The sequence below is a fragment of the Mitsuaria sp. GD03876 genome (genome assembly GCF_029840635.1).
In the GTDB taxonomy this organism is placed as follows: Bacteria; Pseudomonadota; Gammaproteobacteria; order Burkholderiales; family Burkholderiaceae_C; genus Roseateles.
The window spans coordinates 1-45,348 of the sequence record NZ_JAOCCU010000050.1; the positions used below are offsets into that span (position 1 = coordinate 1).

At 69.5% G+C, this 45,348-nt stretch carries 37 protein-coding genes; 13 read left to right on the forward strand and 24 right to left on the reverse strand.

The window, feature by feature from the left end:
- Positions 1–170 precede the first annotated feature (170 nt).
- The gene (locus N5D62_RS23715; protein ID WP_279760419.1) at positions 171–1,115 is read left to right on the forward strand and encodes a LysR substrate-binding domain-containing protein; all 945 of its coding nucleotides are present in this window, start codon (positions 171–173) and stop codon (positions 1,113–1,115) included.
- A 34-nt stretch (positions 1,116–1,149) separates the two neighbouring features.
- On the opposite strand, the gene arr is transcribed toward N5D62_RS23715, so the two are convergent.
- Positions 1,150–1,545: an NAD(+)--rifampin ADP-ribosyltransferase gene (gene arr, locus N5D62_RS23720; protein ID WP_279760420.1), complete on the reverse strand. Its 396-nt coding sequence runs from the start codon at positions 1,543–1,545 to the stop codon at positions 1,150–1,152.
- 149 nt (positions 1,546–1,694) lie between these two features.
- Between arr and truD the strand changes: the two genes are divergently transcribed.
- Positions 1,695–2,708, forward strand: a complete 1,014-nt coding sequence (gene truD / locus N5D62_RS23725; RefSeq protein ID WP_279760421.1) for a tRNA pseudouridine(13) synthase TruD — start codon at positions 1,695–1,697, stop codon at positions 2,706–2,708.
- Positions 2,709–2,798: 90 nt separating this feature from the next.
- Here the strand turns inward: truD and N5D62_RS23730 are convergent, their stop codons facing one another.
- Entirely contained in the window at positions 2,799–4,178 is a 1,380-nt protein-coding gene (locus tag N5D62_RS23730) for a TAXI family TRAP transporter solute-binding subunit (RefSeq protein ID WP_279760422.1), read from the reverse strand.
- Positions 4,179–4,325: 147 nt separating this feature from the next.
- Here N5D62_RS23730 and N5D62_RS23735 point away from each other — a divergent pair, with 147 nt between their 5' ends.
- Genes N5D62_RS23735 through N5D62_RS23745 form a run of 3 tightly spaced genes read left to right on the forward strand, consistent with a single transcriptional unit; the run spans position 4,326 to position 5,999 of the window.
- On the forward strand, positions 4,326–4,874 hold the full coding sequence (locus N5D62_RS23735; protein ID WP_279760423.1) for a demethoxyubiquinone hydroxylase family protein: 549 nt from the start codon (positions 4,326–4,328) through the stop codon (positions 4,872–4,874).
- 32 nt (positions 4,875–4,906) lie between these two features.
- On the forward strand, positions 4,907–5,500 hold the full coding sequence (locus tag N5D62_RS23740) for a GNAT family protein (protein WP_279760424.1): 594 nt from the start codon (positions 4,907–4,909) through the stop codon (positions 5,498–5,500).
- A gap of 46 nt (positions 5,501–5,546) precedes the next feature.
- The gene (locus N5D62_RS23745; RefSeq protein WP_279760425.1) at positions 5,547–5,999 is read left to right on the forward strand and encodes a hypothetical protein; all 453 of its coding nucleotides are present in this window, start codon (positions 5,547–5,549) and stop codon (positions 5,997–5,999) included.
- 120 nt (positions 6,000–6,119) lie between these two features.
- Here the strand turns inward: N5D62_RS23745 and N5D62_RS23750 are convergent, their stop codons facing one another.
- The 10 genes from N5D62_RS23750 to N5D62_RS23795 form a co-directional block, all read right to left on the reverse strand.
- Positions 6,120–6,587 carry a hypothetical protein gene (locus N5D62_RS23750; RefSeq protein WP_279760426.1) on the reverse strand — a complete coding sequence of 156 codons (468 nt, stop codon included), beginning with the start codon at positions 6,585–6,587 and terminating at the stop codon, positions 6,120–6,122.
- A 247-nt stretch (positions 6,588–6,834) separates the two neighbouring features.
- Entirely contained in the window at positions 6,835–7,290 is a 456-nt protein-coding gene (locus N5D62_RS23755; RefSeq protein WP_279760427.1) for a hypothetical protein, read from the reverse strand.
- Positions 7,291–7,525: 235 nt separating this feature from the next.
- A complete protein-coding gene (locus N5D62_RS23760) occupies positions 7,526–10,630 on the reverse strand; it encodes a TrlF family AAA-like ATPase (RefSeq protein ID WP_279760428.1) in 3,105 nt (1,034 codons plus the stop codon).
- 454 nt (positions 10,631–11,084) lie between these two features.
- Positions 11,085–11,558 (reverse strand): hypothetical protein, encoded by a 474-nt coding sequence (locus N5D62_RS23765; protein ID WP_279760429.1) that lies wholly within the window; start codon positions 11,556–11,558, stop codon positions 11,085–11,087.
- 235 nt (positions 11,559–11,793) lie between these two features.
- The gene (locus N5D62_RS23770; RefSeq protein WP_279760430.1) at positions 11,794–12,249 is read right to left on the reverse strand and encodes a RidA family protein; all 456 of its coding nucleotides are present in this window, start codon (positions 12,247–12,249) and stop codon (positions 11,794–11,796) included.
- A 13-nt stretch (positions 12,250–12,262) separates the two neighbouring features.
- Positions 12,263–13,225 (reverse strand): threo-3-hydroxy-L-aspartate ammonia-lyase, encoded by a 963-nt coding sequence (locus N5D62_RS23775; protein WP_279760431.1) that lies wholly within the window; start codon positions 13,223–13,225, stop codon positions 12,263–12,265.
- 48 nt (positions 13,226–13,273) lie between these two features.
- Positions 13,274–13,903: a PAS domain-containing protein gene (locus tag N5D62_RS23780; protein WP_279760432.1), complete on the reverse strand. Its 630-nt coding sequence runs from the start codon at positions 13,901–13,903 to the stop codon at positions 13,274–13,276.
- Between the two features lie 139 nt (positions 13,904–14,042).
- Positions 14,043–15,341, reverse strand: coding sequence for a carotenoid 1,2-hydratase (locus N5D62_RS23785; protein WP_279760433.1), 1,299 nt, complete (start codon positions 15,339–15,341; stop codon positions 14,043–14,045).
- On the reverse strand, positions 15,341–18,013 hold the full coding sequence (locus tag N5D62_RS23790; RefSeq protein WP_279760434.1) for an ABC transporter permease: 2,673 nt from the start codon (positions 18,011–18,013) through the stop codon (positions 15,341–15,343). Before N5D62_RS23790 ends, N5D62_RS23785 begins: the two co-directional genes overlap by 1 nt.
- Positions 18,014–18,106: 93 nt before the next feature.
- On the reverse strand, positions 18,107–18,766 hold the full coding sequence (locus tag N5D62_RS23795) for an ABC transporter ATP-binding protein (protein ID WP_279760435.1): 660 nt from the start codon (positions 18,764–18,766) through the stop codon (positions 18,107–18,109).
- Positions 18,767–19,190: 424 nt separating this feature from the next.
- Here N5D62_RS23795 and N5D62_RS23800 point away from each other — a divergent pair, with 424 nt between their 5' ends.
- Entirely contained in the window at positions 19,191–19,973 is a 783-nt protein-coding gene (locus N5D62_RS23800; protein WP_279760436.1) for a hypothetical protein, read from the forward strand.
- A 12-nt stretch (positions 19,974–19,985) separates the two neighbouring features.
- On the opposite strand, the gene miaA is transcribed toward N5D62_RS23800, so the two are convergent.
- The 3 genes from miaA to mutL all read right to left on the reverse strand — a co-directional run bounded on the left by miaA (position 19,986) and on the right by mutL (position 24,799).
- Positions 19,986–20,909: a tRNA (adenosine(37)-N6)-dimethylallyltransferase MiaA gene (gene miaA, locus N5D62_RS23805; RefSeq protein WP_279760452.1), complete on the reverse strand. Its 924-nt coding sequence runs from the start codon at positions 20,907–20,909 to the stop codon at positions 19,986–19,988.
- 59 nt (positions 20,910–20,968) lie between these two features.
- On the reverse strand, positions 20,969–22,720 hold the full coding sequence (locus N5D62_RS23810) for a pseudouridine synthase (RefSeq protein WP_279760437.1): 1,752 nt from the start codon (positions 22,718–22,720) through the stop codon (positions 20,969–20,971).
- Positions 22,721–22,792: 72 nt separating this feature from the next.
- Positions 22,793–24,799: a DNA mismatch repair endonuclease MutL gene (gene mutL / locus N5D62_RS23815; protein WP_279760438.1), complete on the reverse strand. Its 2,007-nt coding sequence runs from the start codon at positions 24,797–24,799 to the stop codon at positions 22,793–22,795.
- 93 nt (positions 24,800–24,892) lie between these two features.
- Between mutL and N5D62_RS23820 the strand changes: the two genes are divergently transcribed.
- Both N5D62_RS23820 and N5D62_RS23825 read left to right on the forward strand, forming a co-directional pair.
- Entirely contained in the window at positions 24,893–25,540 is a 648-nt protein-coding gene (locus tag N5D62_RS23820) for a DedA family protein (RefSeq protein WP_279760439.1), read from the forward strand.
- Positions 25,541–25,649: 109 nt separating this feature from the next.
- Positions 25,650–29,093: a S41 family peptidase gene (locus tag N5D62_RS23825; RefSeq protein WP_279760440.1), complete on the forward strand. Its 3,444-nt coding sequence runs from the start codon at positions 25,650–25,652 to the stop codon at positions 29,091–29,093.
- A gap of 153 nt (positions 29,094–29,246) precedes the next feature.
- Here the strand turns inward: N5D62_RS23825 and N5D62_RS23830 are convergent, their stop codons facing one another.
- The gene (locus N5D62_RS23830) at positions 29,247–30,629 is read right to left on the reverse strand and encodes an N-acetylmuramoyl-L-alanine amidase (RefSeq protein ID WP_279760453.1); all 1,383 of its coding nucleotides are present in this window, start codon (positions 30,627–30,629) and stop codon (positions 29,247–29,249) included.
- A gap of 181 nt (positions 30,630–30,810) precedes the next feature.
- Positions 30,811–31,317 (reverse strand): tRNA (adenosine(37)-N6)-threonylcarbamoyltransferase complex ATPase subunit type 1 TsaE, encoded by a 507-nt coding sequence (tsaE, locus tag N5D62_RS23835; RefSeq protein ID WP_279760441.1) that lies wholly within the window; start codon positions 31,315–31,317, stop codon positions 30,811–30,813.
- A gap of 95 nt (positions 31,318–31,412) precedes the next feature.
- On the opposite strand from tsaE, the gene queG reads away from it, so the two are divergent.
- Positions 31,413–32,492: a tRNA epoxyqueuosine(34) reductase QueG gene (queG, locus tag N5D62_RS23840; protein WP_279760454.1), complete on the forward strand. Its 1,080-nt coding sequence runs from the start codon at positions 31,413–31,415 to the stop codon at positions 32,490–32,492.
- Here the strand turns inward: queG and N5D62_RS23845 are convergent.
- Entirely contained in the window at positions 32,470–33,351 is an 882-nt protein-coding gene (locus N5D62_RS23845) for a LysR family transcriptional regulator (protein ID WP_279760442.1), read from the reverse strand. The two genes, queG and N5D62_RS23845, sit on opposite strands and share 23 nt — an antisense overlap.
- 134 nt (positions 33,352–33,485) lie before the next feature.
- Here N5D62_RS23845 and N5D62_RS23850 point away from each other — a divergent pair, with 134 nt between their 5' ends.
- Positions 33,486–34,379 (forward strand): amino acid ABC transporter substrate-binding protein, encoded by an 894-nt coding sequence (locus N5D62_RS23850; protein WP_279760443.1) that lies wholly within the window; start codon positions 33,486–33,488, stop codon positions 34,377–34,379.
- Between the two features lie 52 nt (positions 34,380–34,431).
- The gene (locus tag N5D62_RS23855; protein ID WP_279760444.1) at positions 34,432–35,238 is read left to right on the forward strand and encodes an amino acid racemase; all 807 of its coding nucleotides are present in this window, start codon (positions 34,432–34,434) and stop codon (positions 35,236–35,238) included.
- On the opposite strand, the gene N5D62_RS23860 is transcribed toward N5D62_RS23855, so the two are convergent.
- Positions 35,174–36,061 carry an AEC family transporter gene (locus N5D62_RS23860; protein WP_279760445.1) on the reverse strand — a complete coding sequence of 296 codons (888 nt, stop codon included), beginning with the start codon at positions 36,059–36,061 and terminating at the stop codon, positions 35,174–35,176. The genes N5D62_RS23855 and N5D62_RS23860 overlap by 65 nt on opposite strands.
- Before the next feature lie 149 nt (positions 36,062–36,210).
- On the opposite strand from N5D62_RS23860, the gene N5D62_RS23865 reads away from it, so the two are divergent.
- The gene (locus N5D62_RS23865; RefSeq protein WP_279760446.1) at positions 36,211–37,188 is read left to right on the forward strand and encodes a tripartite tricarboxylate transporter substrate binding protein BugE; all 978 of its coding nucleotides are present in this window, start codon (positions 36,211–36,213) and stop codon (positions 37,186–37,188) included.
- A gap of 111 nt (positions 37,189–37,299) precedes the next feature.
- Here N5D62_RS23865 and N5D62_RS23870 read toward each other — a convergent pair whose 3' ends face one another.
- Positions 37,300–37,473 carry a hypothetical protein gene (locus N5D62_RS23870; protein WP_279760447.1) on the reverse strand — a complete coding sequence of 58 codons (174 nt, stop codon included), beginning with the start codon at positions 37,471–37,473 and terminating at the stop codon, positions 37,300–37,302.
- A 487-nt stretch (positions 37,474–37,960) separates the two neighbouring features.
- On the opposite strand from N5D62_RS23870, the gene aceA reads away from it, so the two are divergent.
- Complete coding sequence (aceA, locus tag N5D62_RS23875) at positions 37,961–39,250, forward strand: isocitrate lyase (protein ID WP_279760455.1); 1,290 nt, start codon at positions 37,961–37,963, stop codon at positions 39,248–39,250.
- 90 nt (positions 39,251–39,340) lie between these two features.
- On the opposite strand, the gene N5D62_RS23880 is transcribed toward aceA, so the two are convergent.
- The 4 genes from N5D62_RS23880 to N5D62_RS23895 form a co-directional block, all read right to left on the reverse strand.
- Positions 39,341–39,523, reverse strand: coding sequence for a hypothetical protein (locus tag N5D62_RS23880; RefSeq protein WP_279760448.1), 183 nt, complete (start codon positions 39,521–39,523; stop codon positions 39,341–39,343).
- A 71-nt stretch (positions 39,524–39,594) separates the two neighbouring features.
- Positions 39,595–41,526 carry a hypothetical protein gene (locus tag N5D62_RS23885; protein ID WP_279760449.1) on the reverse strand — a complete coding sequence of 644 codons (1,932 nt, stop codon included), beginning with the start codon at positions 41,524–41,526 and terminating at the stop codon, positions 39,595–39,597.
- A 232-nt stretch (positions 41,527–41,758) separates the two neighbouring features.
- Complete coding sequence (locus N5D62_RS23890; RefSeq protein WP_279760450.1) at positions 41,759–44,092, reverse strand: response regulator; 2,334 nt, start codon at positions 44,090–44,092, stop codon at positions 41,759–41,761.
- Positions 44,083–45,348, reverse strand: a 1,266-nt coding sequence (locus N5D62_RS23895; protein ID WP_279760451.1) for a response regulator, incomplete at its 5' end; no start/stop codon positions are given. The genes N5D62_RS23890 and N5D62_RS23895, both read right to left, overlap by 10 nt.

The following is a 45,348-nucleotide window of genomic DNA, read 5'->3' on the forward strand; positions in this document are numbered from 1 at the left end:
CTTGCTCATGTTTCGCTCCAGTTGCGAGGTGTTGAAAAGGTGAGCGAAGCTTAAGAATTCATCCGATTCGAATAAAGGCGACGATCTCGATATCTTTTTTCCTGGTGATGAATAATCGGCCCGCCGGTCAGCCATCCGTCGTCGGAACGCGCCGAGCCAGGAGGAGTTCCATGGACCAGTTGCTCGCGCTGCGCGTCTTCGTGCGCATCGCCGAATCGGGTGCGTTCTCGAAAGCCGCGGACGCGATGAACATCCCGCGCCCGACCGTGACGAAACTCGTGCAGGACCTCGAGCGTCACCTCGGCACCCGGTTGCTGCAGCGCACGACGCGGCGCGTCAGCGTGACGCCCGAGGGCGCCGCGTACTACGAGCGCGCGCGGCGCCTGATCGAGGACCTCGCCGAGATGGACGAACTGGCCGCGCGGTCGCGGGCGCAGGCGAGGGGGCGCTTGCGCGTGGACATCGGATCGGTGCTCGCGAACATGATCCTGATCCCGGCGCTGCCGGACTTTCGCGCGCGACATCCCGAGTTGCACGTGGACCTGGGCGTCAGCGACCGGCCGGTCGACCTGATCGGCGAAGGCGTCGATTGCGTGATCCGCGGCGGCGAGCTCGCGGACACGACGCTGGTCGCGCGCCGCATCGCCGATCTCGACTGGGTCACCTGCGCGAGCCCGGTCTACCTGAAGGCGCGGGGCGTTCCGAAACATCCCTCCGAACTGATCGCGCGGGCGCACGGGCCGGACGACCGGGCGCGCGTGCCGGGACATGCGATCGCGGGCTACTTCTCGTCGCTGACGGGACGGGCGTTCCCGCTGGAGTTCCACCGCGACGGCGAGTCCCTGCAGGTCGCCGGCGAGGCGGCGATGGCCGTCAACGAGAGCACCGCGCACCTGAGCGCGCTGCTGTCGGGCGCGGGCGTGGGGCAGACCTTCCGCTTCGCGGCGGCACCGCACCTGGCATCCGGCGCGCTGTGCGCGATCCTGGACGACTGGACCCGCCCGCGCCATCCGCTGCACGTCGTCTACCCGGCGTCGCGGCACCTGAGCGCGAAGCTGCGGCTGTTCGTCGATTGGGTCTCGGAGGTGTTCGCGGCCTTCGACGATCGGCCTTGAGTCCCGCGGGTGAAGCCGCGCGGGGGAGGGGCGCTCAGTTGATGATCTCGCCCATGCCCGCCGCGACGCGGGCGCGCAGGGTCTCGATGAACGCCGCGTCGTAGGGCTCCCAGTCGTCCAGCTCGCCGACGACCTTGAGCGCATGCGCGCTGCGATAGGAACGGGTGGGGTTGCCGGGGAACTTCTTGTCCGTGACGTTGGGATCGTTCTCGAAGTCGCCGAGCGGCTCGACGACGTAGACCCGCGGCCGGCCGTCGCCCTTGGCCATCTCGGCCGCCAGGCCGGCGCCCTTGGCGAGGGCCGTGAAGTAGATGTGGTTCATGACGATGCTCGGCTGGTAGTTCGACCTGAAGCCCGGGGTGAGCAGGTCGCCTGGCCGGAGCTCGGCCTTGGTGCCGTGGAAGAAGGGGCCTTTTTCGTCGATGAGCATGGGCGTTCCGGGGCGAAGGGATCGGGGAGGCGCGGGCGATGGGGCGGTCCGCATCGTAGCCCCGCGGTGGGGGGAGAATCGCGGCTTCGACCGCCCCTGGCCGGACAGACTGCCTGTCCCGATCTCCAGTGGGTGCCGTCAGACCATCCATGACCGACGCTCAATACACGACCTTGCCCCAGTGGCCCCATGCCTATCCCCACAGCGGCGCCAGCGCCACGCTGAAGCTCCTCAACGAGGACTTCATCGTGACCGAGCTGCCGCTGCAGCTGCCCTCCGGCGAGGGTGAGCACATCTGGCTGGACATCGAGAAGAACGGCGCCAACACGGCCTACATCGCCCAGCAGCTCGCCGAGGCCGTCGGCGTCGAGGAACGGGACGTGGGCTATGCCGGCCTCAAGGACCGCTATGCCATCACCCGGCAGTGGTTCAGCATCTATCGGCCCAAGGGCGAGACGCCCGACCTGACCCAGTTCCAGCACCCGGAGTTCAAGGTGCTGAGCCAGACCCGCCACGTGAAGAAGCTGCGTCCCGGCGACCTGCAGGGCAACCGGTTCCGCATCGTGCTGCGTGACGTGACCGGCGACCGCGCCGCCATCGAGGCCAATCTCGCGGCGGTCGCGTCGCAGGGCGTGCCCAACTACTTCGGCGCCCAGCGCTTCGGCCACGACGGCGGCAACGTCGAGCAGGGCCGGGCGATGCTGGCGCGCGAGATCCGCGTGCGCAACCCGAAGAAGAAGGGCATCTACCTGTCGGCGGTGCGCTCCTTCGTCTTCAATGAAGTGCTGGCGCTGCGCATCCAGCAGGGGCTGTGGGGGCAGACCCTGCCCGGTGACGTGATGGACGAGGCGGGCCGACCCACCGGACCGCTCTGGGGACGCGGCCGAGTGACCACCACCGATCAGGCGCAGGCCCTGGAGAACGGCGTGGCCGGACAGCACGCCACCTTGTGCGACGGCATGGAACACGCGGGCCTGGATCAGGAGCGCCGCGCGCTGGTGGCGAGCCCGGTGGACATGTCGTGGGAATGGCCGCAGGCCGATCAACTGGTGCTGACGTTCTCCTTGCCCGCCGGCAACTACGCGACGTCCGTCCTGAACGAGATTCTGCGCACGACGGAGCCTGAGCGGCACACGGAGGGCGAGCCCGCGGCCGTCGAGTGACGGGCGCTTGGCTTGGGTTCAGGGCTACTGATCGTCAGCGAGCGGCACGCGCTCAAGGCGAATGCCCTTGGCTTTCAAACCGCTCGTCGATCACTCGGTCGGCCCGTCCGCCGGCCGAGGCCGCTGCGCCAGCAGGCGCTTGCGCACCGCGTGGATGTTGTTGCGCAGCGCGTAGAGCTCCTCGGCATAGGACAGCGGCACCGCGATGCGGTGCGTGACGCGGTCCAGTTCGTCCAGTTCGTCGAGCAGGGCCTCGCGCTCGCCCGTGCCGGTTTCCAGCTTCGCTTCCACCTCGCGCAGCCGCGCGTACCAGCGGAACACCCGCGAGCGCACGCGGAAGGTGTAGAGCGGCGGCACCACGCGCGACAGCGGCAGCATCAGCACCAGCAGGCCGCCGACCACCAGCCACATGCGTTCCAGCAGATTGCCGGCCCAGAAGGGCAGGTAACGCGCCCAGGCCGGCGGCGTGCCGTTGATCGCGCGGTCGCCCTCGGCGCTGACCGGCAGCTCGCTGGTCCGGGTGTTGGGGAAGTCGCGCGCGCCGTTGAACCAGCCGGCCCCGCTGTGCTGCCCCAGCGCCGCCTGCGCGAACAGCTGGCGCAGGGCAGGGTGCGTCTGCTCGCGTGCCAGCAGCGCGGTGGTGGTGGCCAGCAGCGGCACGTCGTGCGGCGGCAGGTCGGCCGCCAGGTCCACCACGCCGCGCGGCAGCGTCACCGTGGACAGGAAGGGCAGGTGGCGCGAGTAGGCCTCGTTCTGCTCGAAGGCCATCAGCGCGATGGCCGGGTCCCGGAGCAGCGCGCGGATCAAGCCGGCCTGCGGCGCCGAGATCAGCACCGCGGCATCCAGCCGGCCCTCGCGCAGCGCCGCGCCGGCCGCGTCGGGCGGCAGGTTGGACAGCCGCAGGTCGGTCGGTTTCAGCTGGTTCAGGGCCAGCAGCTTCTCGACGATCTGCGGGACGCCGCTGCCGTCCTGGTCCACGTTGACCCGCAGGCCGCGCAGCTGGGTCAGGCGCTGCAGTTCACCGCCGGGCAGGCGGCGCGCGACGCCGAGATCGCGGCGATAGAAGATCCAGATCGGCTCGTAGAACAGGCTGCCCAGCGAGACGATGCCGGCCTCGGTGTCGGCCGCCGGATCGGCCATGCCGCCGCGCACGAAGCCCACGTCGGCGGTGCCCGCGCGCAGATGGGCCAGGTCGTCCTGCGCGCCTTCGCTGCCGATCAGCTGCACCTGGATGCGCTCGCGCGCCAGCGCCTTCGCATAGCCTTCGCCGAAGTTGGCATAGGCGCTCCCGGCGGGGCCGGTGGCCAACCGCACCTGGCGTGGCGGCTGCGGGTCGAGCCACCAGTAGGCCGCCACCAGCAAGCCGCCGCCGAGCAGCAGCAGCGGTCCCATCGAGACCATCATGTCGCGCAGCGTCTGCAGCAGCAGGCGCAGGCGGCGGGTGGCGTGCCATTGCTGAATCGGGGTCATGGCTCATCGTATGCGAGGCCAACTGCGTGGACTGTTACGCCCGGTTTGGCGACAAGGCGCCAAGCTGCTTCCGAGGGAATTTCTCCAGCGCGCGATTCGTGGCTCGCATGCTCAAATGCCGAGCCAACTTCGAAAGCGATTCACTGCATGAAATTGATCGCGCTGCCTCGCCCAGCGGACAGTCTTGCTGAGCGAACTCTCAAGGTGAACCATGCGGGCGAGCATGGCGCGGTGAATATCTATGCGGGCCAGCGCCTCGTGGCTCAGGTCACGTGTCGAAGTCTCCTCGACGAACTCGCCGAGTTCCAATCGCACGAGGAAAAGCACAGGGCCATATTCCAGGCCGAGCTTGAGCGCCGGGGTGTCCGGCGTTGCCGCAGCTACCTGCTGTGTGGCGTCGGCGGCTACACGCTTGGCGTCATCACCGCGCTCTTTGGTCGTAGCGCCATTGCCGCGACGACGGTCGCGGTGGAACGGGTGGTTCTCGGTCACCTGAAGCACCAGCTTCGGGACCTGGCCGGTGTCGATGACGCCGCGGTCGTCGCCATCAGTTCCATCGTGCAAGAAGAGCAGCAGCACCACGACAGCTCAGCCGCTCATTTCCAAGGTCGGGCGAGGTCGTTTTGGCTCCGCATGCTGACGCCAGTGGTGTCTGCGTCCACCGAGACCGTTATATGGCTTGGTATGCGGTTATGAGCGACGGGTTGGGCTGAGGGGCGACCCGCCCCATGAAACGATCCCGTGCTGACGAGTTTCCTGGCGACATGACAGCCCGGCAAACAAAGGACGCCTACTCGATGCTTCCGACACTTGGCCTGGACTGGGCCTTCCTCAGGCCGGTGAAAACATCGGACCTCGCACGCTGGCTGACGTACCTGCAGGGCGACGCCGTGCGACAGGGCATCAGCTGGCGGCCCCAACGCGTCGATGAACTTGAAGAGTTCGTGAACGCGGCGAGTTTTGAAGAAGGTGCCAGGCAACTTCGGTTCGCGATCGCATTGCAGTCCGACGACTCGCTCATCGGTACTGTTGGATTGCATTCGATCGTGCGGGACCACCGAAGCGCCGAGATCGCCTACGACATTCATCCGACGCATTGGGGCCGCGGCCTCGCATCGGCAGCATGCGAAGCGGTGACCCATTGGGCGCGAACGAAAGGCCTTTTCAGGATTCAAGCAACAGCGCTCGAGGACAACAAGGCATCTATCCGCGTGTTGGAACGATGCGGGTTCAAACAGGAGGGGGTGTTGCGTGGCTATCGCTGGGTCGATGGCGCCGCTCGAACGTCCCTGGTGTTCAGCAATGTTCCAGGCGATGCATAGCGGGCCGTCCGCCTCCGCTGCTCGCGAACCTCGCACCGGTACGACCATGACCACGCCCGCCAACTTGAAGATGCTGACGATGTTGGTTGCCGCGGTTTGCTCATTTCCTTCGATGGCAAGTTCATCGACCGAGCCCGCTCCAATTGACGCGACGGTGTCCTCAAACCTTGAGCCACCGAATCCTGTCCTGTGCCGTTCCTCGATGACGGATTGCCCTCGCGGCCCCGACAAAGGGTCCTTGCCACCGTTGGAACTGCGTCTCCCGCGTTCCACGGCCGCCACGCCTGGGGCCCACGCGTCGTTGTCGACCCGCGCTGAACGAGGCAACAACGCCATCCGCTTTAAACCCGTTCCGACGCTCGTCGAATGGGGAATCAAAGGCAGTACCGAAGCGCTGGTCGAGTGCAGGAAAGGCGCGTTCCCGGGCGCGGTCGTCGCCTCGTATCAGGTCTGGACGCCGCAGAGCAACGCACAGCCGGATCATTGCGACCGGTTCTGATGGGGGATGCTTCTACGTGGTGGACCACGCCTGGATGGCCTCTTCCAAAACGTCATCCCATCCGAGCATCTCTTCATGGTCGAGGCGCTCGGATTCGTAGGGGCGAGCCAGGCGGGCTGCCTAGTCTGGAAGCTCGCTCGGCTGAACGCCTTCAGCGATCAATGCGGCCCTGAGCGCACCCGGCGCGCCACTCTCGGCTGCGTTCCGAATCTTTTCGTTCACCACCAAGAAGTACTGACCTGCATCGGCTGGCAAGATGCCCTGCTTCGTCCAGTCTCCCGGTGAACCACGCTTCGCCGACAAGCCACAGTTCTTGTGGGCAAAGATCAGCTTCTGCGGCTTGTAGAGCTTGATGTGTTGTTGAAGCGTCCCCAACTTCTGGGCCCAAATGAACCAGATTTCGTCGCCATTTGAGGGGTTCGATCTTTGCTGAGGATCCTCTTGCGGCCTCACAGGATCGGTCGCTGCATTGAAGCCGGCGTTGAATACGGCGTGCACGCGATAGTCCGTACCAGGATGGACCACTTCTTTCAACCTTCGCCATTCCATGCTGGCGCGGTTCTGCAGGAGGGGCGCCGAACGTCTCATGTTCTCTTCCTTTCACAAGTACTAGGACTGGGGATGCGGGCGTACTGCTGGTGGACTCTAGGCAGAACGAGGGCGGCGGCGCAATGCTCGGGCGAGTGACGAAAGTCATTGCGGCGGAGTGTCTCGATTCACCGCGATTTGTCGCTCGATCCTGATGACCGGGCACCTCGACGTCTTACGCCAGGCGCGACCATCGGTCCGGGGCGAACGAGCAGGGCGCCACTCCCGGTTTTGAGACGACCAGCGCCTAGCGTGGGCCTTGTCCAAGCACGTCTTCGGGGTCGGGGCTGTGAGCCAAGCGAAGGACGAGCAGGTCCTCAAGCTCCAGGGTTGGGTGCTTCGCATGGTTCGAGGCGAAGTGGAGCACCTCAGCGAGTGATTCCCCGTCGTGCCAAGTGGTCGGGATGAAGTCCTCGCCATCGGCATCGACGACATACCCGGAGCGCTCCAGGGCGGCCCAGTCCATGCTGTCGTCCCACGAGCTTGCCTCCTGACCCCACGCCATCAGGTATCGACACCCCGACGCCGCAAGCCATTCGCAGATCGCTGATTGCCGTGCCGCTTCTGGATGAAGCTCGCTGACCACGAGGGCTCGAAATGGCGTCCCGAACGGCAAGCGCGGGAATTCGACGTCTGGCGACAGCCACAGGTAAACGATCTTTCCCAGGCTGGAGCGCTCGATGCGGAACAGGCGGGAAGTCATCGGCTCATCGTATTCGCCGCGCGTTCATCTGCATCCGGTGTGGCGCTTGCACGGCGGAGCCGATGTCCGCTTCAGGCTGGTTGCAGACATCCGTAGGCGGCACGGTCAACGGCTGGTTTGGTTGATTGTCGACGTCAGGGCTGCGGTCACGCGGCGCCTCGGGCGGCGAACCGGGCGAAAACGATCGTCAGCGCGATCCCCGCGCTTAACGCCCGGGGCCGATCGAAAAAATTAGCTATACCGCCCTTGGGTGGTACTTGTTGCCGCGGTTATTGAAAGCCGGCATTGTGCCCTCCAGCACATCCACGACGTGGCCGTTGATGGCGGGATTCTCGATCGCACCCGAGAGATATGAGATTTTCGAACCGTTCTTGCGATCAAACGAGGACCAGATCAACTGCTCGGCATCGCAAACGACCGCAAGATTCGGGTTGTGCGTCACCATGATGATCTGGCGGAATTTTTTGGCCTTGGCCAGGACAGGGACAAGTAGGTTATAGACCGTCTCGTTGTCGAGATTCTCCTCAGGTTGGTCCAGAATAATCGGGTTACGGCCCTTGTCGACCAGTAGATAGAAAATGAGTAGCAAAGCGCCGCGTTGTCCCGGTGATAGCTGTTCAATCCGGGTTTCCTGAAAGAGCAACGAGTATCGAGGCTCAAGAAATGGTAGCCCAAAAAGCAGGTCGTACACATCAACGACTGCCTTGTCCTTCTTTAGTATGGACGCGACGCCGATCATGGTCTTGCCGGCCGCACTCGCCGCTTCACATACCTTCTGGTGCAAGGCATCTACGAATCCAAGAATGCCGGCCTTGCTGCCGAACTCGAATTTGTCGGCTAAGCCCCGAATGATATTAAGGCTCTCGTCAACGCCCCGGAGTTCACCGTGCGTTTGTTTGATCAGATCAAACAAGGTCGCAGCGATAGCGTCAGCAGACCCGTTCAAAGATGCCTGAAACTGAAGTTTGTATTCTTCGCGTATGAGTTCGTCACTTTGGATGAGATCCTGCACTGGCTTGAAAAGGATCTCCCGGGCTTTTCGCTGCGCCTCCAGGACGTCGAAGATGTTGCCTGTGAGATTCATGCGTGCCTGCTTATGTTCAGTCAGCCGCTTCGGCAATTCGTCGAGTTGCTTGATCCGCTCCAGCAGCCCCAACTGGGCCTCAGGCGTTTCGGCTGTACCCTTCAGTTCAGCGAGCTTCTGATTCCAACTCTCAAGCGCCGCGAGTTCCTGCTGATACTGAAGCTGCGGTCCATCTAGCTTGGCATTCAAGGGCGATCGTTCGTCCTCAAGCTTGATCTTCTGTGTGGCCGCTGCATCGCTGTTTGCCTGCAAAGCATTCTGCTGGCCTGGGATAGCATCGGCGATGACCTGCAGCGCGTCATCCTTGCTTGTGAACGCGACGACTGCATCGGCTGCAAGGCCCAGCAACGCCAGATCCTTGTCAGTGTCGACCAGGAATTGCGCGTGCGCGCGCGTCAGCACCTGCACGCGCTCCCGGATGTTTTGGACAGCCTTGAGCTTCCCTGCAAGCGCTAGGCTGGTCGCCGCATCTTTCGCTGCATTCGTCTCGAGCGTCTTTAGTTCAGCCGCTATCTGCTCAAGGCGCGTGGTCGCCGCCTGTTGGTCTGGCGTCAGCGCGTCTGCCGGCTTGGGACCAACCATCGGCTTGATCTTTTGGTGCTCGTCGATCTGGTGATTCTTGGCCGCGAGAAGCTCCTGTATCGAGCTCTTAACGCTGGGCTGAAGCTGCTCTTCAATGGCCGCAATCTCTCCATTGACGCGATGCAAATCTTTCCGGAAGTCGTTCAGCTGAATGCGGAACCCGTCCTCTTGCTGCTCTATCAATTGGTCGAAGTTGTGCGCGCCGAGGCGAATCTGCTCGCTGGTGTGCGAGAAGATCACCGAGCGTAACTCCTGCTCAAAGGCGTTGGAGCTTCCGGTGATGTGCGCGTTGCATAGAGCTTCGAAATGGTTCTGCGGGATGTATCTCACCATCTCGACCTTGTCGGGTGCGGGGTCGTCAGAGAGAACCCTGGTCCCGCTCTTGGTATCGACCCACGTCAACTTGCCGGTAAAGTTCTTCGCAGGCTCACCGTTCTTGCCGAGGAAGCGCTCCTTTCTTAGGAATGAGAAATGCTGCTTCTGCCGGGAATTGCCGAGAAGCGCGATCACATCGGCAAGGGCGCTCTTTCCGCTGCCCTTGTTGCCGATGATCGCAACTAGGTCGGAGTTGAGGGGGATCGTGGTGCCATGAAGCCAAATCCCCGGCGCGGCGGCGACGTGCTTGGTGATCTCGACGCGGTCAATAAAGAAAGGCTTGTTGTTCTCGATTTCGATCTGTTTCGGCGGTCGATCGCCGATGAATGATCGCTTCGCAGGCTCCATCATGGCCTGCTGCAGGCCGAAGAACGTCGGATCCGCCTTGATCCATGTGATCTTTCCGGATGGAAAGTCACCGTAGCCGCGTTTGTCGTTGTCACCTTTGACTCCGACGAAACAATGGGCGTCGCTGCCCGAAACGACAATACGAGGAACGTTGCCTAGTCGTTCCTGAAACTTCTTCAGGAATTCCTTATTCTTCTCGGTCGGTTCATTAATAAAGCAATCGCGCAATTCGAGGTTGCGCGATTCGAAGATCGGGGATGACTTGAACAGCGAAATGAAGAACGCATAGTGCTCTTGCCACTTCACTTCCTTAAGACCGTCACTGGTATCAAACGGCATGAAGCCAATGGCGAGACCATCCTTGACGTGCGCGATTGCCGCTTTGTAGCTTTCAGCAGTTAACTCGGCCAGCGAACATCCTGCGCGAAGCGCGTTGGCTTCGTCGGCCATATCGGCTTTCTTGAAGCCCTTGTGATTCAGGTTATCCTCGGACGTCGTCCGCGCCAGTTCAATAAGCCCGGCATTCGAGAGCGCGCTGCCAGTCTCCGCAATGCGCAGCATTGATTTGAAGTCGTGAAGCGTTTGATCCGGGGTATGGTCGGAGAACAGGACGTGTACGTTGAGACGCTTTCCCGGTATGTTCATGGGCGCCATAAGCCGGAGTTCGATACCGGGGAACACGGTCTTGTTGAGCTTTGGCGCGCCCTCTTCCTTCAGGCGGCGTTGAAGCGCGAACCAGCCATCGAATGTCCAGTAGTCCATCAACGCGAATACCGCAGGTGGGGCGGCGTTGAGGGCTCCGATCATCTGGTCGACGAGACCGCGGTTGTGCGCAGAATTCGGGTCAGCGTCGAACTTTGCGCCTTTCCAGTAGAAGGACGCGGGCGTATGAACGTGCAGGTCCCACTGCCTCCATTCCGAGCCACGTTCGAATGCGTCTGACATTGGCATGGCATCTCCTCCTGGCCGATCTTATTGTTGCTAGGGAAGGTCCGAACAACGCGTCGTCGACGGCGATTTCTAGCTCGCGATTGGAACATGATGGCCGGCGCCGCAGTCGCAGGTCCGCCCAAGCCACCAATGCTGTTGGCGCCGACAACCGGGGCTTTCATTAAGTCAACGTTTGACGCTCTTCGTCAATGACTGAGTTTCGATCGGCAGCGCACTTCACGCTCCGTTCGGCACCGATAGCAGTCGCCGCATCTCGGACCTCGCGCGGTGGGATCGCCCCGCAGTCGGGAATACGGCGCGAAGCCGTCATCCGACCAACGTGGACCAAAGGCTGCAACCGCTGCAGAGCAGCCCCCCATCAAACTGGCAAACCCGTTCTGACGCTCGTCGAGTGGGGGCACCGCAGAGCAACGCACAGCCGGATCATTGCGACCGCTTCTGATGGGAGATGCTTCTACGTGGTGGACCACGCCTGGATGGTCTCTTCCAAAACGTCATCCCAGCACTCGCACTTCACCAGTTGCCAGTGACGCGTCGCGACGTGATTGAGATATCCGACCACGGCAGCTCGTTGCTCCTCGCCGAGTAATGAGAAGTCCCGAGCCAAAGGGCCGAGGGAGATGTAGTTGATGAAGCGCATCAGGAACGGGTCGCCGTCCCGATCCTTGCATCCTGACTCGGCCAGCTCCATCAATCTCGGAAGCAGATAGGCGCCCGCTGCAGGCGAGAGATGACCGAGGGGGCTCCATGAGACGAGGCCGAAATCGAGGGCTTCGACATGTTCGCGAGGTTTTCCGCCCAGCATCTCTTCATAGTCGAAGCGCTCGGGTTCGTAGAGATCCTCTTCGATGTACTGGCTCGGTTGAGCGAAGTCGGCGAAGACTCGATAGATCTCGGGGATCGGGGACGGGGTCTCTGTTACGGCCATCGGGCGATTGTGAAACCAGTGCGCGTCTTCGCTGCGATGCCCGATCGTCTAGCGTTTGACCGCGTGCTCCTCAGGCAGGCCCGTGCACCCAGCCTGCTCGCAGGCATACAAGAACACTCGCTGAACTGGCAGCCAGCGTTGAGGTTGTCCTCTTCAAACCTGCAGTTCAAAAATCGGCAGCGGGCAAAGATGCAGCCGGCGAAGACCGATCCGCGAAACAGGCATGGAGGTCACTTCAGACCGGTGAGGTGCGGGACGGTCGCACGTCAAGAGGGTCGCACCGTGCCGTCAGGCCAGCGAGCGCCACCGCCTCCACCTCCACCGCCAGCCCGTAATGCAGCTCGGCCACCCCGGCCACCGCGCGAGCGGGCCGGTGGCTGCCGATCCACTCGGCATAGAGCCGGTTGAACGCCGGCCATTGCGCGATGTCGGTGATGTAGACCCGCACCTGCAGCAAGTCCCGCGGCGTCAGCCCCACGCGGTCCAGCGCGGCTTCCAGGTTAGCCAGCACCTGACGCGTCTGCGTCTCGAAGGACGCGTCCTTCAACGGCGTGCCCTCGCGGTCGATGGGCAGCATCCCCGAGATGAAAGCCAGCCCGGCAGCCACGCTCACATGGGAGCAATGCCCCGCCGGCGGCGAGAGCGCCTCACTGTCGGCGAGCTCGATGAGATGTGCATCCGCTGCTTCCATGGCGCCCCCGGGATCAGCCCGCGACCAGGCTCGCGAACCGCGTCAGGTCGACGTTGCCGCCGCTGATCAGCACGCCGACGCGCTTGCCCTTGAGGTCCGCCTTGCGTTGGCGCGCCGCCGCGAAGCCCAGGCAACCGGTCGGCTCGACCAGCATCTTCATCCGGCTGGCCAGGAAGCCCATGCACTCGACCAACTCGGCGTCGGAGACGGTCAGCACGTCGTTGACCTCACGCCGGATGATCGGGAACGTGATCTCGCCGAGATGCGGCGTCTGCGCGCCGTCGGCGATGGTCTTGGGCGTGTCGATGTGGACGATGCTTCCGGTGCGGAAGGATTGCTGCCCGTCGTTCCCCGCCTCCGGCTCGACACCGAAGAGCGCGCAGCGAGGCGACAACGCGCGCGTCGCCAGCGCGCTGCCCGACAGCAGTCCGCCGCCGCCCAGCGGGACGAAGAAGGCGTCGAGTTCGCCGACCTCCTCGAACAGCTCCTTCGCGGCCGTGCCCTGGCCGGTCAGCACGTCGGGATGGTCATATGGCGGGATGAGGGTCAGGCCATGCTGCTCCGCCAGCTTGCGGCCGATCTGCTCGCGGTCTTCCTTGAAGCGGTCGTACAGCACCACGTTGCCGCCATAACCCCGCGTCGCCGCGACCTTGGCCGCGGGCGCGTCGTTGGGCATCACGATGGTCGCCGGAATGCCCAGCAGCTTCCCCGACAGCGCGATCGCCTGCGCATGGTTGCCCGACGAGAACGCAACGACGCCCGCCTTGCGCTGCGCTTCGCTGAACCGCGACAACGCATTGAACGCGCCGCGGAACTTGAACGCCCCGATGCGCTGGAAGTTCTCGCACTTGAAGAACACCTCGGCGCCGAATTCGTCGTTGACAGTGCGGGAGGTCAGCACCGGCGTCTTGTGCGCGTGGCCTTCGATGCGGCGGGCCGCCGCGATGACGTCGTCATAGGTGGGGAGGTTCTGCATGGGGAAGTCCTGAGGAAGGGAAGGGGATGCGGGTGCCGGCGCTCGCGCTCACTTGGCGTCGCTGTAGACCGTCGCTCGGGAAACGCCCAGGTGGGCGGCGATGGTGTCCATGGCGCGGCGCACTTCCAGCAGGCCCGCCGACTTGAGCTCCTTCACGAGCGTGCGGCGGTCGTCCGGCTTCAACGCGCGCGGCGTCGAGGCCAGGCGGGCGGCGAACTCGTCGATCCGGGCGCGGATCAGCTCGGCGCCCGAGGGGTCGAGCGATTCCCGCGCTGCCGTGCCGCCCTCGATCGCGGTGAACTTGCTGATGGCGCTCTGGAAGCCCTGGAACAGCGTCAGGTCCACGTTCATGCACAGCGCCGCGATGTAGCGGCCCTGCGAGTCCTTGATCCCGATCGACGTGCTCTTGGCCTGGCGGCCATCCGCGAACTGGTTGGGATAGTTGGCGATGACCTGGTCGTAGCCCGGATCCATGATCCGCGCCAGGCCCAGCTCGGTCGCCGGATCGCCGACCTCGCGGCCGGAGAGGTTGTTGTGGATGGCCAGCACCGCATGCGCCGGGTCCAGCAGGTCGTGCACGACGACCTCGGTGAACGGCGCGAAGGTCTGCGCCAGGCCTTCGGCGACCTGCTTGAGCTGCGCCAGCAGCAACTGCTGCTCGGGAGTCTTCTTGGGCATGTCGGGCAGTCTGACGATCATTGGACTATTTGTCAAACTATGGACAAATATTCCAGCGAGGCGTCCCGATGCCACGGCTTTCAGACCTGAACACGATCCGCGCGCCATGCGAGCACGGATGACCGGTCTCCGTCCCGCGCTACAGCGGCACCTGCCCCGTGTACCCCGTCATCTCCAGGTACCCCCAGCCCAGCGTGCGGCCGGCCTCGTCGGCCAGGCGCGCGACGCCTTCCCAGTACGGGAATCCGGTGCTGCGGCGCGCGTCGATCTCCTGCGCGGCGTAGGCCGCCTCGATGAGGAACACGCCCTTGGGCGAGCGGATCCGCCATCGCACCGGGTACCGCGCCAGGCTCACCGGGCTGGTCCAGAACGCGAGCGGCTCGAACGCCAGTTGCTGTTGCAGGTCCGTCTGCGCGCCACCGCGCGACGCCGGCTCGCGCCAGCTGCCGCCCGTCCAGACGACCCGGCCATCCTGGCCGCGCATCTGGAACAGCGTCAGCGCCGTGCCGTCGTCCAGGTTCAGGCCGAGCCAGTCCCAGCCCATCGCGCGTTCCCGCGACGTCTCGGCGCCGCGGCCGAGGTACTGGTTGCTCCACTCGTGATCGAGCCATGCCCGCGTCCGCACCTCGCGCGAGCCGCCCTCGCGCAGCACCAGCCGGCCCGTGCCGCTCAATTGCGGCTCGCTGACGTAGCGGCTCGCCTGCTGCGGGTCTGGCCCCTTGCGCGACCAGCCCGCGTCGCCTTGCAGCAGCGGCGCCTGCGGGGCGTCCAACGTCAGTTCGAGCGCGAAACCGGCGGGCTCGCTCGGCATGCGCAGCAGGTAGCGGCTACGGCCGTCGGGGCCGTCCAGGCGCCGCAACAGCCAGTCGCCCAGGCGCACCTGCGTGTCGTCGATCTCGGCGCGGGCATTCGCGAAGCCGTGCCGCAGCACCCGCTGGTCGTGCAGCAGCCGCTGGCGGCCGAGGTCCGAGATCGCCGCATGCCCGAGCATCACCTGCGACGGCGCGAAGGCGCCTTGCAGCGGGCGCTTCAAGTCGTTGCGCACCCGGAAGAACGTCAGCTGGAAACCGAAGTCGGGGCGCGCGTCCGCCGAAGGCGTCGACGTGCCGGCATGCAGCACGCCGGTGACGTACCACCACTCGACGCGCGTCTCGGGGTGGGCGCCGTGATCGCGGGGGAAGTGGAGAGGGGCAGCCGACAGCGGTTCCGCGCTCGACGGCATGCCGGCCACGTCGGTCGACTGCGACTGCGCTTGCGACCGCGACTGTGGCTGCGGCTGCGACTGCGGCTGCGACTGCGGCTGCGATTGCGCCCGCGGCGATGTCGACCATGACGACGATGGCGACTGGGCTTGAGCCTCGAGCGGCGTCAGCGCCGCCTGCGCGCCCATCAGCCCGGCGGCGCCGAGTCCCTTCAGCAGCGGACGCCGTCCGATCATCACCAGTCCTCCCGCACCGCGCGCAGCGCCTCGCCCTGGCCGGCGCGCAGCGCGCGGGCGCTGGCCCAGGCCGCCGTCGCGGCGGTCGCGAGCAGGCTGGCCGCCAGCAGCGCGGCGACCCGCCAGACCGGCACCGACCAGTCCATGCTCCAGTGGAAGCTCTGCGGATTGAGCCGGAACACCAGCACCGCGCTGATCGCCAGGCCCACCAGCAGCCCCATCGCCGCGCCCGCCACCGCCTGCAGCAGGCTCTCGGCCAGCACCAGCCGGCGCAGCATCCCGCGCGTCAGCCCCAGGTGCAGCAGCAGGCCGAACTCGCGCCTTCGGGCCAGCAGTTGCGCCGACAGGCTCGCCGCCACGCCGAACAGGCCCAGCCCGAGTCCCACCGCCTGCAGCCAGTAGGTGATCGCGAAGCTGCGGTCGAAGATCGCCAGCGAGAAGCGCCGCAGCTCGCCGGCCGACGCGATCTCCAGCGACTCCGGCGCGCCCGAGGCCTCGCGCAACGCCTGCTGCACCGCGACCGGATCGGCGCCGGGCCGCAGCCACAAGGCCAGCTCGGTGATCGCGGCGTCGCCGCTCAGGCGCTCCCAGTCGCGCCGCTCCATCAGCACCGCGCCGGTCTGGCGGCTGTAGTCGCGCCAGATCGCCTTCACCGCCACGGGCAGCTGGCGGCCTTCGAGCCGCAACATGAAGCGGTCGCCCGGCGCCAGGCGCAGCTCGTCGCGCATCGCCTCGTTGATGTAGACCGGCTGTGCGTCGGCCGGCAGTGTGGCTGCGGGGCCCTGCAGCGGCAGCTGGTGGTCCAGCGGCCGCGCCAGCAAGGTCGTGCTGCCGGCCATGCCGCGCACGGTGACGCCGACGGCGCGCGTGCGCTGCGCGGCGACGCGTTCGATGCCCGGCAGCGCCGCCGCCGACGCGGCCAGCCCCGGCGGCATCGGCTGTCCCTGCTGGGCGCTGTCGCGGGCGGTCTGGCGCAGGTAGAGGTCGGCTGGCAGCATGTCGCCGAGCCACTGGTCGAGCGAGTGCCGGAAGCTCGCCACCATGATCAGCATCGCCACCGCGAGCGCCAGCGCGACCAGCACGCCGGCGATCAGGCGTCCCGCCTCGCCGGCCTGGTCGCGGGCGCGCTCGACGGCCAGCAGCGGCAAGGCGCGCCGCGCGGCCCAGCCGCGCAGCAGGCCGGTGATCGCGCGCAGCACGAAGGGCACCGTGCCCAGCGCGCCCAGCAGCAGCGCCACCATGGACGCGTAGGCGCCCAGCGGGATGCCGTCGATCGGGCGCATGCGGCTCAGCGGCAGCGCGGCGATCAGCAGCGCCGGCCCGAACCACCACCAGCGGCCCGTGTCCTGGCCGCCGCCCAGGCCCTTGAGCACCTGCGCGACCGGCAGGCGACGCAAACGCGCCAGCGGCAGCGCGGCAGCACCCAGGCTCACCAGCGGGCCGAGCGCGAGCAGGCCGACGATCGAGGCCGGCGTCGTGCGCAGCTCCGGCCGGCCGCCGCCGCCGATGAGCCCGCTGCCCAGGTCGCCGCCGAGCGCGCGCAGGCCGAGTTCCGCCAGCCCCATCGCCAGGCCCAGGCCGAGGACCGCGCCGGCCAGGCCGAGCAGCAGCGCTTCCGACACCAGCAGCGCGAAGCGCTGGCGCGCGCTCATGCCGAGCACGCCCAGCAGCGCGAGCTGCGGCAGCCGTTGCGCGACCGACAGGCTGTGCACCGCGAAGACCATGAACGCGCCGACGAACAGCGCCATCAGCGACAGCACGCCGAGGTTGAGGCGGTAAGCGCGGGTCAGGCGGCGCGCCTCGTCGGCCTGCTGGCGGGCCTGGTCCTGCGGCGCTTGCGCCAGCACGCCGGGCTGCCAGGCGATGGGCACCGGGCGGCCCGCGGCCATGCGCAGCAGGATCGCGTCCAGTTGGCCGGGCCGGTGTAGCAGCTGCTGCGCCCAGGCGATGTCGACGATCACCAGCGCCTGCTGGCGATCCGGGATGCGGCCGGCGACGGGAAGCGGCGCCGGCTCGTCGGGGAGGTCGATGCGCAACGCGGTCGGCATGCGCGAGGGCATTGAGCCGTCGACATCGGTCGACGGAGATGCCGATCCCGATGCCGATCTCGTCGCCGCTGTCGATCTCACGGCTTCATCGACGGGAGGCGGGCCGAATCCCAGCCGATCCAAGGCGGCGTCGCTGATCAGTAGCGCCGGCTCGCGCAGCGCGCGGGCCGGGTCCGCGCCGTCGAACCGTGGCAGCCATTGCGGATGGAAGGTGCCGAGCTGCACCAGGTCCAGGCCGATCAGCCGCACGCGCTGCCACTGGCCGTCGCGCGCCTGGATGCGGATGCTGGCGTCCAGCCGAGGCGCCAGCGCGGCGATGTCCTCGCGCGCCGCGAGTTCGCCATAGAAGCCATCGGACAGCGGCGCCGCGCCCGGCGCGGCGGTGAGCTCCACGTCGGCCTGCGCGCTGCTCTGGCGCGCGGCGGACTCGAACTGCGCCAGCGCCGAACCATTGATCCAGTGCACCGCGCCGGCCAAGGCCAGCCCCAGCGCGATCGTCAGCAGCGCGGCCAACTGCCGGCCCCATTGCAGCCGCAAGGCCGGCCACGACAGCTGCCACCACCAGCCCCAGGCGCGCCGCAACGCGCCGGGCGAGGAGGGGGAAGGGCTGGCGGCGTCGGTCATCGCGGTGGCTGTGGGCTGTGGGCTGTGCAGTGGGCAGCGGTGCTGGGCCAGGGCTAGGTGTTGGGTGCCACGCGAGGGCGAGCGAGGTCGGCCTCAGGCCGCGACCAGGTGCCCGTTCTCCAGCCGCAGTCGCCGGTCGGCGAGCTCCGCGGCATGGGCCGAGTGCGTGACCAGCAGGCAAGCCGCGCCCTGGTCGCGCAGCTGCTGGCGCAGCAGCCGCATCACCTGGTCGGCATGCGCGGGATCGAGGTTGCCGGTCGGCTCGTCGGCCAGCACCAGCACCGGCCGGTGCACCAGCGCGCGGGCGATCGCCACGCGCTGCAGCTGGCCGCCGGACAACTGGCGCGGCAGGTGCCGCGACTGGGCCGCGAGGCCGACGGCCTCGAGCATCTCGGCGACTCGCTTCGGATCGGGCCGGCCCTGCAGCAGCAGCGGCAGCCCGACGTTGTCCTGCACGTTCAGGTGGGGCAGCACGTGGAAGGCCTGGAACACGAAGCCCAGTTGCTCGCGCCGCAGCCGCGCTTGTCCGGCTTCGTCCAGCGCCAGGATGTCGCGGCCCTGCAGCACGACCTGGCCGCGGTCCAGCGGCTCCAGCGCGGCCAGGCCGTTGAGCAGCGTCGACTTGCCGCTGCCGGACTCGCCGAGCAGGGCCAGCATCTCGCCGCGATGCAGCGTCAGCGACAGGTGCTCGAACAGCGTTTGCGCGCCGTAGCGCTTGGTCAGGCCCGTGGCGGTCAGCAGGGGGACGTCCATCGATCGGTCGGGGGAGGTCGATCGGGGGATTGTGGCGCCAGTCCGTGCGGCATCCCGTCGATGCGCGCTCGCCGCCGATCATGGATCGCCCCGAAGCGGCGCTCACAAGGGTTTGCGGCCGTCTAGCGCATCGTGTTGGGTGGTCTGACTGGTTTTGGTTGCTTTGTCGCCATCAGAACCGGTGTTCGCTGGTCACTGTCCTGCATCGACATCGCCGCCTGGCAATGCTGACCAGCTTCCAGGAGGCACACCCTTGAAAGGGCCATCCATGCATCGCCTCGACTCCACCGGCGCTTCCTCCGGTTCATCGACCCACAGTTCCGACGACGTCGGAAGCCGCGACACGGGTTCGTCCGGCCGCGCAGGCCGCAACGGATCCGCGCGACCCGACTGGTTGCCGCACGGGCGGATGCCGGCGGCGCTGTTGACCGTGGCCCCCGAGCTGGGGTCGCTCCGTCAGATCGACGGCCGGCCGGTGGCGCATGCGACCTTGCAGACCATGCTCGCCGACCGCTCGCCGGTGATCCAGGCCGCGATGCCTGCCGGCGCGGGCCGAGCCACCACGGAGGAGGCCATGAGTTTCCTGGGCATGCTGGTGACGCATGGCGTGCGCGAGCTGCTGGTGGCGCGGGAGTCGGCGCAGGACGGCGCGCCGGGCGACGCGCGCGCCGCGACGTTCCTGGACGACCTGCGTCGCAAACGGCATGGTGCCGTCTGGTCGGCCGACCAGCCCGACCGCAGCCTGGCCCGCGTCTGCGTGGCGCTGGGCGCGGTGGGCCAGCCGGGGCGCGACCCGGCCGACATGCGCATCGAGTGGCAGGCGCCCGGTCCGCAGTTGCTGTCCCACCGGCTGCGGGTGCAGGAGATCGACCTTTCAGGCTCCCCCGTGGAGGTGATGCGCCGGATCGAGTCGTTCTGCAACCGCCGCGACGAGCGCACCGGACGCTGGGCCCGCACGCCGGTCGCCATCGCGGGCGCGAGCGGCACCGGCGCCTCGGCCGCGGCGATCCTGCTGATGAATGAATTGCTGGCTCGGCGCGAGCAGGTGAAGGGCGCGTCGGGGCGTCACCTGAGCGAATCGCCCGGCGACCGGCTGCGGCAAATGAAGCAGGACCTGGTGGACGGGGTGGATCGGCTGCCCGGGCGACTGATGCCGGTCGTCGAGACCGGCATCAAGCTGATCGCGATCGCCGCGGATGACGCGTGAGGCCCGCGCCGCTCAGCCGATCGCCGCGGTGATGAGCCGGTCGAGCGCGTCGCTCGCTTCGGCCGGCACGATGCGGCGCGCGGGCATGCTGCGCAGCCAGGTGATCTGGCGCTTGGCGAGCTGGCGCGTCGCCGCGGTGCCGAGCTCCTGCAGCGCCGCGAGGTCGGGCGAGGCCTCGTCGGCGTCGAGCAGTTCCCACGCCTGCCGATAGCCGACGCAGCGCATCGACGGCAGGCCCAGGTGCAGGTCGCCGCGCGCGCGCAGGCGGCGCACCTCGTCGACGAAGCCTTGGTCCAGCATCTGCGCGAAGCGACGCGCCAGGCGCTCATGCAGCCAGCCACGCGCCTCGTCGGACGGCTCCAGCGAGATCAGCGGCCAGTCGACGCCCTGCGCGCGCTGGCGCTTGTAGAGCGCCGACATCGGCTCGCCGCTGAGCAGGCAGACCTCCAGCGCGCGCTGGATGCGCTGCGCGTCCAGCGGCGCCAGGCGCGCCGCCGTCTCGGGATCGAGCGTCGCCAGCCGGGCATGCATCGCCGGCCAGCCGTCGCGCGCGGCCTCCGCGTCGAGCTGCGCGCGCAACGCCGGATCGGCCTGCGGCAGTTCGGACAGGCCGTCGAACAGCGCCTTGAAATACAGCATCGTCCCGCCGACCAGCAGCGGGCGCGCGCCGCGGGCCTGGATCTCCGGCACCAGCCGCGTCGCGTCGCGGACGAACTGCGCGGCCGAGTAGCTGTCGGTCGGCTCGAGGAGGTCGATCAGGTGATGCGGCACCTCGGCCAGCTCGTCGGCCGTCGGCTTGGCGGTGCCGATGTCCATGCCGCGGTAGACCAGCGCGGAATCGACGCTGACGATCTCCACGCGCTGACGGCGCGCGATCGCCAGCGCGGCGGCGGTCTTGCCGCAGCCGGTCGGGCCGGCGATGCACAGCGGACTCAGGTCGGGATCAGGGCGCGCGAGCGCAGCGGACGTCGGGGACGACGCGGCCGGAGGCAGGCTCAAAAGCGCTCCCACGGCGCGAGGTAACGCCACTGGCCCGGAGGCAGCTGGCCCAGCGGAATGCGGCCGATGCGCACGCGCTTGAGCGCGAGCACCTTCAGGCCGACGAGCTCGCACATCCGGCGGATCTGCCGCTTGCGGCCCTCGCGCAGCACGAAGCGCAGCTGGTCCTCGTTGGCCCAGCTGACCTTGGCCGGCTTGAGCTGCACGCCATCGAGTTCCAGGCCGTGGTTCAGCAGCGCGATCGCGCGCGGATCGAGCGTGTGCTGCGGATGGCGCTCGGGGTCGCCGCCCTCGACGGCGACGCGCACCAGGTATTCCTTCTCCACGTCGGAGTCGTCGCCGATCAGGTGGCGCGCGATGCGGCCGTCCTGCGTCAGCACCAGCAGGCCGGTGGAGTCGATGTCGAGCCGGCCGGCTGGCGCCAGGCCGCGGCCGTGGCCCGGCGCCCAGGCGATCTTGGCGGGGTCCTCGCCCCAGTGGGTGTCGGCCTTGACCAGCACCGACGCGGGTTCGTAGCCGTCCTCGGCCTGGCCGGAGACGTAGCCGATCGGCTTGTGCAGCAGGATGGTGACGCGCTGCGCCTGCTGCTCGCGGGCGGCGGGATCCACCTCGATCTTCGCGTCCGGGCCGACGCGCTGGCCCAGCGTCGCAGGCTCGCCGTCGACGGTGACCCAGCCGGCCTCGATCCATTCGTCGGCCTCGCGGCGCGACGCCAGGCCCAACTCGCTCATGCGCTTGGACAGGCGCTCGCCGGCGTCCGGGTCGGCCAGGCGCGCGGGCGCGGGTTGACGCGGCGCGTCGGGCTTGCGCGGACGGTCGGTGCGCTCGGCGCGTTCCTCGCGTTCGGCGCGGGCGTGCACGTCGGAGAGCGGCGGGTCGCGGCGCTCGCCGGCGGGCGCGCGGCGCGGCCGGTCGTCGCCGTAGCGGGAACCTTCACCGTAGCGGGAGCCCTCAGCCCCGTGGCGCGGGCCTTCCGAGTTGTGGCGGGAGCCTTCGCGCGATCCTTCAGGGCCGCGGCCGTAGCGATTGCCGCCGCGATCGTCGTCGCGGCGCGGGCGGTCGCCGAAGGGGCGGTCGCCGTAAGGACGGTCGCCATAGGGACGGTCCGCGCCCGGGCGGTCGCCGTAGGCGCGATCACGCGGGGGCCGATCGCCATAAGGCCGGTCGCCATGGGGACGATCCCCTTGCGGCCGGTCGCCGTAGCCGCGCTCGCCTTGCGGGCGTCCCGGGCCGCTGCCGTAGCGGTCGTCGCGGCGCGGGCGGTCGTTGTCGTAGCGGGGGCGATCGCCGTGGGAGCGCTGCTCGCCACCCTCGCGCGACGGGCCGCCGAAGCCGCGGCGGTCGTCGCGACCGGCATCGCGGCCGCCTTCTCGCGGTCCACGCTCGGGGCGATCGCCGAAACCGCCGGCGCGCGGCCCGCGGTCCGGGCGGTCGCCGTAGCCGCCTTCACGCGGCGGACGTCCGCCGCGTTCCTGGCGCTCATTGCGGTCCGGGCGGCCGCCGGGGCCGGCCCGGCGCTCGTCGCGGCCCTGCGGACCGCCGCGGCGATCCTGGCGCTCCTCCTCGGCGCGGCGCTGCTGGAACTGCGCCTCGCGCTCGGCGCGGTCGGCCTGCGCCTTCGCCAGCGTCGGGCGCGGCTTGTTGACGCCCTTGCCACGCAGAGGCGCGCGGCGGGGACCCTTGTCCGAGGAGCCGTCCGCGGACGTCGCGTCGGCCGATTTGTTCTTGTTGAGCTTGAGCGTGGCCATGTCGGTACTGCTTCTGGTGAATTTGGGGAGGGCCGCGGGGCGGGCAGGGCGAACGTGGTGAGTCCGTCGAACTCAGCGCCCGCGCAGGAACAGCGCGTCGAGGTCGCGGATGGTCAATTGACGCCAGGTCGGGCGCCCGTGGTTGCACTGGTCGGCGCGTTCGGTGCGCTCCATGTCGCGCAGCAGCGCGTTCATCTCGTCGATCGTCAATTGCCGGTTGGCCCGCACCGCGCCGTGGCAGGCCATCGTGGCGAGGATCTCGTGCTGCGCGCGCTCGATCGCATGGCTGGCGTCGAACTGCGCCAGTTCGGCCAGCACGCCGCGGGCCAGCTCGACGACGTCGCCGCCGGCCAGCAGCGCCGGGCGCTCGCGCACGGCCAGCACCTTGGCCGACAGCGGCGCGACATCCAGGCCGAGCCGGCGCAGCGTGTCGGCATGCGCCTCGGCGGTGGCGATCTCGGCCGGCGTGGCGGCGAAGGTCACCGGGATCAGCAGCGGCTGCGCGTCGATGCGGGTCTCGCCGAGCGCGGCCTTCAGCCGCTCGTAGACGACGCGCTCATGGGCCGCGTGCATGTCGACGATCACCAGGCCCTGGGCGTTCTCGGCCAGCACGTAGATGCCCTGGATCTGCGCGATCGCGCGGCCCAGCGGCCATTCGCCGGCCTGGCTGGCGGGCAGCGGGGCGGCCGGCGCGGCGCCGAGCATCGACAGCGCCGCGGAGGCCGCCGGCGCGGTGGGCAGCCCGGGGGGAGGGGCGTTGGCGTACAGCGCCTCGGCCTGCTCGAGCGCGAGCGCCGTCTGCGCGCGGGTCGGGATCGGCGCCCGCCAGCCCTCGGGGCCGGCGAACCGGGACGACGGCGCCTGATACGGCGCGGGCGGCTCGTAGGCCGCGACGCCGGGGCCGGCCGTCTCGCCGCCGGACGGGGCGGCCGCGCCCTGTTCCCAGGCGGGCGTGCCGGTCCAGCGCTGGCGGCCGGCGGCGGCGGGTTCGGGCGCGGAAGCGGCACCAGCGGCGGCCTGCGCCGCCTCGTCGCTGCGCGAGAGCGCCAGCGCGGCCACGACCGCGCGGCGCACCTGCTGGTGGATCTCGCGGCCGTCGCGGAAGCGGACCTCGATCTTGGTCGGATGGACGTTGACGTCGACCAGCTCCGGCTGGACGTCGATGAACAGCACGTAGGTCGGCTGGCGGTGGCCGTGCAGCACGTCGTCGAAGGCGGAGCGGATCGCGTGGGCGATCAGCTTGTCGCGCACGTAGCGGCCGTTGACGTAGACGTACTGCATGTCGGCCCGGGCGCGCGCGGCCTCGGGCAGGCCGACGCGGCCGTGGATGCGCATCGGGCCGACCTCGGCGAAGACCTCGCGGCTCTGCGCGATGAAGTCCTCGTTGAGGACCTCGGCGATGCGCTGCGGCAGCGGCGCCGCGCGCCACTGGTCGACCAGCTTGCCCTCGTGCCAGACGGCGAAGCCGACGTCGGGGCGGGCCAGCGCGTGGCGGCGCAGCGCCTCCAGGCAGTGGGCGAGCTCGGTGCCTTCGCTCTTGAGGAACTTGCGGCGCGCGGGCGTGTTGAAGAACAGCTCGCGGACCTCGACCGAGGTGCCCCGGGCGCGGGCGGCGGGGCTCAACTCGCCGGTGCGGGCCTCCAGGCGCCAGGCATGGGTGGCGCCGGTGAAGCGCGAGACGATGGCCAGCTCGGCGATGGAGGAGACGGCGGCGAGCGCCTCGCCGCGGAAGCCCATGGTGGCGACGGCCTCGAGGTCGTTCAGGCTGCCGATCTTGGAGGTGGCATGGCGCTTGATGGCCAGGGGCAACTCGCCGTCGGGGATGCCGTGGCCGTCGTCCTCGACGATGAGGCTGCGGATGCCGCCGGCGATCAGCTTGAGCTGGATCTGGGCGGCGCCGGCGTCCAGCGCGTTGTCGACCAGTTCGCGCACGACGGAGGACGGGCGTTCGACGACCTCGCCGGCGGCGATCTGGCTGATCAGTTCATCGGGAAGTTCGCGGATCGCGCGCCGCGCCGCGAGGTCGGCGGGGGCGGAGGCGGCCGTGGCATCCGCCGTCGGGGCGAGGGTGTCGTCCATGGGGGGCGATTGTAAGGAGGTGCGGGATTCCAGGCTGTTCGCGCTTCGGTTCTTCACATCGGCATCAGGAACCGCCCTCCATAATCCGCGCCCATGGATCTGATGCACTTCCTCCTCGACTTCATCCTGCATGTCGACAAGCACCTCGCCGAGTTCGTCGCCGCCTACGGCACCTGGGTGTACGCGCTGCTGTTCCTGATCGTGTTCGTCGAGACCGGCCTGGTCGTGATGCCCTTCCTGCCGGGCGATTCGCTGCTGTTCGTCGTCGGCGCGCTGTGCGGCACCGGCGTGATGAACCTGCCGCTGGCCATGACGGTGCTGCTGGTCGCGGCCATCCTGGGCGACCAGTGCAACTACGCGATCGGGCGCCACTTCGGGCCGAAGGTGTTCCAGTGGGAGCAGTCGCGCTTCTTCAACAAGCGCGCCTTCGACGCCGCCCATGAGTTCTACGAGAGGCACGGCGGCATCACCATCATCCTGGCGCGCTTCATGCCGTTTATCCGCACCTTCGCGCCCTTCGTGGCCGGCGTCGCCGCGATGACCCGCAGCCGCTTCACCGCCTACAACGTGATCGGTGGCGCGATCTGGGTCATCGGCCTGACGCTGGCCGGTTACCTGTTCGGCAACATCCCGTTCGTGCAGACCCATCTGTCCAAGATCATCTGGGCCATGATCCTGATCCCCGGCCTGATCGCCCTGTACGGCGGCTGGCGCGCCTCGCGCCAGAAGACCGCGGCCTGACGCCGGGAAAACACCGAGCCGCGCTGCGCGCAAACCCCCGGGGTGAGCTTCGTCACGTGAAAGCCCGGGGGCTATCCTCCCCCGCTGCTTTTCACCGTCGACAAGCCCCATGCAACTCAGCTCCCTCAGCAAGGCCATCACCCTGGCCCTGAGCCTGGGCGCCGCCATCGCGGCCGCTCCCACGCACGCCCAACAGGCGGCTTCCACTTCCACCCCGTCGGCCGCGCCGGCCCCCGCCGCCACGATGCTGCTGCGCGAGCCCGCGATCTCCGCGCGCCACCTGGCCTTCGTCTACGGCGGCGACCTCTGGATCGCCAACCGCGACGGCAGCCAGCCGCGCCGCCTGGCCGGCCATGCCGCGCCCGAGTTCGCGCCGCGCTTCTCGCCCGACGGCCAGTGGATCGCGTTCTCCGCGAGCTACGACGGCAACACCGATGTCTACGTGATCGCCGCCGCCGGCGGCCAGCCGCGCCGCCTGACCTGGCATCCCGCCGCGGACCAGGTCTCGGGCTGGAGCCCCGACGGGAAGCGCGTGCTGTTCGCCTCCAACCGCGAGGTGCTGAACAACCGCAGCAAGCAGCTGTTCGAAGTGCCGCTCGAGGGCGGTTTCGAGCGCAAGGTGATGGAGGCCGTGGCCTACGAGGGCGCCTGGTCGCCCGACGGCACGCGGCTGGCCTACCGCCCGTACCAGGCCGCCTATGTCGGCGTGAGCGGCTGGCGCCAGAGCCGCGGCGGCACGACGCCGCCGATCTGGATCCTCGATCCCAAGGGCAAGACCTGGGAGCAGATCCCCCATGTCAACGCGACGGACAGCCACCCGATCTGGATGGGCGACGAGGTCGTCTTCATCTCCGACCGCAACGACGGCGCGGCCAACCTGTTCGCGTTCAACACGAAGACCAAGGCGCTGCGCCAGCTGACGAAGGAAACCGTCTGGGACGTGCGCTGCGCCGACGGCCGCGACGGGCGCATCGTCTACGAGGCCGGCGGCCAGCTCAAGGAGATCGGCCTGGACGGCGGCGCGCCGCGCGTGCTGAACATCGCGCTGAACGAGCCGAGCAACCAGGCGCGCGTGCAGTGGAAGGACGCGTCCAAGACCATCACCGGCGCGTCGCTGTCGGCCACCGGCAAGCGCGTGGTCATCAACGCCCGCGGCGAGGTCTTCACCGTGCCGGTCAAGGACGGCGTGGTGCGCAACCTGACGCAGACCTCCGGCGTGCGCGAGAAGGACGCGCTGTGGAGCCCCGACGGCCAGCAGGTCGCCTATGTCTCCGACGAGCCCGGCATGCGCCACCAGGTCGTGATCCGCGACCAGCTCGGCGACCAGGCGGCCAACAAGCCCACCCGCAAGCTGCTGCTGCCCGAGGTCGGCTACTACTCGCTGCTGGCGTGGTCGCCCGATGGCGCGCGGCTGGTGCTCGAGGACAACCACCTCAACCTCTACCAGCTGGCGCTGAGCGGCCCGCAGTCGGGCAAGCTGGTCAAGATCGACACCAGCGAGCGCCGCGCCGGCTTCGACGTCGGCTTCTCGCCGGACGGCCGCTACCTGGCCTACACGGTGGTGGGCAAGAACTTCTTCAGCCAGGTCCGGGTGATCGACTTCCAGACCGGCCAGCAGCACACGGTGACCGACGGGCTGAGCCACGCCAACCTGCCGGTGTTCTCGACCCAGGGCGACGTGCTGTTCTTCGCCGCGTCGATCAACTCGGGCCCGGCGCAGGTCGGCCTGGACATGTCGACGCAGGAACGCGCCGTGCGCATGGGCCTGTACGCGGCGGTGCTGCGCGCGGACGGCAAGTCGCCGCTGGCGCCCAAGGCCGGCGACGAGGGCGACAAGGATCCCAAGGACAAGAAGGACGGCGACGAGGCCGACGACGAGTCCTCGGACGCCAAGGGCGCCAAGGGCGCGGAGAAGGAAGGCAAGGCCGACAAGTCCGACAAGGGCCATGGCAAGGACGACGGCAAGGACGTCAAGCCCAAGGCCAAGCCGGTGCGCATCGACTTCGCGGGCCTGAAGGACCGCATCGTCGGGCTGCCGGTGGCGACGGCGCGCTACGACGCGCTGGGCGTCGCGGAGGACGGCGCGCTGTTCTACCTCGAGCGCAAGCAGCCCGGCGTCTCGATCGAGGCCGACGGCGAGGACAGCCGCAAGGGCGACCTGTACCGCTTCGACTTCGACGAGAAGAAGACCAAGATGGTCAAGCCGCAGGTGGAGGACTACAGCCTCAGCCCGGACGGCAAGAAGCTGCTGCTGAACCTGGGCGGCGGCCGCCTGGAGATCGCCGACGCGCGCGCCAAGCTCGACACGAAGGGCATCGACCTGTCGGGCTTGAAAACCCGCATCGATCCGCGCGCGGAATGGCGCCAGATCTTCGACGAGACCTGGTGGATGGAGAAGGAGTTCTTCTACGACCCGAAGCTGCACGGCCTCGATTGGCAGGGCGTGTACCGGCGGTATGCGCCGCTGGTGGCCGGCGTGCAGCGCCGCGAGGACCTGAACGACCTGCTGGTGGAGATGATCGGCGAGCTGCAGGTGGGTCACAACCGCGTCGGCGGCGGCGACGTGCACCAGGAGCCGCGCGTCGCGGTGGGCTTGCTGGGCGCGGACTTCAGCGTCGACAACGGCAAGTACCGCATCAAGACGATCTTCAAGGGCGACCGCTGGGATCCCTACCTGAAGGCGCCGCTGGCGGCGCCGGGCCTGGGCGTCAAGGAAGGCGACTACCTGCTGGCGGTCAACGGCCAGCCGGTGGACGGCGCGCGCAACCTGTACCAGCAGCTGGAGAACACCGTCGGCAAGCAGGTGCAGCTGACGGTGTCGGCCAACGCGAACGGGCAGGGCGCGCGGCGGGTGACGGTCGAGCCGATCGCCACCGAGGGCCGGCTGCGCCAGTGGGCCTGGATCGACCACAACCGCGAGGAGGTGGATCGCCTGAGCGGCGGCAAGATCGCCTACGTCTACATGCCGGACACGGCGGGGCCGGGCTTCCAGCACTTCAACCGGATGTTCTTCGCGCAGGTCGACAAGCCAGCGCTGATCGTCGACGACCGCCGCAACGGCGGCGGCCAGGCGGCGAACTACGTGACGGAGCTGCTCAACCGCGCCTACCTGGGCAGCTGGAAGGACCGCGACGGCCTGATCTACGACACGCCGGCCGGCGCGATCTACGGTCCCAAGGCGATGCTGATCGACCAGGACGCGGGCTCGGGCGGCGACTTCATGCCGTATGCGTTCAAGCGCACGGGCCTGGGGCCGCTGATCGGCAAGCGGACCTGGGGCGGGCTGATCGGGATCGCGGCCAACCCGAGCCTGATCGACGGCGGTGTCCTGGTGGTGCCGTTCTTCCGCTTCTTCACGCCGGAAGGCCAGTGGCGCATCGAGAACGAGGGCGTCGCCCCGGACATCGATGTCGACCTGGATCCGGTGGCGGTGAACGCCGGCCGCGACGTGCAGCTCGAGGCGGCGGTCGCCAACGTGATGGAACGCCTCAAGACCTGGCAGCCCATCCAGCGCACGGTGGCGCCGCCGATGCCGACGCAAGTCGGCCAGTGATCGGCCGCGCCGATCACGCGTGAAGCGGGGCCCGTCGGGCCCCGTTTTTCATTGGCGCGCGAGATGAAGCTTGCCGCCTGCTGACGTCTTCCCACAAACCGCATGGCGCCGCGGACGCGGGCAGCGCGGCCCGATCCGGCCGCGCAGGCGCCGCTACAGCGCCCGATGCCGCGCCGACAGCGGCGGGTTCTTCGCGAAGTAGCGCGCGATGCCGGTGGCCAGCGCCTTGACCAGCTCGTCCTGGTAGTCCGGGTCGCGGAGCTTGGACTCTTCCTCGGGGTTGGAGATGAAGCCGGTCTCCACCAGGATCGACGGCACGTCGGGCGCCTTCAGCACGACGAAACCCGCCTGCTCGACGCTGCCCTTGTGCAGCTTGCCGACCTTGCCGATCTGGCCCAGCACCTCGCCGCCGAGCTTGAGGCTGTCCTTGATCTGCGCCGAGGTGCTCATGTCCAGCATCGCACGCAGCACGCCGGCATCCTTCACGACCTTGGTGTTGACGCCGCCGATCACGTCGGCCGCGTTCTCCTTGTCCGCCATCCAGCGCGCGGTGGTCGAGCTCGCGCCGCTGGTGGACAGCGCGAAGACCGACGCGCCCTTGGCCTTGGGCGTCGTGAACGCGTCCGCGTGGATGGACACGAACAGGTCGGCCTGCACCCGCCGCGCCTTGCGCACCCGCTCGCCCAGCGGGACGAAGAAATCGGCGTCGCGGGTCATCATCACGCGGATGCGGGGATTGGCGTTGAGCCGGTCGCGCAGCTTCTTGCCGATCGCCAGCACCACGTCCTTCTCCCGCAGGCCCGAGGGGCCCACCGCGCCCGGATCCTCGCCGCCATGCCCGGGATCGATCGCGATCACGATCAGCCGGTCCAGCTTGGCCTGGCTCATCTCCGGCGCCACCTCCTTGAGCGGCGGGGGAGGCGGGGGCGGCGTCTCGATCTTGGCGACCGCGCTGGCCGGCCGTTGCGCCGGCGCGGCGGCCGTCGCGCTGGCGGCGGACTCGGCCGACGAGGCCGCGGTCTGCGGCCGGTCGATGCGCCCGATCAGCTCGCCCAGCGCGTCGTTGACCGACTGCGCGGCGGCGCTCTCGGCGGCTTCCTTCTCGCGGACCAGGTCCAGCAGCGGATCGCGCTCGCGCGTCGGATACAGGTCCAGCACCAGGCGGTTCTTGTAGGCGGCCACCGGCTCGATGGTGAACACCTGGGGCGCCACCGCCTGTTTCAGGTCCAGCACGATGCGCACCACGCGCGGCTGGTTCTGGCCCACGCGCACGCCGGCGATGTACGGGTCGTCCGGCTTGACCTTGCCCAGCAGCTCCTTCAGGCCGGCGTCGAGCGACAGGCCGTCGATGTCGATGACCAGCCGGTCCGGGTTGGCCGCCAGGAAGCTCTTGGCGGCGAGCTGGCGGTCCGACTCGATCGTGACCCGCGTGTAGTCGGCGGCGGGCCAGACGCGCACCGCGACGATGCTCGCGGCATTGGCGACCGACGCGGCCAGCGCCGGCAGCACCGGGAAGCTCAGCACCACCGCGCCCATGCGGCGCAGCGCCTGGCGGCGGTCGTCCGCGGCCGTGTCGGCGCGTCTGGCGCGTGCCGCGCTTTCGGCGCTTTCGGCGTTTCTGGCGCTTCCGGCGGCGTCGGGCGTGGGGGAGGTCGGTCCGGTCATGTCTCCGTTCATGTGAGGCGTGCGGATGTGAAGCGCGGATCGCGCGTTCGGATCAATCGGAAGGGCGGGCCAGCCGCGCGGCCAGCTCGGCCAGCAGCGCCTGGCCACGCGCGGTGTGGGCCTCGGCCCGAACGTCGCGGCTGTCGTCGTCGTTGACCGCGAGCACCAGTCGCAGGTCCGGCGGCGGCAGCATGCCGGCGGCCTTGTCGGGCCATTCGCTGAGCTTGAGCCCCGGCGCGGCGAACAGGTCGCGGAACCCGGCGTCCGCCCATTCGCGCGGATCGCTGAAGCGGTAGAAGTCGAAGTGATGCGCGGGCCGGCCGTTCAGGCGCGGCGGGAGGTAGTCCTCGACCACCGCGTAGCTCGGGCTCTTGATGCGGCCGGTGACGCCCAGCGCGCGCAGCAGGTGGCGCACCAGGCTGGTCTTGCCGGCGCCCAGGCCGCCGTCGAGCTCGATGCTGACGTCGTCGATCGGGGGACAGTCGGCCAGCGCGCGCGCGAAACGCTCGCAGGCGGCCTCGTCGGGCCAATGGAATGGGCGGGTTTCTAGAATGCTCAACAGCGATGACTTCCTTGATCGACACCCCGCGGCCCGGCGCGTCCGGCGACGCCGCCCCGAGCCCCTCCCGAGACCCCGACGCGCTGGCCGCGCTGATGGTCGAGGTCCGCGCCTGGGCGCTTGAGCTCGGATTCTCACAGATTGGGGTCGCCCACATCGACCTGAGCGATGCGGAAAGCGGTTTGCAGGCCTGGCTCGACGCCGGTTTCCACGGCGAGATGCAGTACATGGCGGCCCACGGCCTCAAGCGGGCCCGCCCGGCCGAGCTGGTGCCCGGCACGATCAGCATCCTGACCGCCCGCATGGACTACCTGCCCGAGGCCGCCGGCCCCGACTGGCAGGACCGGGAATGGGCGGCGATGCGCGACCCGGCGCGAGCGCAGGTCTCGCTGTACGCCCGCGGCCGGGACTATCACAAGGTGCTGCGCCAGCGGCTGCAGCAGCTGGCCGACCGGATCCAGGCGCGGCTGGGGCCGATGGGGCATCGCGTGTTCACCGACTCGGCGCCGGTGCTGGAGGTCGAGCTGGCCAGCCGCTCGGGCATCGGCTGGCGCGGCAAGCACACGCTGACGCTGCACCGGGACAGCGGCTCGATGTTCTTCCTCGGCGAGATCTACCTGGACCTGGCGCTGCCGCCCAGCGAGCCGGTCACCGCGCACTGCGGCCAGTGCCGCGCCTGCCTCGACGCCTGCCCGACCGGCGCGATCGTCGCCCCGTACCGGCTCGACGCGCGACGCTGCATCAGCTACCTGACGATCGAGCAGGACGGCCCGATCCCGGTCGAGTTCCGCGAGGCGATCGGCAACCGCATCTACGGCTGCGACGACTGCCAACTGGCCTGTCCGTGGAACAAGTTCGCGCGCAGGAACGCGCTGCCCGACTTCGACTGGCGCGAGCCGCTCGGCGACGCGACCTTGCTGACGCTGTGGGCCTGGGACGAGGCGACCTTCCTGCGCCGCACCGAGGGCTCGGCGATCCGGCGCATCGGTCACGCGCGCTGGCGCCGCAACCTCGCGGTGGCGATGGGCAACGCGCTGCGGCAGGACCTGGCCCCGGCGCTGCGGGCCGACCTCGTCGCCGCGCTGCAGGCCGCGCGGCCGGACGCGTCGCCGCTGCTGGCCGAGCACATCGACTGGGCGCTGGCGCAGGGCCTCACGCCTCGATCGCCTGCCTGAAGGCGGCGATGAAGTCCGACACCGCCTGCGGCGAGCGCTCGCCGCGCGGCTGAAGCGCGCGCACCTCGACCGGGACCTCCGGCAGCAGCGCGCGGATGTGCAGCTCCGCGCCGCTGGCCTGCGCGGTGAAGGAATCGATGATGGCCGGACCGAATCCCTGCTCGGCCATGACCATCGCGATGTGGTGCGTCTGCACGGTGATGCCGGCGCGGGGCGTCAGCCCCAGCCGCGCCCACTGGTCCGCGAGCACCGCGCCGAGCGGGTCGCGTTCGTCGATGCGGATGAAGGGCTCGCGCAGCAGGTCCTGCAGCGCCACCGTGGCGCGCCGGTCCGCCGCGCCCTTGCCGCGCGGTGTGGCGCACACCAGCCGGCCGGTGCCCACGAGCTCGTCCGTCAGCGCCGGATGCGGCGCGCGGCCGTAGACGATGCCGACATCGCCTTCCTGCAGCGCCATCGCGCGGGCGATGTCGTTGGAATGCATCGTGCGCACCGAGATCGGCAGCGCCTTGTGGCGACGGCGGAAGAGCTGCAGCGCCCTCGGCAGCGCCTTCACCGCCAGCGAGGGCACGACCAGGATGCGGAAGTCCTGGCCTTCGCCGCCGCGCAGCGCCGTCGCCATGCGGCGCACCGACTCCAGCTGCGACATCAGCGCCTGGACCTCCGGATAGAGCGCCTGCGCCTCGCGCGTCGGGACCAGGCGGCGGCTCTGCCGGGTGAACAGCGGATAGCCGAGCTGCAGCTCGGCCAGCTGCAGCGCCTGCGTGACCGCCGGCTGCGTGACATGCAGCAGCTTGGACGCGGCGCTGACCGAGCCGGTCAGCATCACCGCATGGAAGACCTCGATGTGCTTCAGGCGCATGGGCGGCGCTCCTCGACGAACATAAGCCCAGCTTATAGGAAGCCGCGCGATGCCGATCCATCGGCGAAGCGTCGGACACTATCGTCACGGCATCCGTTCCTGGTTCATTTCACCTGTTCGAGAAAGGATTCGTCATGAGACTTCCCATTCCCCGTGCAGTCGCCGTCCTGGGCCTGGCCGCGTGCGGCGCCGCCGTCGCGCAGTCCGCGCCGACGCTGGACAAGGTCAAGGCGTCCGGCGTGATGACGGTCGCGTACCGGGAGGCGTCGATCCCGTTCTCCTACCTGGGCGCGGATGCGCAGCCCACGGGCTTCGGCTGGGAGATCTGCGGGCGTGTCGTCGAGCAGGTGAAGAAGGCCACCGGCCGCGCGGACCTGAAGGTGGCCACGCAGGCGGTGACCTCGCAGAACCGCATCCCGCTGCTGGCCAACGGCACGATCGACATCGAGTGCGGCTCCACCACCAACAACACCGAGCGCGCCAAGCAGGTCGACTTCGCGATCAACTACTTCTACACGGGCACGCGGCTGCTGGTGAAGGCGGCGTCGCCGGTGAAGAACTTCAGCGACCTGAAGGGACGCAAGGTCGTGTCGACGACCGGCACGACCAACTTCCAGGTGATGCGCCGGATGAACCAGGAGCAGAACCTGGGCTTCGAGCTGATCAGCGCCAAGGACCATGCGGACGCGGCGCTGCTGGTGCAGTCGGACCGGGTCGACGCCTTCGCGATGGACGACATCCTGCTGTACGGGCTGCGCGCCGGCGCGATCAATCCGGCGGAGCTCGCGGTGGTGGGCGACGCGGTGCAGGTCGAGCCCTACGCGATCATGGTGCGCAAGGACGATCCGGCGTTCAAGAAGCTGGTCGACGACACGCTGGCCGGGCTGATGAAGAGCGGCGAATTCGAGAAGCTCTACCGCAAGTGGTTCCAGTCGCCGATTCCGCCCAAGGGCATCAACCTGAACGCGCCGATGAGCGCCGAGCTGCAGGAGAACCTGCGCGCGCTGTCGGACAAGCCGGCCCGGTAATCCCGCGATGACGCAGTCGAACCCGCGCCCGGCGCGCGGCGAGGGCGCAGCCATGCCTGGCGCGCCCGGCGTCGTGGGCATCCTGGGCGGCATGGGACCGCTGGCGACGGTGGACTTCATGCGCAAGATGCTCGAGGCCACGCCCGCCGCGGCGGACCAGGACCACGTGCCGGTGGTGGTGAGCTCCATCCCGCAGGTGCCGGACCGCACGGCGGCGTTCCGCGGGGACGGGGACTCGCCGCTGGCGGCGATGGTGGGCAGCGGGCGGCGCCTGGTCGCGGCCGGCGCGGGGCTGCTGGTCATGCCCTGCAACACGGCCCACCTGTGGTTCGACGAACTGCAGGAAGCGCTCGGCCTGCCGATGCTGCACCTGGTCGACGCCGCGATCGACGAAGTGCTCGCGCGCGTGCCGGAAGGCGCGCCGGTGGGGCTGCTGTCGACCGACGCGACGCTGGCCTCGGGCCTCTACCTGAACCGGCGCGCGGCCGATGGACGCGGCGTGCGATGGCTGCTGCCGACCGCGGTGGAGATGCTGGAGCAGGTCATGCCGGGCATCGCGGCGGTGAAGGCCGGGCAGGTGGCGCTCGCGACGCCGCTGCTGGCGAAGGCGGCGCAGGCGCTGCGCCAGCGCGGCGCGCGGGCGCTGGTGCTGGGCTGCACCGAGATCCCGCTCGCGCTGGATGCGGCCTCGGCGGGACTGCCGGTGATCGACGCGACGGCGGCGCTGGCGCGGCGGGCGGTGGCGTGGGCGTTGGACCATCGGGCACCGCATGGCGGCGCACCGTCCGGGCGCTTCACTGCGCCAGCAGTCCCAACCACAACGGCAGCACCACCATCCCCAGCAGTGTCGACACCGTGACCAACCCCGCGACGAACGGGCCGTTGCCGCCCATCCGGACCGCCAGCACGTAGGCGCTGGAGGCCGTCGGCATCGCCGCGAACGCGAGCAGCAGCGCCGCCTGCGGCGCCGGCAACGCCAGCGCGTGGCCGATCGCCAGCGCCACCAGCGGCAGCACCAGGTGGCGGATCGACAGCAGCGCGGTCGCCAGCCACGGCGCGTCCTTCAGCGCGCCCAGGCGCAGTCCCGCGCCCACCGCCATCAGGCCCAGCGGCAAGGCCGCCAGGCCGATCTTCTGCAAGGTGATCGCCGCGGGCTCGGGCAGGCGCAGTCCGGTGAGGTTGGCCGCCAGTCCGGCCAGCGTCGACACGATCAGCGGATTGCGCGCCAACTCGCGCAGGTAGCCGTGGCCGCCATGCCGGGCCAGCGGATACACCGCCGCGACATTGGCCACCGGCACGCACACCGCGACGATCATCGCGATCCACGCCACGCCCTGCGCGCCGTGGAGCCGCTCGGCCAACGCCAGCGCGACGAAGGAATTGAAACGGAACGCCACCTGCGACCCCGACGCATGCGTCCTGGCATCGACCCCCGGCATCCAACGCAGCGCGTACGCCAGCGCGATGCCGCTGAGCATCACGGCCAGACCCGCGCCCATCAGCGCCATCGTGTCGCCCGGCGACAGGCTGCTGCGCGAGATCGAGTTGAACAGCAGCACCGGGAACAGCAGGAAGTACACGAGCTTCTCGGCCGCCTCCCAGACCGGACGGTCCAGCGGCGTGTAGCGGCACAGCAGGAACCCGGCGACGATCAACAGGAAGTCAGGCAGCAGCAACAACATCGGACAACTCGAAAGCGGCCGCAGAGTGTGCCAGCGGCAATCCCGCCCCCGTGTGAGGTCTCTACGTAGTTCCGCTAGCCTGTGTCTGTTGGTGACATATTTAAGCTGTCCCCGATCGACCCATCCACCTGTCAGAAGACGAGGAGAACATGAACCGTCGCTCGATCCTTCAACGCGGCCTGCTGCTGAGCACGCTGTCGCTGTCCTGCGCCGCGGCGCTGGCCCAGTCCTATCCCACCAAGCCGGTCAAGCTGGTCGTGCCGTTCGCCCCGGGCGGTACGACCGACATCGTCGCCCGCGTCGTCGCGCAGCACATCTCCGGTCCGCTGGGCCAGACGATGATCGTCGAGAACAAGGCCGGCGGCGGCGGCATCATCGGCGCCAACGACACCGCCAAGTCCGCGCCGGACGGCTACTCGCTGGGCGTGGCCACCGTCTCCACCACGGCCACCAACCCGGCCATCAATCCCAAGACGCCGTACAACCCGCTGACGGACTTCACGCCCATCGTGAACCTGGCCGCCACGCCCAACGTGATCGCGGTGCATCCGTCCTTCCCGGCCAAGGACTACAAGGCCTTCGTCGCCGAGCTCAAGAAGAACCCCGGCAAGTACAGCTACTCGACCTCCGGCACCGGCGGCATCGGCCACCTGCAGATGGAGCTGTACAAGAGCCTGACCGGCGTCTTCGTCACCCACATCCCGTATCGCGGCGCGGGCCCCGCGCTCAACGACACCGTCGCCGGCCAGGTGCCGATGATCTTCGACAACCTGCCCTCGGCGCTGCCCTTCATCAAGGACGGCCGCCTGGTGGCCATCGCCGTGGCCGCGCCGCAGCGCCTGGCCGTGCTGCCCAACGTGCCGACGTTCAAGGAACTGGGCCTCGAGCCGGTGAACCGCATGGCGTACTACGGCATCCTCGGCCCGAAGAACCTGCCCAAGGAGGTCGTGGCCAAGATCAACGAGGCCGCCCGCAAGACCGTCGAGATGCCCGAGGTGAAGAAGCGCATCGAGGAAACCGGCTCGATCGTCATCGGCAACTCGCCCGAGCAGTTCAGCGAGCAGATCAAGGCCGAGTTCGCGGTCTACAAGAAGGTCGTCGAGCAGCAGAAGCTCAAGCTCGACTGAGCGGCCCCGGACCCGCCCGGGTCCGCCGCCGCCAGGACCGGCGCGAAGGCCGGTGCCAATGAAAAAAGGGGCGTCCCGTGGGACGCCCCTTTCCATTCGCGGTGGCGGGAATCAGCCGCCGAAGATGCTGCCGATGCCCGAGGCCACCTTGCCCAGCAGGCCGCCGGCCACCGAGCTGGCCACGCCGCCGATGCCCGAGGCCAGGCCGCCCGCCGCGGAACCCGCCGCCTCGGTCGCGCCGCCGCCGATCACCTTCGAGATCAGGCCACCAATCACTGGAATCATCGTTTTCTCCTTGGGAAGCCGCCGCGCGATCCGGAAGGACGCCGTGTGCCGCGAAGCTTCGGCCGGGGATCCGGCGCGTGGCGGCCTGGAATCAGGTCGCGGCACATTCGCGCTAGTGGGGGGGCGGGTGACCACCGGATCGCTTGGCGAATTGCGGTTGTCGCACGACCCGCTGGCCTGGATGGGGGAGGTCCTGCGCATCCGGGAGGCGGATCGCGGTATTTTTCAGATCATGAAAAGAAGATTCCGGCATGTGCAAACGCCGGCTGCTGCACCGCCGCAAGATTTCTCATCATGGAAGAGTCACTCTCACGATCCGGTTTTCGTTTTGCAAGTTGTTGATTTGATTGGATAAAAAATTCAGTCTTATATAAGACATGAACCCACCACGCGGCGGTCGAGGCGCCTAGATTTGAGTCCATCGGTTTTCGATTTTTCGCAACGTTCCACCAACCATCCATCGAACCAGGAGCTCAGCATGACGACCTTGACCCGCGAACAGCAAATCGCCGCCCTCGAGAAGGACTGGGCCGAAAACCCTCGCTGGAAGGGCATCCAGCGCGGCTACACGGCCGCCGACGTGGTGCGGCTGCGCGGTTCGCTGCCGATCGAGCACACGCTGGCCAAGCGCGGCGCCGAGAAGCTGTGGAACCTGGTCAACACCGAGCCCTTCATCAACGCGCTGGGCGCGCTGACCGGCAACCAGGCCATGCAGCAGGTCAAGGCCGGCCTGAAGGCGATCTACCTGTCGGGCTGGCAGGTCGCCGGCGACGCCAACAGCAACGGCGAGATGTACCCCGACCAGTCGCTGTACTCGGTGGACTCGGTGCCCAAGGTCGTGAAGAAGATCAACGCCACCTTCAAGCGCGCCGACGAGATCCAGTGGAGCGAAGGCAAGAGCGACCTGGACTACTTCGCGCCGATCGTGGCGGACGCGGAAGCCGGCTTCGGCGGCGTGCTGAACGCCTTCGAGCTGATGAAGGCCATGATCGAGGCGGGCGCCGCGGGCGTGCACTTCGAGGACCAGCTGGCCGCCGCGAAGAAGTGCGGCCACATGGGCGGCAAGGTGCTGGTGCCCACCCGTGAAGCGGTGGCCAAGCTGGTCGCGGCGCGCCTGGCCGCCGACACGATGGGCGTGCCCACCGTGCTGCTGGCCCGCACCGACGCCGAGGCCGGCGACCTGGTCACCTCCGACATCGACGACAACGACAAGCCGTTCTGCACCGGCGAGCGCACCGTCGAAGGCTTCTTCCGCACCCGCAACGGCGTGGACCAGGCCATCAGCCGCGGCCTGGCCTACGCGCCCTACGCCGACATGATCTGGTGCGAGACCGGCAAGCCCGACCTGGCCTTCGCCAAGGCCTTCGCCGAGGCGATCCACGCCAAGTTCCCCGGCAAGCTGCTGGCCTACAACTGCTCGCCCAGCTTCAACTGGAAGAAGAACCTGGACGACGCCACGATCGCCAAGTTCCAGCGCGAGCTGGGCGCGATGGGCTACAAGTTCCAGTTCATCACGCTGGCCGGCTTCCACAGCCTGAACTACTCGATGTTCAACCTGGCCTACGGCTACGCGCGCAACAACATGAGCGCGTTCGTGGAACTGCAGGAAGCCGAATTCGCCGCCGCCGAGAAGGGCTTCACCGCCGTGAAGCACCAGCGCGAGGTCGGCACGGGTTACTTCGACGCGGTCACCACCACGATCGAAGCGCAGGCGTCGACCGCGGCGCTGAAGGGCTCGACGGAGGACGAACAGTTCTTCGACGCGAAGCACGGCTGATCGCCGTGCGAGCGGCCCCGTCGCGGCGGGGCCGGTGAACCGGAAGGGGCTGCTGGGGAGCAGCCCCTTTTTTTCATCCGCGGGGCGTCGTCAGAAGATGCCGCCCAGCGTGGCGCCGGTATTGCCGAGCAGCCCCTTGCCCAGTTGGCCGGCCAGGCCGGCGAGGCCTTGCAGGGGCTGGGTGACGGCGTTGGTCACCGTGGAGATGGCGTCCCCGCCGGCGAGCCCGGGGAGCACGGACGAGGCGAGGGAAGCGAGGGCGGGCAGGGGCATGGGAAAGTCCTTCAGGAAAGGCGACCCGACGGGTCGCCGAGGCGGCGTAGTGCCGCTGCGAGGGCCCGCGTTCAGCGCGTGGCTGTGGTGATGGCGGCGGCAGTGGCGGCGGTGGTGGTGGTGGCGGTGGCGGCGGGCGTCACCGGCTCGCCGCGCCGGGCCGCGCGCTCGACCTTCACGTGGGCCAGGTCGGCCAGCGCGTCGCGGCTGTCGCCGCGCCCGAACCGGTCGGCCGGCGTCAGGTGGCGGGCCAGGGCCTCGTTGTGGTGCCGCAGGTAGTGGGCGCGCGCCACGTCGTCCTGGTTCACGAGGCGGAAGAAACGATGGTCGGCGCGCAGCGTCCGCAGCCGCCGGCCCTGCGCGTCCCGGAACAGCGCCTGCGACGCCGGATCCGCGCGGCGGGCCAGCGCGGAGGCCGTTCCGAACAACACATCCCGGTGGAAGCTCTCCAGCCGCACGACGGCCGGGCTGGCCGGGTGCCGCCACAGCTCGTCCGACAGCCGCTCATGGAGCTGGGCCACCGACCCCTCGAACCAGCTCGGCGGATAGTCCCGCTCCCTTAGCGCGCGCAGCCGCTCGCGGCCGTCGGCCAGCAGCGCGGACGCATCGCGCCGGGACTCGTTGCGGGCCACCAGGCGGCGATGGCGCTCGGCCGCGGAGCGGGGTTCGCGCGCGCCGTCCTCCTCCTTCAGCACCGCGAGGAGGTCGTTCCACAGGCGAGTCCGGACCAACTGGTCCTGATGGCCGACGAAGCGATCGCCGACCTCGTGGAGCACCGAGTCGAGCGGGCGGTCGAGCAGGCGCGGGCCGAGGTTGCCCAGCCGCAGCCGCTCCTTGATCGCTTCCGGCGCTTTCTCGCCCAGGTAGTCGGCGCGCCGATCGTCGTTGACGCCGGCGCCGAAGCTCGCCCCGACGGTGAGCAGCGCGCCGGGCACCGCCAGCCCCAGCGCGGCCGGCGGGCAGGCGAGGTTGGACACGCTCGCGCCCAGCATCAGCGCCTGGCCGGCGCTCAGCATCGCGTCGCAGGCCTGGCTGCGGGCGCTGTCGGCCAGGCGGTGGCCGGTGTCCTGCTCGACCAGCGCCCGGGTGCGCGGCGACAGTTCTCCGGCGACCGCGCGGATCGCCGCGCGGTCCCGGCGCAGTTGCCGGTGCTGCGCGGCATGGATGCGGCCGTTCAGCAGGCCCGCCACGCCCTGGGAAACCTGCGCGCCCATCATCACGCCGCCGGCGGCCAGTTCGAGCGCGTGGCCGGCGGCCTGCGCCGCGGCCTGGCCCGCCACGAGGCCCGCGGTCCGGGCGGCGGCCTCGCCCGCGGTGACGGCCGCGGCGCCGGCGGACAGCACCATGCCGCCGGCCATGCCGGGCATGCCGATGCCGGTGAACAGCGTCGCGGTGCGTTGGCGCTTGGCCTCCCGGCGTTCGCCATCGAGGCGGCGCAGCAGGCGCGCCTGGTAGCTGGACTCCGCCGTGTCCAGGCGCCGGTTGCGGGCGAAGCGCGCGGCGATGACGGCGGCCGCTTCCTCGGCGAACGCGTCGCAGAGCGCGCCGTTGCCCGGCCGGTGGTGCCACCGGTTCGCGAGGTTGTGCTTGAGCAGCGAGAACGCGCCTTGGGCGCGGTGCCGCTGGCGGTCCTCGTGGTGGCGCACGCCCTCCGTCTGCAGCGCGACCAGCCGGGCGAGGTCCTGGTCCGATTCGCCGTCCCCGAACGCGCTGCCGCGCCGGAGCGCGTCGATCAGCAGCTGCTGCTGGTCCAGGCAGCGCCGCACGCTGTCGGGATAGACCTGCGCGTAGCCGGCGCGGGCGGCGCCGACCGCATGCTTGGCCGACATCGCCACCAGCGGGAACAGCGCGGCCAGCACGCCGATCTCGATGTAGGGCTGGTGCGCCTCGGCGAAGCCGGCGGGGATGGCGCCGGCCACGTCGTCCGGGCCGTCGAGGTTGCGCAGTCGCGCGACCGCGCGCAGCACGGACAGCAGGCCGGAGCCGGAGAAATCGTCGATCACCTTGGGATCGGACGAGAAGAGGCGTCGGCCGAGCCGGACGCTGGGCGCGTCGGCGCCGTCGTCGTGGACCCGCGGGGGCTCGAGGGGCCCGGGGGGCTCGGGGGAGAGGGGCGCGACGCGGCGCGCTGAAGGGAAGATCAAGGCGGCTCCTGGCGGTCCGTGGCACGGGCCTGGCTGGAGCGACCTCTGGCTCGGCGGAGCCGACCTAGTGGCCGGCCGCGCGGTGTCCTGTTCAGCGCGTCGTGGTCTCCGGGTGCGCGGCCGCCGTCCGGCGATGCCGCCACTCCTGGATCAGTTCGACCACCGCATCGGGATCGGCCGGCTTGACCAGGTGCACGTCGAAGCCGGCTTCGTGCGCGCGCCGCCGGTCGTCCTGCTGGCCGTAGCCGGTCAGCGCGATCAGCAGGCTGCGATCGCCGCCGGGCAGCGCCCGCAGCCGGCGCGCGACCTCATAGCCGTCCAGCCCGGGCAGACCGATGTCCAGCAGCACGACCCGCGGCGCCTGCGCGGCGGCGGCCTCCAGGGCGCCCGGGCCGTCGATCTCCACCGTGGTGTCGAAACCGGCCAGTTCGAGGAACACCGCCATCGAATCGGCGGCGTCGCGGTTGTCGTCGACGACCATCACGCGGCAGGGTCCGGCCGGCTCGTCGCCGTCCCAGGCCTCGTGTTCCGGCTGGGGCTCGGGGTCGGGCCCGGCGGCGGGCCGAGGGGCGGCCGCCAGGGCAGGGGCCGTGGGCGACGCGGCGGCGTCCTCGCCCGGGACGGCGGGCAGCCAGACGCGGAACGACGAGCCCTGGCCCGGACCGTCGCTGTGGGCCTCGACGCGGCCGTGATGCAACTGCACCAGGCGCTGCACCAGCGTCAGCCCCACGCCGAGTCCGCCCTGGTTGCGGTCCAGCCCGCGCGGGCCCTGCTCGAACAGGTCGAACACATGCGGCAGCAGCGACGGCGCGATGCCCCGGCCGTTGTCGCTGACGGTCAGCACGAAGCCGCCGTCGGTCTCGGTGTCGGGGGCCGCGAGCGTCAGCTCGATCCGGCCCTCCGGCTCGGTGTACTTGCTGGCGTTGTGCAGCAGGTTGGTGACGACCTGGATGAGCCGCGCCGCGTCGCCGCGCACCCGCGCCGGGCGCTCCGGCAGGCGCAGCCGCATCTGCTGGCGTTGCGCGTCGATCAGCGACTGCACCGGCTCGAGCCCGTGGCGCACCACCTCGCGCAGGTCCAGCGTCTCGGTCTTCAGCACGATCTTGCCCTGGCTGATGCGCGCGACGTCCAGCAACTCGTCCACCAGCCGCGTCAGGTGCTTGACCTGGCGGTCGGTGATCGCGACCGCCTCGGCCAGCGGCGCGTCGCGGTCCCCGGGCGACGCGCCGGCGCGGCCGCGGCCCGGATCGGCCAGCAGCCGCATCACCTCGATCGCGTTGCGGATCGGCGCCAGCGGGTTGCGCAGCTCATGCGACAGCATCGCCAGGAATTCGTCCTTGCGCCGGCTGGCCTCGAGCAGCTCGGCCTCCGCCTGGCGGCGCTCGACGATCTCGGCCTGCAGCGCGCCGTACAGCCGCGCGTTCTCGAACGCGATCGCGGCGCGGCCGGCCAGTTCCTCCAGCGTCGGCCAGTCCGGCGGCTGATGCGGTTCGGCCAGCAGCAGGCCGCCCAGCGCGCGCTCGCCGGCCACCAGCGGCAGCACGACGCCGCTGGCCGTGTCGCGGCGCAGCAGCGCGCGCGGCGCGGTCTCTTCCTCCGGCAGGTCCGGCGGCGGTAGCGGCAGGCCGGGCGCCGGCCGGGCCGGGACCATCTGCTCGAGCGCGGTGCGCGTGGCGTTGTAGAGCACCTCGGACAGCATCTGCTCGCGGCCCTCGGTGAACAGCGGCGCCTCGCCGGCGGCGATCGGCGCGTCGCAGCGCAGCACGCGTTCATGGCCGTGGCCGGCGTCGCGCAGCCACAGCAGCGCGCGCGGCGCGAAGCGCGGCACCAGCAGCGCCAGCAGGCGCCGCATGGCGACCTCGGCGTCGAGCGAGTCGGCCAGCTCGCGCCCGGCCTGCGCCAGGAAGATCGAGCGGCGGGTGTTCTCCTCGGCGGCGCGCTGCGCGGCCTCGGCGCGCGCGATCGCGATGCGCTCCAGCGCCTGCTGCCGCAGCCGCTGCTGCATGATGAACAGGTCGACGAAGACCCGCACCTTGGAGCGCAGCACGTCGGGGATCACCGGCGAGAGGATGTAGTCGACCGCGCCGAGCGAGTAGCCCTGCGCCGTCTGCAGCTCGTCGGCGTAGGCGGTGACGAAGATGATGGGCGTGTGGGCCGAGCGCCGGTAGCCGCGGATCAGCCGCGCCGTCTCCAGCCCGTCGATGCCCGGCATGTTCACGTCCATCAGGATCACCGCGAACTGCTGGCGCAGCACCTCGCGCAGCGCCTCGCTGCCCGAGCGCGCGATGACCAGGTGCTGGTCCAGGTCGGCCAGGATGGTCTCGAAGACCAGCAGCTTCTCCGGCAGGTCGTCGACGATCAGGATGCTGGCGCGCTCGGCCGCGTCCGGCGTCGCGTAGCCGTCGAACAGGGCGCTCAGCGGCATAGCCAGCCCCGCAGCACGGTCAGCATGTTGGCGGGGTCGACGGGCTTGGAGAGGTAGTCCCAGGCGCCAGCCTCGATGCACTTCTGGCGGTCGCCCTTCATCGCCTTGGCCGTCACCGCCACCATCGGCAGTTCGCGCCCGCGCGGCAGCCGGCGGATCTGCTGCATCGTCTCCAGGCCGTCCATCTCCGGCATCATGATGTCCATCAGCACGATGTCGATGGACGGGTCCTCCTGCACGAGGCGGATCGCCTCGCGGCCGTTGTCGGCCGAGACGATCACCATGCCGTGCGCGTCCAGCACCGTGGCCAGCGCGAAGATGTTGCGCATGTCGTCGTCGACGATCAGCGCCTTCCTCCCCGACAGCGGACAGCGCGCCACCTGCGCGTCGTGCAGCGCCTGGCGCTCGTCGTCGGCCAGGTCGGCCGGGGCGCGGTGCAGCGCCAGCGCCAGCGCCGCGACCGCGGCCTCGTGGTTCACCGCCGTGCGCACCGGCAGGCCGTGCGGCCGCGCCCAGCGGCGCGCGGCGTCGGGCGAGCCGTCGTCCACGGTGTCGGCCGCGCCCGCGGCGGGCTCGGCGTTCAGCGCCACCACCGGCAGCGGCAGCGTGCCGGGCCGGCGCTCCAGCGCGTCCAGCACGTCCTGCGGCCCGAAGGCGCAGGCCGCGGCGTCCACCAGCAGCGCGTCGACGCCGGGCAGCAGCTCGCGGGCCTCGTCGGCGGTCCGCACGAACACCGCGTCCACGTCGTGCGCCAGCGGCGCCAGCAGCGCGGCCCGGTCGGCGCCGTCGGGCATCGCCACCGCCAGCCGGCGCTGCGGCCGGTCGAGGTAGCGCTGCAGGTCGCGCAGCGCGTGGTCGACGTCGTCGCGCGACTGCAGCGGCTTGGCCAGGAACCCGAGCGCCCCGGCGCGCAGCGCGCGCTCGCGGGCGTCGTCGGTGGAGACCACGCACACCGGCAGGTGGCGGGTGTCGGGGTCGGACTTGATGCGGTCCAGCACGCGCCAGCCCTGCATGTCGGGCAGGAAGATGTCCAGCGTGATCAGGCTGGGCCGGAACTCCTGCGCCATCGCCAGCGCGCCGGCGCCGGTCGTGGCCACCAGCCCCTTCATGCCGCCGTGGCGGGCCGCCTCGAGCAGCACGCGGGCGAAGGCGAGGTCGTTCTCGACGATCAGCAGCACCCGGTCGCCGCTGGCGATGTCCTCGCGGTCGTCCTTGGCGACATTGGCGAAGACGATGCTGTCGGGCGGCGTCTCCAT

Excerpts from the sequence above, each read along its gene's own strand:
- N5D62_RS23880 (WP_279760448.1), bottom strand. The coding sequence starts at position 39,523 with ATGCCCCTGCCCGCCCTCGCTTCCCTCGCCTCGTCCGTGCTCCCCGGG.
- N5D62_RS23730 (WP_279760422.1), bottom strand. The coding sequence starts at position 4,178 with ATGACCCCGATTCAGCAATGGCACGCCACCCGCCGCCTGCGCCTGCTG.
- N5D62_RS23785 (WP_279760433.1), bottom strand. The coding sequence starts at position 15,341 with ATGATCGGACGGCGTCCGCTGCTGAAGGGACTCGGCGCCGCCGGGCTG.
- N5D62_RS23765 (WP_279760429.1), bottom strand. The coding sequence starts at position 11,558 with ATGGCCGTAACAGAGACCCCGTCCCCGATCCCCGAGATCTATCGAGTC.
- N5D62_RS23830 (WP_279760453.1), bottom strand. The coding sequence starts at position 30,629 with ATGGGCGCGGTGGTGCTGAGCTTCCCGGTGCTGCCGGCGCTGGCCGCG.
- N5D62_RS23755 (WP_279760427.1), bottom strand. The coding sequence starts at position 7,290 with ATGACTTCCCGCCTGTTCCGCATCGAGCGCTCCAGCCTGGGAAAGATC.
- N5D62_RS23870 (WP_279760447.1), bottom strand. The coding sequence starts at position 37,473 with ATGATTCCAGTGATTGGTGGCCTGATCTCGAAGGTGATCGGCGGCGGC.
- N5D62_RS23775 (WP_279760431.1), bottom strand. The coding sequence starts at position 13,225 with ATGCAGAACCTCCCCACCTATGACGACGTCATCGCGGCGGCCCGCCGC.
- N5D62_RS23855 (WP_279760444.1), top strand. The coding sequence starts at position 34,432 with ATGCCTGGCGCGCCCGGCGTCGTGGGCATCCTGGGCGGCATGGGACCG.
- N5D62_RS23845 (WP_279760442.1), bottom strand. The coding sequence starts at position 33,351 with ATGCGCCTGAAGCACATCGAGGTCTTCCATGCGGTGATGCTGACCGGC.
- N5D62_RS23735 (WP_279760423.1), top strand. The coding sequence starts at position 4,326 with ATGAAATTGATCGCGCTGCCTCGCCCAGCGGACAGTCTTGCTGAGCGA.
- mutL (WP_279760438.1), bottom strand. The coding sequence starts at position 24,799 with ATGGACGACACCCTCGCCCCGACGGCGGATGCCACGGCCGCCTCCGCC.
- queG (WP_279760454.1), top strand. The coding sequence starts at position 31,413 with ATGGTCGAGGTCCGCGCCTGGGCGCTTGAGCTCGGATTCTCACAGATT.
- N5D62_RS23770 (WP_279760430.1), bottom strand. The coding sequence starts at position 12,249 with ATGGAAGCAGCGGATGCACATCTCATCGAGCTCGCCGACAGTGAGGCG.
- N5D62_RS23790 (WP_279760434.1), bottom strand. The coding sequence starts at position 18,013 with ATGACCGACGCCGCCAGCCCTTCCCCCTCCTCGCCCGGCGCGTTGCGG.
- N5D62_RS23740 (WP_279760424.1), top strand. The coding sequence starts at position 4,907 with ATGAAACGATCCCGTGCTGACGAGTTTCCTGGCGACATGACAGCCCGG.
- N5D62_RS23825 (WP_279760440.1), top strand. The coding sequence starts at position 25,650 with ATGCAACTCAGCTCCCTCAGCAAGGCCATCACCCTGGCCCTGAGCCTG.
- N5D62_RS23795 (WP_279760435.1), bottom strand. The coding sequence starts at position 18,766 with ATGGACGTCCCCCTGCTGACCGCCACGGGCCTGACCAAGCGCTACGGC.
- N5D62_RS23760 (WP_279760428.1), bottom strand. The coding sequence starts at position 10,630 with ATGCCAATGTCAGACGCATTCGAACGTGGCTCGGAATGGAGGCAGTGG.
- N5D62_RS23865 (WP_279760446.1), top strand. The coding sequence starts at position 36,211 with ATGAACCGTCGCTCGATCCTTCAACGCGGCCTGCTGCTGAGCACGCTG.
- N5D62_RS23820 (WP_279760439.1), top strand. The coding sequence starts at position 24,893 with ATGGATCTGATGCACTTCCTCCTCGACTTCATCCTGCATGTCGACAAG.
- N5D62_RS23850 (WP_279760443.1), top strand. The coding sequence starts at position 33,486 with ATGAGACTTCCCATTCCCCGTGCAGTCGCCGTCCTGGGCCTGGCCGCG.
- N5D62_RS23890 (WP_279760450.1), bottom strand. The coding sequence starts at position 44,092 with ATGCCGCTGAGCGCCCTGTTCGACGGCTACGCGACGCCGGACGCGGCC.
- N5D62_RS23860 (WP_279760445.1), bottom strand. The coding sequence starts at position 36,061 with ATGTTGTTGCTGCTGCCTGACTTCCTGTTGATCGTCGCCGGGTTCCTG.
- N5D62_RS23750 (WP_279760426.1), bottom strand. The coding sequence starts at position 6,587 with ATGAGACGTTCGGCGCCCCTCCTGCAGAACCGCGCCAGCATGGAATGG.
- N5D62_RS23780 (WP_279760432.1), bottom strand. The coding sequence starts at position 13,903 with ATGCCCAAGAAGACTCCCGAGCAGCAGTTGCTGCTGGCGCAGCTCAAG.
- N5D62_RS23715 (WP_279760419.1), top strand. The coding sequence starts at position 171 with ATGGACCAGTTGCTCGCGCTGCGCGTCTTCGTGCGCATCGCCGAATCG.
- truD (WP_279760421.1), top strand. The coding sequence starts at position 1,695 with ATGACCGACGCTCAATACACGACCTTGCCCCAGTGGCCCCATGCCTAT.
- N5D62_RS23745 (WP_279760425.1), top strand. The coding sequence starts at position 5,547 with ATGACCACGCCCGCCAACTTGAAGATGCTGACGATGTTGGTTGCCGCG.
- arr (WP_279760420.1), bottom strand. The coding sequence starts at position 1,545 with ATGCTCATCGACGAAAAAGGCCCCTTCTTCCACGGCACCAAGGCCGAG.
- N5D62_RS23810 (WP_279760437.1), bottom strand. The coding sequence starts at position 22,720 with ATGGCCACGCTCAAGCTCAACAAGAACAAATCGGCCGACGCGACGTCC.